Raw genomic sequence first — 56,093 nt, 5'->3', positions numbered from 1 at the left:
CCACGAAGTCCGCACCCGGGTCCGCCACGTCGTACCCGTCCGCGGGACCGGCGCCGGTGGGTATCGCGGACGAGGCGCGCTCCCGCCAGTGCCCGCGTATCTCGTTCATGGTGATGGCCACCAGCCAGCTGCGGAAGTTCTCAGGACCGCGCAGCCCGACCAGTCCGCCGAGGACGCGGAGCATGGTCTCCTGCACCACGTCGTCCACGTCCGCGTGGCCGCTCAGGGCCCGCCCGACGATGTTGTAGACCAGCGGCAGATACTCCGCCACCAGCGCGTCCTGCGCCTGCTGATCTCCGTCCTGTGCCGCTCTGATCATCGCGATCCGACGTTCGCTGCTCACGCTGTGACCACTCTCTGTGTGGGGGGCTGTCTCCTCCGACACAGAGGAGACGCCGTGCGCCCACCCCGATAACAGAAATCGTTCGGTCGCTGTCGGCGCCGGTCCACTATGCACGTGCAGGGCGGGGTCGGAGCGAACTCGGTACGACGAACGGGCGCGTGGATGGACGCGACCTGCATCGTCGTCGCCACGAGCGTCTCCTGCCGCCGGCAGATCTTCCACGGCATCGGACGCGACGCCTGGCACCCCGTCCAACTCCTGCGGGAGGTGGTGTCTAGCGACCTCCCGCAGGTCCGCGAACGGTCAGCGCCGTTGGAAGGTGACCTCCGGGTTGCCCGCCGTCGGCCCGTCGAGCAGTGGCTGCGGGATGCCGCGCAACTGCTGCTCGTAGAACGCCCCGACGTACGCCCGGGTGATCCGCTCGGAGCGCTCACCGGACAACGGCGCCGTAGGGTCGACGACCATCCCGGCCTGGTCCGCGAGCACGGGCATGTCGGTGAACGAGAAGTGACCGGAGCCCTTGACGGTGAGCCAGCGCTTCCAGCCGTCGAAACCCTGCCAGGTCTCGTCCCAGTTCTCGCCGTCCTCGATCCCCGGCGTGTGCTGTACCTCGGTGCCCAGCATCAGGAACGGCCGGCCGCCGATCCCGCGGGGCGTGACGTGGAAGTGGCCGTCCATGTTCATACCGGCCCGCACCCGGGGATCGTCCGCCATGGTGGCGAGCGCGGCGGCACCGCCTATGGAGTGCCCGCCCGCACCGATCCGCTCGGGATCGATCATGCCGGCGTGCCGCCAGGACGCCTTTCGGCCGGTCAGCCGGTCGATGACGTACGAGAGGTCCTTGGCCCGCCCCTCGGTGACGCGCTTGCCGCCGCCGTCCTCCTCGGAGGGGCCGCAAGCCTCACAGGTGAGGATCCGGCCACCGGGGAAGGCCGTGCCCACGGATTCGTAGGCGTGGTCGACGGTGGCGACGACGAAGCCGCGGCTCGCCAGGTCCTCGGCGAGGTGGGTCAACGTGGAGCGCGGAGCGGTGAACCCGGGGGAGAGCACGACCAGGGGGAAGCGTCCCGGCGCGGGCCGCACCCCGGCGCGCGCGAAGGTGCGGGTGGAGCTGTACGCGGTGGCGGGGAGCTGCTTGTCGACCTTCCACCACTCAAGGAGCAGCCGCGCCTCCTCCTCGGAGGTGTACGAGGTGGGGCGCCCGCCACTGTGCCACCCCGGGTAGTACAGGGACACCATCAACTCGCGTGCGCCCGCCGAGGGCACCCATGGGTCGCGGCGGCTCTTGTCGACAAGGTGCAGGGTGTCGCGCCCGACGCCGAACGCGCCGGTGGGCCGGGGCAGCTGGAGCGGCGCCGTGACCGCGTCTCCCGCCCGGTCGTCCGGGCCGACGCCGTGCACGGCGTCGGTGGCTCCCGGTCCGGCGGCGAAGGCCGCCGTGCCGCCCGCGACCGGCAGGGCGACGGCGAGCGCGAGGGCGGCGGCAAGGGTGCTGCCTCGCCGTGCGGTGCGGATTCTCGTCACGCCGAAGGTGGTTCTCGTCATGTCAAAAGACAGTAGGGACAACGGGGTTGGCGCCGCGTCGACCTGCGGTAGCACGCGCGATCAGACTTTGGGTGGACACGATCGATGCGGATCAGCGGCGTGTTGTCGCCCCGCGGTGTTGTCCGCGTGCGCGGCGATGGGCGAGTGTTCTGTGTCATGGACTGTGACCGGCACCATGCGATGCTGCCCCTGACCCGTCGCCAACTGTTCGTCGCCGCAGGCGTGTCCGGGGCGGTCGCCGCCCTCGGAACCGTCCCCGCTCCGGCCCGGCCGCGCACCACGGTTCCCCTCTCGTTCACCCGGGTCACCAACGGCTCGGCGACCCTCTCGCCCGCCGCGGACCGGCTGATCGTAGAAGCCCAGGCCACCCTCTGGTCACTGCCACGCGGCGGCGGCGAGGCGGTGCCGCTGACACCGGCGGGCCTGGAGCCCAACAGGCCGGTGTACGCCCCGGACGGCGCGTCGGTCGTGTTCTGCGCCTACCAGGACGGCGGCTTCCACCTCTGGACGATGCGCACCGACGGCACTCAGCTGCGCAGGCGCACCGAGGGCCCCTGGGACGACCGGGGCCCCGCCTGGTCGCCCGACGGCACCCGCGTCGCCTTCGCGTCCGAGCGCGGCGGCGACCCGGTCAAAGGCGGCTCGTACCGCATCCACGTCCTCCATCTCGCGAGCGGCGAGATCAGCCGGGTGACCGGGCTGCCCGGTCAGGACGGGCCGCTCCAGGACGGGCCGTGGGAGGACTTCGATCCCACCTGGTCACCGGACGGCGAGCGGATCCTCTTCGTCCGCGGCAAGCCCGTCACCACACCGCAAGGCACCTCGCTCGACGCCCGGACCATCGCCGCCGCCCCCGCGGACGGGAAGGGCCCCGTCACCGTCACCCAGACCGACACCACGGCCGCGCAGGTCATGACGCCCGCCCTGGCCCCGGACGGACACCGCGTCGCCTACCTGCGCACCACGGCCTCCCCGCACGCCTCCTGCACCCTCGTCGTCGACGGCCGCCCCGTCGAGCTGGCCGGCGACCTGGCTCCGGTGCCACCGCGCTGGACGGAGGAAGGGCAGCTCCTCCTCACCGTGGACGGCCGCTTCACGCTCGTACGTCCCGGCAGTCCGGGCGAGCGCGAGGTGATCCCCTTCGAGGGAACCCTGCCGGTGGACCGCCCGCACTACCGCGTCAAGGAGTACGACCTGGGCCTGGGGCGAGCGCGTCCGACCCGTGGCATTCACCTGCCCGCGCTGTCACCGGACGGGCGCCGGATCGCCTTCGCGGCCCTCAACTCGCTCTGGCTTGCGGGCACATCGGGCGGCCGTCCGCCCCGCAGGCTGCGCCGGGCGGCGGCCACCGGCTACCTCATCGGCCCGACCTGGGCACGGGACGGGAAGTCGCTCGTGTACGCCGACGACCGCGACGGACTCCTCGGCGTGTACCGCCACGACCTGGCCACCGGAAAGGAGACCGCGCTCGCGACCGGTGGCCGGGTCCATCCGGCGCTCTCGCCCGACGGCAAGCGGCTCGCCTGCCTGGACATGACCGGACGCCTCATGGTGCGCGACCTCGCCACGGGCGACGAACGCGCGCTCGCGGCTCCCCTCGGCGGCGGCGGACTGCCGGGCAGACCGAGCTGGTCGCCGGACGGCCGGTACCTCGCGCTGTGCGACCGCAACCGCCTCAACTACCGCTTCCGCGAGGGCTACAACCTCATCCGGATCGTCGACGCCACCACCGGAGCTGACCGCCTGCACGCCGTCGCCCCGCACACCTCGCTCTCCGACCGGTACGACTCCGGGCCCGTCTGGTCCCCCGACGGCCGCAGGATCGCGGTGATCGTCGAATCCGCGCTGCACCTCCTGCCCGTCACGCCCGACGGCACGCCGGACGGTGCGCCGCGCATGCTCTCCGCCGAACCGGCCGACCACCCGTCGTGGTCGGGCGACGGGAAGACACTCCTCTATCTGTCGAGCGGCCGACTGCGTCTGATCGGGGCCGACGGGGGCACTCCCCGTACGGTGCAGGTGCCACTGGACCGGCGCAGGCCCACGCCCGCCGACCTCGTCGTGCACGCGGGCCGGCTGTGGGACGGCACCGGGGACACGGTGCGCGAGGACGTCGACATCGTCGTGCGCGGCGGCCGGTTCACCGATGTGCGCCCGCACCGCCCCGCGGCCCGGACCCCCGCCGCACGACGCGTCGACGCCTCCCGGCAGACGGTCGTCCCCGGCCTGTGGGACACCCACACCCACCCGTGGCAGACGACGTACGGCGGACGCCAGACGGTGGGCCAGCTGACGTACGGCATCACGACGGCGGTGTCCCTGGGCGGCTTCGCGTACGAGCAGGCCCGGGTACGCGAAGCGGTGGCCGCGGGCGAACTGGCGGGCCCCCGTCTGCTGACCACGGGCGAACTCCTGGACGGCGCCCGTGTCGCGTACAGCATGGGCCGCGCCCACCGGAGCAGGGCGGCGCTGAGGCGCTCGCTCGACCGGGCGGCGGCACTGGACTGGGACTTCGTGAAGACCTACGTACGGGCGCCGGGCTGGGTGATGGCGGAGGCGGCACGCTTCGCCCACGAGAAGCTCGGCGTACGCGCGGGAAGCCATCTCCTCTCACCCGGAATCCAGCTGGGCCAGGACCTGACGTCCCATCTGCAGGCCACTCAGCGCATGGAGTTCGGGCACGCCGTCACGGCATCGGGCCGCGCCTGGGACGACGTCATCGAGATCTACAGCGCGCACGGCGCGGCCTTCTCCCTGATCGCCACGCCGTTCACCTCTGCGCCCCTGCTCGGCGCGGACCCGGCTCTCGCGGACGACCCGCGGGTCACCGCGGTGATGCCGCCCTGGGACGCCGCCGCGGTGAAGGCCGGGGCCGGCGTGCCACCGAGCGAGGCCCAATTGGCCACACTCCGCAGGGAGACCGACATCTACCGGCGCGTCCTGGCCGCCGGCGGCCAGGTGGCCCTCGGCACCGACCAGCCCCTCGTCCCGGTGGGACTCTCGCTCCACCTGGGGCTGCGCGCCCTGCACCGGGGAGGACTTTCCCCGGCGGCGGCGCTGCGCACCGCGACGGTGCTGCCGGCCCGGGTCTTCGGCCTCGACCGGCACCTGGGCACCGTCGAGGAGGGAAAGGTCGCCGACCTGACGATCGTCGACGGCGACCCGTTCAAGGACTTCGACACGATGGTGCGGACGGTGTCGGTACTTCGGGGAGGCACCCCGTACGCGACCGACGACCTGACGTCCGCGTTCGAGCGGCGGCCCGGGACCAGGGCGGGTACGGCCCGCCCGGCCCCGGCCGCGAAGAACGAGGCGTACCGGAAGAACGAGGCGTACGGGAAAGACGAGGCGTACTGGCTGGAGGCGGGACGCCTGATGCGCAGGGACGGCTGCTGCGCACCGCCGACCTGAGCGGCGGACCGCCCGTGTTCCTGGGGCGCTACTCGAAGCGCGAGGTGTCGCCCGCTCCCCGGCGGACGATCTCCGCCTCGCCGCCTGAGAAGTCGATGACCGTGGTGGGCTCGGTGCCGCAGTCGCCGGAGTCGATGACCGCGTCCACCAGGTGGTCGAGGCGCTCCTTGATGTCCCAGCCCTGGGTCAGCGGCTCCTCCTGATCGGGCAGAAGAAGCGTGCTGGAGAGGAGCGGCTCGCCGAGTTCGGCGAGCAGCGCCTGGGTGACGGTGTGATCGGGGATGCGTACACCGACGGTCCGCTTCTTCTGGTGCATCATCTGGCGCGGCACCTCTTTGGTGGCGGGCAGGATGAACGTGTAACTGCCCGGGGTGGCCGCCTTGATGGCGCGGAACACGTCATTGTCCAGATGCACGAACTGCCCCATCTGCGCGAAGCTCTCGCACATGAGGGTGAAGTGGTGGCGGTCGTCGAGCTGACGGATCGACCGGATGCGGTCCATGCCGTCGCGGCTGCCGAGCTGACAACCCAGCGCGTAGCAGGAGTCCGTCGGATAGGCGACGAGCGCGCCGGACCGGATCCCGTCGACCACGCTGCTGATGCTGCGCCGCTGGGGGTTGTCAGGATGCACGTCGAAGTACTTGGCCATTGTTCGAGTCTAGGTGACGGGTTGGGACGGCCGGGGCGCGGCGACACCTGTGTGGCGCGTGAGCCAGGGCCTCGACCCAGTCGGAGTCGGACAGGGCGGGCAAGAAAAGAGCCCCGGCTGGACGGGGGAGACCAGCCGGGGCCGTAAAGGTGGCAAGCGGAGGGCGGTCGCCTCTCGGCGAAAGGCTCCATGGGGCTTCAGCCGAACGATCGTCCCCATGGGCTATAGGTGAGGCCCGGGGACACTGTCCCCTCCGCAGCCACACTTGAATGAACGAGGAGCCTTCTCGGGTTGTTCCGGGCCCACCGCCATATATGGGGTGACGTGTGCCACACAGGACAGAAGCCAGGTTTCCGGCCCTCGACTCCTCGGCTCTTCGCCTGCGCAGCGGCAGAGCCCACCCCCCTCTGCCAGAATCGCCCCATGGCTGACCAGGGCGCGGACCACGGATACCTCTTGGACAACCGGCAGTCGGAGGCAGGGGTCCGTTTCGCGGCGCTGAGCGAGCTGTTCGATCCGGTGACGTTCCGGCACGTGGACCGGCTCGGGCTCGCCGCCGGCATGCGGTGCTGGGAGATCGGCGCCGGCGGCCCCTCCGTACCCCTCGGGCTGGCCGAGCGCGTCGGTCCCACGGGGACGGTGGTCGCCACCGACATCGACGTGTCCTGGACGCGGGGGATCGCCGGTGGCGTGATCGAGGTGCTTCGCCACGACGTGGCCGCGGACCCGCCGCCACCCGGCGGCTTCGACCTCGTCCACGCCCGGCTGGTCCTCGTCCACGTCGCCGACCGGGCGGAGGCGCTGCGCAGGATGGTCCAGGCGCTGCGGCCGGGCGGCCGACTCCTCCTGGAGGACGCCGACCCGGGGCTGCAGCCGCTGCTGTGCCCGGACGAGTCGGGCCCCGAGCAGCGGCTCGCCAACCGGCTGCGGTCCGGCTTCCGCACCCTGATGGCCGCGCGCGGCGCCGACCTCGCGTACGGACGCACCCTGCCGAGACTGCTGCGCGAGGCCGGTCTGGACGATGTGGGGGCCGACGCGTACTTCCCGATCACGTCGCCCGCCTGCGTCGCCCTGGAGGCCGCGACCGTGCGGCAGATCCGCCGGCTGCTGGTGACGGAAGGACTCGCCACGGACGAGGAGATCGACCGTCACCTGGCTCATGTCGCCGACGGCCGCCTCGACCTCGCCACCGCCCCGATGATCTCCGCTTGGGGCCACCGGCCGTAACCACCGTGACCACCGTGACCACGGGGACGTCCGCGCATCCGCAGTCCGGCGCGGTGGACGAAGATGGGGCCATGCCAGGGGAAGCGGACGAGATCGTCCTGAGCAAGCAGGACCTCTGTGAGGTCACCGCGTTCGCCGCGGCGTGCGCGGAGGCGGTGCTCGACGTGTTCGAGGCGGACCAGCCGGACGACCCGCGCCCGCGGGAGGCCGTCGACGCCGCATGGGAGTTCGCTCGCGGCGGTGAGCGGGGCAAGGCTCTGCGCGACACGGCGTGGGCGGCGCTCCGGGCGGCCAAGAGCGCGGACACCGAGGCCGCGCGCGAGTCCGCACGCGCGGCGATGTCCGCGGCGGGTGCGGCCTACTTGCATCCGCTGGCCAAGGCCACCCAGGTCAAACACATCCTCGGCGCGGGCGCCCACGCGGCCAGAGCGGCCGAACTAGCCGCAGGTGACGACCGGACCGTCGGCACCGAACACCTCGGACAAGCGGCACGGCGTGCGACACCGGCCGTGGTCGACGTGCTCACTCGCTTTCCGGCGGCGCCGGACGGCGGAGGACGGGTCGGCGAGCTGATCCGCATGCTGGACGAAGGCCTGCGCGGCCGATGACTTTCCGGCGCTTTCGGGGTCGTACAGGTAACGACGACGCGACCTGAAGGCGGACCGATGAACGCTCTGCGCGACACCCTGCACCGCTATGTCGACGACGGGAGGGTGCCGGGCGCCGTCGGCCTGTTGAGCGACGGCGGCGGCACCGAGGTGGTGGCCGTAGGCTCGGTGGACTCCGAGGGCATCACCCCGATGGCCAGGGACTCGATCTTCCGTATCGCGTCCATCACCAAGCCGGTCACCGCTGCGGCGGTCCTGATGCTGGTGGAGGAGGGGCGACTCGCACTGGACGCCCCGATCGACACCTGGCTCCCGGAGCTGGCGAAACCGAGCGTCGTGCGCACCCCGGACGCCCCGGCCGACGACGTCGTCCCGGCGACCCGGCCGATCACGGTCGAGGACCTGCTCACCTCCCGCACCGGCTGGGGCTTCCCCTCGAACTTCGCGCTCCCGGCCGTGCGGTCCCTGTTCACGGTGCAGAAGGACGGCCGCGCCCTGCGGGAGTGGCCCGACCAGGAAACCTGGCTCGGCCTGCTCGCGCAGGTGCCGATGCTCTGCCAGCCGGGGGAGGCCTGGCTGTACGGCACCTCGTCGGACCTCCAGGGCATCCTGATCGCCCGCGCCTCGGGCCGTACGCTCTCCGACTTCCTCACGGAACGGATCTTCCAGCCACTGGGCATGAAGGACACGGCTTTCGCGGTCCCCGCGGCGAAGCGCCACCGCTTCACCTCGTCCTACGCCCCGGCCCCCGGAGGCGGCCTGGAGCTGAGGGACTCCCCGGACGGCGAGTGGTGCGACGTTCCGCGCTTCCAGTCGGGTGGCGGGGGCCTCGTCTCCACGGCCGACGACTGGCTGGCCTTCGCCCGCATGCTCCTGAACGGCGGCGAGGGCAACGGCCACCGCCTCCTCACCCCGGCCTCGGTCAGCCGCATGACGACCGACCACCTCACGGCCGCACAACGCGAGAAGTCCACGCTCTTCCTCGACGGCCAGGGGTGGGGTTACGGGGGCCAGGTCGACGTCGCCCCGACCGATCCCTGGAACGTTCCGGGCCGCTACGGGTGGGTGGGCGGGACGGGGACGACCGCGCACCTCGTCCCGTCCACGGGAACCGTCGCGATCCTGCTGACGCAGGTGGCGATGGAGAGCCCGGCACCGACGCCGCTGATGCGGGACTTCTGGAGGTGCGCGGCGCGGTTGCAGGGGGCGTTGTAGGCGGATGACTCTCATCGCGGCTCGGCGGCTCGGCGGCTCGGCGGCTCGCCGATTCGGCAGCGCGGTAGTCCGCGGGCACAGGGGATCAAAATTTCCGGGACGTCCCGGGGGCGCGGGCCGGGAGGCGCAGATTCGCCCTCATGGCGGAGATGAGTGTGTTCCGGGACGCGGTCAGTGACTGGGCGAATTGTGGGCGAGGAAGAAGGCCTGCCGCCCCGACCGGGGCCGCTCGCTCTCGTCGGGTCCGCGGACCAATCGGGCGTCCACGACGAGGCCGGCCTGGCCCATCAGGTCCGCGACGCGATCAGGGGACATCCAGTAGACGTCGAGCGAGAGCTCGTGGCCGTACCCCTGCTTCAGATGACGACGCTCGTCCCCGACCTTGAACGCCAGGAGCATGTGACCGCCCGGGACCAGCACCCGGTGACACTCACCGAACACGGTTGGCAGGAGCTCCGGCGGGGTGTGGACGGTCGAGTACCAGGCGACGACGCCTCCGACCGCCTCATCCGCCAGGTCCAGAGCGGTCATCGACCCCTCTTCGAACCGAAGACCCGGATGGGTCCGGCGGGCGACCGCGATCATCTCGGGGGAGAGGTCGATGCCGAAGGTGTCCACCCCGAGAGAGTGGAGGTGGGCCGTGATGCGACCGGGACCGCAACCGAGGTCCGCGACGGGCCCGACGCCCGTTGCCCGCACGAGCTCCGAGAACGCGGCGAGCATGGCGCGGTCCAGCGGTTTGGCGTCCAGTTCGTCGCGCAAAAGCTTCTCGTAGTCGGCGGCAACGGTGTCGTAGGCGGTCCGAGTGGCCTGCAAGTAGGTGGCTTCAGTCATGGTCGACGACAGTAGCGCTGTGCTCTCTCCCGCAAGCAGTGATGCGGACCCGCTCTCCGCCCTCTCTCACTCCGTCCGCAGCCCCAGGACCAGATCGCTCGGCAGGCCGTGTGTGTCATGGAGGTAGTGCAAGTCGTCCTCGGTGAGCGGGCCTTGGAACCTCGGCCGGGACAGGATCCGGCGGCCGCGTTCCAGGAGCCGACGGAACCGCCGCTCCTCCTCCAGCAGGATCTCGCGTACGACAGCGGGGTCCACGTCCTGACGGAAGTGGTCCAGGGTGTGCCCTACCAGCTCGCCCGGCAGGTCACCGAGGCCGCGCGTGGAATCGTCACGCCACAACACGGTGAGCAGACGCCGTACCAGCCGGCGCAGCACGTACCCGCGACCGGTGTTGGCCGGACGCACCCCGTCGCCGATCACCACCACGGCCGACCGCAGGTGATCGCAGACCAGCCGCAGGGAGGGCTCGTCCAACGGCCACAGCCGCGGTACGAGCAGACGCCAGGGAGCGAAGACGTCGCACTCGAACACCGAGGACTTGCCCTGCAGCCGGGAGACCAGTCGTTCCAGGCCCATCCCGGTATCGACATTGCGTTGGGGCAGCGGCACGAGGGAACCGTCGTCGAGCCTGCGGTAGCGCATCGTGACGTGGTTCCAGATCTCCACCCAACGGTCGTCCTGTGTGGGCGTCGACCGCGGCGGGGTGTCGCCCGTCCACAGGAAGATCTCCGAATCGGGGCCGCACGGGCCGGTCGGGCCGTTGTCCCACCAGTTGTCCTCGACGGTCGGCTCCACCGGCACCCCGAGCTCGTCCCACACCTCGGGCGAGGCCGTGTCCGGACCGGCCTGGTCGCCGCCGCCGAACACCGTGGCGTGCAGCAGCCGCGGATCGACGCCGAAACCCTCCGTCAGCAGCTCATACCCCCAGCGCAGACTCTGCGGACCCTCGTAGTCGCCGAGCGACCAGGTGCCGAGCATCTCGAAGACGGTCAGATGCGTGGCGTCGCCCACCTCCTCCAGATCCGTGGTGCGCAGGCAGCGCTGCACATTGACCAGCCGCCTGCCGCCGGGGTGCGGGCGCCCCTCCAGGTAGGGCGTGAGGGGATGCATGCCCGAGGTGGTGAACAGCACGGAGTCGCCAGGTAGCGGCAACAGGGTGGAACCGGTGATCCGCTGGTGCCCGCGCTCCTCGAAGTACTCGACGAATGTGCGGATGACACGGTCCGTGTCGGTGTTCATGGGGTGCTCCTTCGCAACAACAAGCGGGGAGGCACCGGACAACGGGTCCGCACGAACAGTGAGGCGCGGAGTGAAACCGCGGAGCCATCGGCGGGCCGTTTCCGGTCGCCGATGGGAGGTGAAGACGTCAGGCGGCGGCAACCGGCGAGCTGGTCGCTCGCGCGGTCGCGGTGAGGTCGTGGCCATGGCCGGTGACGTTCATGCGACCGACGATAACGCGCTCGGTCCGGCTCGTCACACGATTTACCGCGCCCCGGCGCAGGCGCCGCATGCTCCTACGCGGGGATGCCTGAGCCAAGCCGGTCCCAACATCCCTTTACCGGCCCTCCCTCCCGCCCACCTCCACGTATCGTGCGAGCGAACACGCCATACGACCCTCCGGAGGAGCACCATGATCGGCGTCGAGCAGCTGGAGGCCACCGCGGCACACATCGCGGGCCACGTGGTGCGCACTCCCACAGTGCCCAGCCCGGGCCTGAGCGCACTGCTCGGCGTACCGGTGACGGTCAAACTCGAACTGCTCCAGCGCAGCGGCTCCTTCAAGGCGCGCGGTGCGGTCGCCAAGCTCCTCACCCTCACCGACGCACAACGCGAGGCCGGGGTCGTCGCCGTCTCCGGCGGCAACCACGGTGTCGCCGTGGCCGAGACCTCCGCCGCTCTGGGCATACGCGCCACCGTCGTCATGCCCCGCACCGCCCCGGCACGCTCCGTGGACATCGCCCGCAACGCAGGCGCCGACGTCCGGCTCACCCCCACCATGGCCGAAGCCTTCGCACTCATGGAACAGCTGGAAGCCGACGGACTCACCCTGCTGCACCCCTTCGCCGACCCGGTGGTCATCGCGGGACAGGGCACCGTAGGACTGGAACTGGCCGAAGACGCAGGAGAGTTGACCGACGTCCTCGTCTCCATCGGCGGCGGTGGCCTGATCGCGGGCGTGGCGGCAGCCCTCAAAGCGCGACGGCCCGGAGTACGGGTATGGGGAGTGGAGACCACCGGAGCCGACGCCATGACACAGGCCCTGGCCCACGGCGGACCGCTCCAGGTGAACGTGGACTCACGCATCAGCACACTCGGCGCGCCCACGGTCTCCCCGCTGACCTACACGATGGTGCGCGACATGGTCGACGAGGTCCTGGTCGTACCGGAGGCCGAGGCCTACGTCGGCGTACGCGAACTGGCCGAACACGCCAAGGTATGGGCCGAACCCGCAGCCGGCTGCCTCCTGCCCGCCGCCCGCCGAGTCCTGGCCAAGACCGGCAACGACACACACCTCGGCCTGGTGATCTGCGGCGGCAACACCACCCTCGACGACATCACCGCCTACCCCGCACAACCCCCGGCAGGGACCCGAGCCAGAACCTGACGAAGCACTACTGGGTCGTCCGGCCACTTCGCCTGCCGGCGGAGCACCCGCGTCGTGCGTGTTCCGAGCGGCCCTTGCCCGGGCCGCACGGAACACGCACTGCAACACACGCCCGCAGATCTACCTCGTGAGTTCGGCCGGCTCGTCCAGACGCGTCAGCTTCCTCGGGTTCGCCACCGCGTAGATGCGGGTGACCCGCCCGTTCTCCACCACGAGGCTCACCGCGGCCACCCGGCCGTCGATCTCGGTCCGGCCCGCGAGCGCGCCGTTGAGCGACAGGAGGGAGACCACCCGGCCCGGGCGGGCGAGGGCCTTCGCCACCACCTCGGCCCCATGGATCGGAACCAGGGCAGCGGTCGCGATGCCGCCACCGTCGGCGATCAGGACCACATCAGGGGCCATGACCTCCAGTAACTCCCGCACTTGGCCGGTGCGCAGCGCGGTCATGAACCGCTCCACCACCGCCTGCTGCTCCGACCGGCTCACCCGCACCCGCGGCTGCCGGGCCGCCACATGCTCGCGGGCCCGCCGCGCCGTCTGCCGGACCGCGGCCGCGGACTTCCCGACGGCCTCGGCGATCTCGCCGTACGGCATGTCGAAGACCTCGCGGAGCACGAACACCGCGCGCTCCGTCGGTCCGAGCGTTTCGAGGACGGTCAGCATCGCCATCGAAACGCTCTCCGCGAGCTCGACGTCCTCGGCGACGTCGGGGCTGGTCAACAGCGGTTCCGGCAGCCACTCGCCGACGTAGTCCTCACGACGGCGCGACAACGTCCGCATGCGGTTGAGCGCTTGTCGTGTGACGATCCGGACCAAGTACGCCCGCGGGTCGCTCACCTGTCTCTGGTCGACGTCGGCCCACCGCAGCCAGGAATCCTGCAGCACGTCCTCCGCGTCGGCCGCCGAGCCGAGCATCTCGTAGGCGACCGTGAACAACAGGCTGCGATGGGTGACGAACGGATCTTCGATCATGCGTGCGACGGTACGCCAGGCTGCTCGGACCGCTGGGCCAACGGGATCTCGCAGGCGTCCGAGAAGCCCTGCGAGGTGATGCCGTTGGCCACGTTGGCCCTGGTCGCCAGGTTGATGTAGGCGATGAACGTGGAGAGTTCGACCATCGCCTCCGCGCCGAGCCGTTCCAGCAGGCTCGCGTACATCTCGTCGGTGACGGTGAGCGGCGTGCTCGTCATGGCCTCGGCGAACTCCAGCACGTCCCGCTCCAGCGGTGTGAACACCGCCGAATCCCGCCAGAGCGGCACCTGGCTGGCCTTGGCCAGGTCCAGGTTCGTGTTCTGCGCGTGGAAGTAGCCGACGTCGAGGCACCAACTGCAGCCGACTTGTGCCGCGACGGCCATGTGCGCGAACGTCTTGAGGCTCGCGTCGACCGTGTCCCACCCGGCCACCGAGCCGCCGAACTCCTGGCTGGCCTGGGTGACCGTGGGATTGTGCCACGCCACCTCGACGTTCTCCGGCACGGCCCCGAACCGCTCGATCATGCTTTCCTTGAGATCGGCGGGGAGCTCGGTCTTGGGAAGACGCAGTGTCACGGTGTTCGCCTTGTATCTGTCTCTATGCCGTCTGCCTGACTGGCTCTCTGCCTGACTGGCTCTCTGCCTGTCCGGCTCTTTGCCTGTCTGGCTGTTCGGCATGAAGACACCGCCCGGTCGGCAGATGTGACACTCCCGCTTTCCCGCTACGCGGCCGGGGGCATGCGGCGTCTCCGGTTCACCACCAGTAGGCGGGGTAGCGCGGTGCGCCGGGACGGGCGCACGACGCCGCCCAGCCCGCCAGGACGAGCAGCGCGCTGGAGCCCACGAGCAGCGGGACGAAGGTCAGGGGCCGCGGGGTGTTGAGCACGATGACCACGGCCGTCGCGCACGCGGGCGAATGCGGGGTGCGGGCCACCGTCATCACGGCCAGGCTGATCCCCGCGGCCAGCGCCGCGGCCCACGGCGTGCTGCCCGAGACGGCGACGACCGCGTACCCGACGGCGGAACACAACAGGTGGCCCACGATCACGCTGCGCGGCTGGGCGAGCGGCAGGCGCGGAGCGCCGTGGATGATCGCGGCGGAGGCGGCCAGCGGAGGGATCAGTACGGGCTCGTGGATGAAGGAGCCGATGGCCACGAGGGCGAGCAGCACGGCCGTGGCCGCGCTGATGTTGTGCGCTGCGGCACCCGGTGGCGGCGGGGCGGGGGCGCGGCCCGCGAGACGGGTGCGGATGCGGGATCGCGGACGGGGGAGGGGCCCGGGGCGGGTGGGGAGGCGGGAGTCGGCGGGCGAGGGCGGCGCCTCGATGACTATGTCGTCGGTCTTCAAGACAGTGTTGTTCCGGGGCAGGGCCGACGGGAGACCCGGACGGCGAAGGCAGAAGGGCAGGAGTAGGCCCGGCTTCCCTCGCGGTCGGCAGGGAACGTGGGCACCGGCGGCGGTCCGGGGGTCGGGATATCCGCGTACTCTCTCCGGATTGTACGAGGCGCCGACTCGTAGCCGCAGGTCAGGGTCCTGTCGACCTCCGGAGGCGAGGCGGCGGGGGTCTGTCGACGCCCGGCCGGTGCCGCCGCGCCCGCGACCCGTCGCGCGTGATGCGGGCCCCGCGCCGCAACGAAATCAGCCCCCGGCCGCGAGGGCGATCGGCGGCCGTTCCCGCGCTGGACGGGCCGCGGCGACGAACACACGCGCCGGGGCCCGCCCGGGGCAGAGCGTGGCCACGAAGACGTGTGCGGCGGACCGCGTGGAGAATTATTCGGCGGCCCGTGCGCCGATGCCGATCAGCACGCCGCACGATGACCGGGCCGGACTGCCGGGCTGTCGGGCTTCCGGGCTGCGATGCGGACTGAGCGGCTGCGGCAGATGTGACAGTGGACACGGTGCAGCTCAGGGGCAGGGTGGTTCCGCCAATCGGGCCGGGCGTCCGGTCCGGTCCGGCATGGTCCGGTGGACGGCGGCGTACGCGCCTGGATGCTGGGGGGAGGTGGGGACCAGGGGGCCGGACCAGACAGGGAGAGACCGTGGACGATCCCACCCCGCACGGAAGCGGCGGTCCTCTGTCGACGAGGGCGAGCCGCGATGCCTCCGGCCAGGCGGGGGTCATCGGCATCGGTCTCGCCGCCGTCCTGACGGCCGCGTTCGCGCAGGGATCGTGGCAATGGTTCGCCACGTACATCGGGGTGACGCTTCTCGCGGTGATCTTCTCCTTCTACCGACTGCCCCCGTGGGCGCCCGGCCTGCGCTCTGCGTACCTGCGGAACCTGCTGGCGTTCTCGCTCGTCGTCGGCCTGTGCACAGCGATCGCCCTGGCCCCCATGCTGCAGCGCTGGGCCTGGCTGTTCCCGATGCCGGGCACCCGTGCGAGCTGCCCCGAGCTGGGCGCCTACGCGAGGCTCCACGCGGAGGCGGCGCTGGCGGACCTGGCGCATCGGGACGCTGCCGCCCTGGCCGTGGCGCAGGACGTACAGAGCCATGACGCCGTCGCCGACTGCCTGTCCGCGACAACGACCTTGTGGTTGCCGGTCTACGCGGGCCGGGGTGGCGGCGGAGTTGTCCACCCTGGACGTGGACCCGCGCTGGCTGACCAGGTCTGGTGACGGCCACGGAGTGGTTCAACGGCACGGCGCAGCCGGCCACGGAGAACTGCGGGATCTACGCGGCGGTGGCGCGCATCCCGTGATGAGAGCCTGTGTCATATCCCCGGCCGGGTGGTCGCCGCCTGGCACGCACGCTCGCCGCGTTGCCGAAAAGCCCTAGTAGCTCCTCCCCCAGGCTTGAACGGCCCGGGGGCCCCACCGAGGGCTTCCCGGCGCCTTGCGATCGCACGCACCAGGCGGCGACCACCCGGCCGGGGATATGACACAGGCTCTGAACCCGGCTCGCTGCTACAGGCTGAAGAAGTGGATGGGTGTGTTCGGCTCGAAGCCGATACGCGGGTACACGGGCGCCCCGGCAACGGTCGCGTGGAGAGTCGCGCGGGTCAGCCCGGTGGCCGCGGCGCCCTCATGGAGGGCCTTACGTGTGACCGCTTCGCCGTAGCCCTTGCGCTGCCACTGCGGGTCGGTGGCGACGAAGGCGACGAAGAGACGGCCGTCCGCTTCGACCGTCGCGGCGCACGCCACCGGTACATCGCCGCGCATGGCCAGGTACGCGTAGACCCCGCTCTTCCAGTGCGCGGATCCGACCAGGCCGTCGCGGCCCTCCTCCAAGGGAAAACCGTACGCGCATGACTGGAGGTCCGCGTAGGCCCGCAAGTGGTCGTCCGTACGCACACGCACGAACGTCAGGTCGGGGTGGACCGGGTCCGGGATGGGCAGGAGGTCTCCGGCCATGCCCGTGCCGGGGAAGGCGTACCGCAGGCCGGCCTGTTCGGCCACCGCGCTCAGCGTGGTGCGGGCCTCGTCTTCGAGGAGGTCCTCGAAGAGCCACAGGAAGCCGAAGTGCTTCTTCGCCCGCATGATGTCCGCCGCCTGGGCCAGACGCTGCGTCAGGAGGTCGGCTCCCGCTCCTGGTTCGGTCAGGGTGACGCAGTTGTAGAACGAGAATCGGCAGTCGGCCCAGCGGACGGCGATGCCGGGGAGGTCGCGCGTATCCGCGTCCGCATCGCGGTCGAGCACCAGGGCGCGCCAGGCCACGGTGAGCTGCTGTACTGATTCGATGGACGCCGTGAGGCCAGTCACCGTACTCCCATGCGTAGTTGAGGTGGTTGAAGTGGTCGAGGTGGTTGAGGTCGCCGGGAAATGGGACGGGGAGGGCGCTGTCATCGTCGTCAGATGATGCTCTCGAATTGCTTCTCCTCTGTGGGGGAGTTGGAGCGCGGAACATGGTAGGAGTCGCGGCCGAAGCGGCGCCACAAGGCGGCTATGAGGAAGGCCACCGCTACGGCGACAGGGGTGTAGTTGAACGTGGTGGCGGTGACCGGGCTGCTCTGCGGCAGCAGGAACAGCATCGTGACCGCAGCCGCCCACACCACCGCGATCCAGCCGATCGGCCGGCTCCAGCGGCCCAGGTTCCAGGGCCCCGGGGAGAATCGGTCGGGATGGATCAGCCGTAGCAGTACCGGGATGGCGTAGGCCGAGGTGAATCCCACGACCGAGATGGCGGTCACCGCGGAGAACGCCGTGCTGGAGTACAGGGAAGGCAGTGCCAGTACGAAGGCCACGACGACCGCGAGCCAGACCGCGTTGGCGGGGATGGCGGTGCGGCGGCTGACCTTCTTCCATAGGGCCGATCCGGGCAGGGCACCGTCACGGGCGAAGGCGTAGATCATCCGGCTGGCGCTGGCGGTCACGGTGTAGCCGCACAGGAACTGCGCCACGATGATCACAAGCAACAGCGCCTTGGCCGTCGCCATGCCCAGCGCGTCCAGCAGGATCTGTGCCACGGGTACGCCGGTCCGGCTGCCCAGGGTCGCGGTGTAGTCCTGGACGGCGAACAGCAGCGTGGTCAGCAGGATGCCCCCGGCGATCCAGGACACCGCCACCGAGCGGAAGACCCCGCGGGCCGCGGCGACGGAGGCATGGGTGGTCTCCTCGCTCAGATGGGCCGAGGTGTCGTAGCCGGCCAGCGCGAAGACGGGCAGCAGCATGCCGAGCAGAATCACGTACGCCGGGGCGCCCCACCCGGTGTTGTTGGTGAACTCGGAGAAGACGAAGCCGGCCGACTGGTGGTGGGAGGGTACGAATGCCAGGGAGCCGATGATGACGACGGCCCCTGCCAGGTGCCACCACGCGCTCAACGACGTCAGGATGTTCATCAGGCGGGTGCCGAAGAGGTTCATGACCGCATGCAGGGCAAGGATGACCGCGTACAGCGCCAGCAGGGAGCCCGGGGTCGGCGTGTAGTCGAATTGCAGGTTCATCCACGCGGCGGTGAATGTCGCGATGCCGTAGTCCTGGGCGGCGATTCCGCCGAGCAGGCCCAGGAGGTTGAGCCAGCCGGTGTACCAGCTCCACCGCTCACCTCCGAGCTGGCGGGCCATGTAGTACAGGCCGCCACTGGTGGGGTAGCGGGAGGTGATCTCGGCCAGGGCCGCGGCCAGACACAGCACCAGCGGTCCGACGGCGAGCCAGCCCCATGTGATCACCGCGGGGCCGCCCGAGTTCAGGCCGTAGCCGAACAGCAGCAAGGTGCCCGACATGATCGAGATGACCGAGAGGGAGGCCGAGAAATTGCCGAAAGCCCCCATGCGGCGGTGCAGTTGCTGGGTGTAGCCCAGCGACTGGAGGATGCGCGCGTCCTCTCCGTCGCGGTCGACGTTCTGGTCGACGCCGTGGTCGACAGGGTTCCGCTGCTGGCGCGGTGTTCTCATCGCAGTCATTGGTTCTCCGCACAGGAAAGCTGAAATTCGGCAGTCATGGATGCCCTCCCGTATGCCGCGGGCGGGATCTCAGGCAGGCGACGCGGTCCTCCTCGAATGCCTTTCGCCACTGGCGCTCCGGGTACCGGGCGTCGTAGTGCCACGGGGCGGGAGTGGCGAAGTCGCCGATGGCGGCGAACACTTCGGCGGCCCACGGAGCGAAGCCGCCCCTCGCCAGGGCGTAGGCGAGGTGGTTCAGGTCCAGCTGGGAACTGGTGGCCGGCTCACTCTTGCGGAACCAGCCCTCGAATGCCCGCGTGATGGCCCGGGTGCTGTCCTCCCTGGTCCACAGGAGGTTCAGCATGACCGCGGCGCCGTCGTCCCGTCGCTCCCGGTGCTCCTGCACGCGGGCGTAGAGGGGCAGCAGAAGCAGTGGTGAGTCGAGCGGCGCGAAGGAGACCGTCCAGCGGGCGAAATCCGTCGCGACCGCCTGGCGGCCCGCAGGACCCGGACGGGCCTGGAGCGCCTGGGACATACGGTGCCATGCCTCGCGGTTGAACGGATCCCGTCGGTGCACTTCCGCTAGCAGGCCCCACGGCCCGCCAGGCAGCAGGTACTCGTGGGGCGGCGGAGCAACGTGGTGTTCAGGATGGCGCCCCGCGCTGTCCGCCTCGGCCAGGGCCAGGCGGCAGATCCAGGGCACCGCGTCGTCGGGATTCCCCTCGCTCGCCCGGTGGCACGCATCCCGGGCCCGGGCCACCAGCGTGTCCAGGTCCTGCGCCTTCCGGTGGTCACGCGCCCAGCCCCGCCGGTGGGCCTGCAGTACTCGTTCGGTGGCGACTCGGGCGTACATCACGCGGGCGGCGAGGCTCTCGGGTTCTTCCTCCAGCCACAACTCCACGACATTGGCCTGCGCCGCGAGGACGCCGAGCACCTGCGTGCGGGAGGTCCACTGGGGCCAGTTGTCCGTGCGGGCCAGCACCTGTCGCATCTGCATCCAGTAGCCGGCCTGGATGTCCTGCACGGCCGCGTAGAGGTCGGTGTCGCGGCCGGCCGGGTTGACGCCACCCGCGGGGTTCGAGCTCTCCATCAGCAACCCTCGGGCCCGAATGGAGGCCTCGCGGCGGCTGCTGTCGGGACCGTCGGGGGAGCCTGCCGACCCCTGCCCGGCCCGCCATGAGCGCTGGGGCCCGCCGCGCGACGTGAGCACGACACCGAACGGTGTGCACGGGCGGCCATAGGCAGAACGATCCTCGGGACGGTAAGGGTGGGTGGCGGCACGGTCGTACCCAGGGCAGCGGTGGTACGGGCCGACGAGCAGAGCAGAGACGGCCGCTTGCGCAGGACCGGGTCGGTGGCTTACGCCCGTTGCCGGTAACGAGTGCCCGGCAGCTACTTAAGTGCCTGGAGACGCGCATGACCAGGGATTCCAAGATTGTTTGACTGCTCAGGCGAGGGTTTCGGCCACGCGGCAACCGGGCGTCACATGCCGTAATCAACAAGCCACGCGCGGCACTCGGGCGGTGAAGGGAGTGGTCGCTGTGACTCCCCACCGGACCGTGAAGCAGCATCGACGCGCTTGCCCGGCACGTGAACTGCCAAAGGTGCACGCTTGCTGAAGGTGCCCACCCGCCGTGAGGAGCACCGCGTTGAGGCTGTGTGAATGTCCCAATGGCCGTCTTGCGAACGCGCGATCATTCGGCCCGTTCAGTACGTTGATCACTGGCCGTGATCAGGAGGCGACACGCGTGTGAATGCGGTGGGATCGGAGATGGGACTCGCTCACCGGTCTCGCCATCGATGAGCTCGCGCGCGACATCGAGGTGACCGACGTGCCGGGCGTACTCCTGGAGCAGGTGGAAGAGGATTCGACAGGAGTGCGGAGCTGGTAGGGCCGCCCCCCGCTAGTCGGAGAGGGGACGGCCCCCGGATTGGCGGACGGGTCAGGCGCGGACGAGTGGGGTGTCGACCAAGTGCTCGGCCAGGAACCACGTCTGCAGCTCGCCGGTCCTGATCACCTGGGAGACCAGCACGTCGTTCGTGCCGTCGTCGCCCAGTTCCGCGGTCCTGGCCGCCGCGTCGTGCGCCTCGACGAGAATCGTCTCGTGGGCCTCCAGGAGCCGCGACAGCATCGCCGGGACCTCCTCGACACCGTCCGGCGGGCGCGGGATCGACGTGAGTTCCGCGATGTGCCGGGGGTCGCTCACCGCGACGCCGCCCAGGGTCTGGACGCGCTCGGCGAGGGTGTCGACGAGGTCGAGCTGTTCACCGGCGTGCTTGTCGAGGACCAGGTGGAGCTGGTAGAAGGTCGCGCCGCGCATCAGCCAGTGGTGCTTCTTGTAGAGGCCGTACAGGATCTGGGTGTCCGCGAGGACCCGGTTCAGGCGCTGGCAGGCGTACATCCTCGCCTCGTACGAGAGGCCGATCGGCAGCTGCTTCACCGTGCCGTACTCCTGGATCACCTCGCCCTTCTGGTGCAGCCGCGGCTGACTGCCGTTCACGGAACGGGACTTGCTGGTCATCGTTGCCTCCTGAGGCGCCGAACTGTGCTTACCGCAGGACGCTAAGCGGCATCGCCGCATCCTTCTTGTCCCACAGCGCACGCGGTCCTGCCGGTCCGCGCACGGCGCTCACCTCCCGCTTCCGTCCCGTTCGCTCTCGTGCCAGCACCCGTGCACTGACCGGCGGGACGGCGCGGCGGACCGGCCTAGCCTCGGCCGGGCCGCCCCGACGGCGGGGCGCAGGTGGACGACCGAGAAGGAGTGGAACGGGATGAGTGCGGACGGGATGAGTGTGGACGAGATGCGTGTGGGCGCGATGCCTGGGGGCGGACACGCGGATGTCGTGGTCGTCGGGCTCGGGCCCGGTGGCGAATACGCCGCGGGTGCCCTCGCCGAAGCAGGGCTGGACGTCGTCGGGGTCGAGGCGGAGCTCGTCGGTGGCGAGTGCCCGTACTGGGGCTGCGTGCCCAGCAAGATGATGACCAGGGCCGGGGACCTGCTCGCCGAGGCGGGGCGCGTGCCCGCCCTGGCCGGTACGGCGGTCGTGACCCCGGACTGGGGGAGAGTCGCCGGGCGCATCCGCGACGAGGCCACCGACGGCTGGGACGACCGGGTGGCCGCCGACCGGCTCACGTCGAAGGGCGCCCGCCTCGTACGGGGCAGGGGCCGGCTCGCCGGACCGCGTCGCGTCACGGTCGGCGACCGCACGATCGAGGCCCGGCGCGGAGTGGTCCTCGCCACCGGCACCCGCCCCAGGATCCCGGCGGTCCCCGGGCTGCGGGAGACCCCCTACTGGACGAACCGCGACGCGATGGCGGCCAAGGAACTGCCCACGTCGATGATCGTGCTCGGCGGCGGTGCCGTCGGCGTCGAACTCGCCCAGGTCTTCGCCCGTTTCGGCTGCGCGGTCACCGTGATCGAAGGGCGGGACCGGCTCCTTTCGCAGGAGGAACCGGAGGCGGGCGAGCTCGCGGCCGCGACGCTGGAGGCCGACGGCGTCACCGTGCTCACCGGTGCCCGCGCGCTCGATGTCGGCCACGACGGCACCCGGTTCCGTGTGCGGACGACGGTCGACGACCGCACGCCGCTGCGTGCCGAGCGGCTTCTCGTGGCCGCGGGCCGCCGGGCCGACCTGGGCGCACTCGCCGTCGAGACGGCCGGACTCGACCCGGCCGCGCGAGCCGTGGCCACGGACGGGCAGATGCGGGCGGCGGAGGGCCTGTGGGCGGTCGGCGATATCACCGGTCGCGGCGCCTTCACCCATGTATCCATGTACCAGGCGCAGATAGCAGTGCGCGACATCCTGGGCGAGCCGGGACCCGACGCCGACTACCGGGCCCTGCCCCGGGTCACCTTCACCGATCCGGAGATCGGCGCCGTCGGCCTTACGGAGCGACAGGCGCGGGAGCGGGGACTGCGGGTGCGCACCGGCGTGCTCCCCCTCGACTCCTCCACACGGGGCTGGATCCACGGGCCGGGCAACGCGGGCTTCGTGAAGCTCGTCGAGGACGCCGACCGGGGCGTGCTCGTCGGTGCCACCTCCGCGGGTCCTGCCGGGGGAGAGGTGCTCTACGGACTGAACGTGGCCGTCCACGCCGAAGTGCCCGTGCACCGGCTCCGGCACATGATCTACACGTACCCCACGTTCCACCGCACGGTCGAAGCCGCACTCGGAGCGCTCCGCTGAGCCCCCGGAACGCCACCACCGGGTCCCCGGCGGCCCGGTGGCGGCACACCATCCACAGGCGTGACCCCGGGAAGCGGCACGCCATGCCGGGGCGCGACCCCGACGAGCGGCACCGGACCGCCACCTCGTTGGAACTCCTCTTCGACCTCTGCTTCGTGATCGCCGTGGCGCAGGCCTCGGCGAGCCTGCACGAGGCACTGGCCGACGGCGCGACGGCCACCGGGGTCCTGCGCTTCGCCCTGGTCTTCTTCACCGTGTGGTGGGCGTGGATGAACTTCACCTGGTTCGCGTCCGCCTACGACCCGGACGACATCCCGTACCGGCTCACCGTGCTTGTCCAGATCACCGGGTCGCTCATCCTCGCCGCCGGGGTACCGCACGCGTTCGCGGAGGGAGACCTGCGGACCATCACCATCGGCTACGTCGTACTGCGCACCGCGCTGGCAGCCCTGTGGCTGCGGGCGGCCCGCAGCGACCCCGCACGCCGGACCACCGCGCTGCGCTTCGCCACCGGAGTGACGCTGTGTCAGGCCGGCTGGGTGGGCCTGCTCGCCCTGCCGGAAGCGGCGCGCCTGCCGGGTGTCGCCGCGCTGATCCTCGCCGAGGTCGCCGTGCCGGTATGGGCCCAGTCCGCCGGGATGACCCCGTGGCACCCGCGTCACATCGCCGAGCGTTACGAACTCTTCACCCTCATCGTCCTCGGCGAGTCCGTGGCGGCCGCCACCGTCGCGGTGCGCGGCGCCTTCGACCGGCACCAGAGCACCGGCTCGCTCTGCGCGACAGCGGCGGGTGGCCTCCTGACCGCCTTCGCGCTGTGGTGGCTGTACTTCTCCAGGCCCGCGCACACCCTGCTCGCCACCACGCACCGGGCGCACCGCCACCGCTTCGTCTGGGCCTACGGCCACTACCTGATCTTCGCCTCGGCGGCGGCCGAGGGCGCGGGCCTCGCCGCGTACGCCGATCACCTCACCGGACACGCGCACACCTCGCCACTCGCCGCGGCGGCAGCGGTCACCGTCCCGGCGGCCGTCTTCCTGAGCACTGTCTGGGCCGTGCATCTGCGACCGCACCTCGGCACTGTGGCCAAACAAGTACCGTATCCGGTCGCGGTGTTCGGCCTCCTCGCGGCGACCTTCACCCCCTGGCCCGCGCTCGCCGCGGGTGCGGCCCTGGTGGTGCTCGTCGTAGTGGTCACGGCGCCGCGAGGGTGACGAGGTCACGGCCGCACGTATGCGAGAACTCCCCGGCGGTGTCCGCGAAGGCACCGCCGGGGAGTTCTCGTGTTCTCGTTGGGGAGAGCTGACCGTCAGACGGCGGTGCCGCGCACCGCGTCACGGATCAGGTCGGCGACCTCCTTGGGGCGCGACACGGCGACGGCGTGCGAGGCGCCCTCGACCTCGACCGTCGTCGCACCGGCCCGCCGCGCACCGAACCGCTGCACATCGGGGTTGATCGCCCGGTCCGCGTCGGCGACGAGCATCCACGACGGCTTGGTCCGCCACGCGGCGGCCGTCGCCTGCTCCGTGAACGCGGCGGCGGCCAGCGGGCGTTGTGCCACGGCGAGCACCTTGGTGACGTCGGCCGGAAGGTCGGCGGCGAAGATCCCCGGGAACGCCTGCGCCTCTATGGTGAACTCGACGGCGGGCTCGGCGCCTTCGACGGGGTACGTCGACTGCGCCAGGTGGTCGCCGAGCGGCGAGAGCGGGTAGCGGCCCTGCAACTCACCGAGGCTCTCGCCCTCTTCGGTGACGTAGGCCGCGATGTAGACCAGGCCGGTCACGTTCTCGGTGGTCCCGGCCACGGAGATGACCGCGCCGCCGTAGGAGTGGCCGACCAGGACGACCGGGCCGTCGATCTGGGCGGCCACCGACGCGACGTACGCGGCGTCGGACGCCAGACCGCGCAGCGGGTTGGGCGGGGCGATCACAGCAATGCCGTCGTTCTGGAGTTCCGTGATGACACCGGTCCAGCTGGCGGCGTCGGCGAAGGCGCCGTGCACGAGCAGGACGGTGGGGGTGGTGGAGGTGCTCATGATGGGGTGGGTCTCCTCGTGGAAGGGCAGGTGTCCAGTGCCGGGGTGCGGGTGTGCGTGGTGGGGCGTCGTCGTACGAAAGCCGCCGGTCAGTCGCGGTGGAGCGCGGCGTGCAGGGTGCCGGTGGCGAGGGTGATGGCGGCCTCGGCGGCGTGCGTCTCGCGCAGGGCCTCGAGCATGACGAAGTCGTGGATGATGCCCTGGAAGCGGACGGCGGTCACCGGGACGCCCGCCTCACGCAGCTTGTTGGCGTAAGCCTCGCCCTCGTCGCGCAGCACGTCGGCCTCACCGGTGATGACCAGGGCCGGCGGCAGCCCGGCGAGCTGCTCGGTGGAGGCCCGCAGCGGGGACGCGGTGATCTGCGCGCGCTCCGCCTCGTCCGTCGTGTACTGGTCCCAGAACCACTGCATGCCGTCGCGGCGCAGGAAGTAGCCCGTGGCGAACTGACGGTACGAGCCGGTGTCGAAGCGCGCGTCGGTGACCGGGTAGAACAGCACCTGCTGGACCAGCGGCACGTCGCCGCGCTGCTTCGCCATCAGCGTCAGCGCGGCCGTCATGTTGCCGCCGACGGAGTCGCCTGCCACGGCGAGACGGGTTCCGTCCAGGTCCATGGACGCGCCCTCCTGGACGATCCACCGGGCGACCGTGTAGTTCTGCTCGATGGCCACCGGGTAGCGGGCCTCGGGGGAGAGGTCGTAGTCGGGGAAGACCACCGCGGCCCCGGCGCCCACGGCGAGTTCACGGACCAGCCGGTCGTGCGTGTGGGCGTTGCCGAAGACCCAGCCCGCACCGTGGATGTACAGGATCACCGGCAGTTTCCCCCGGACGCCGGCCGGCCGGACGACACGGGTATGGACACCGCCGGTCGGGCCACCGGGAACAGTGATCCACTCCTCGTCGATCTCCGGCTTCGCGATGTCACCGGACTGCACCTCGTCGACCGCCTTGCGGCCTTCGGCAGGGGGGAGTTCGAAGAGGAAGGGCGACCGGCCGGTCGCTTCGGCGAACGCGGCGGCCGCCGGTTCCAGGACCGGCTGGACGGGTTCGATCGGCCGGGCGGACGCGATCGGCTCGACGGCGTCGGACATGTGGTTCTCCTGGGTGTCACGTAAGGGTGTGGGTCAGCAGCCGGTTCTTCCGGCGACCTCAACCTAAGAGCCGCCCGGCCGCCCCGATTGACCGTCAGCGCACCGGCATTGAACCCACAGCGCACGGCCGGAATCGCAGTGCACTGTCGGACCGCGGACAGTGCACTGAGGGAAAACCCGGCTGAATTCACCCGGCTTAGCGTGGCGGCGAAGCGATCGAGCGGTGCCGACATATCAGGAGGTTGTCGAAAGGTGTCCACGATGCCGGCCGGTGGGCTGATTCCCAGCGCCACGGGAAACGCCGCGGACCTCGTCGTCCGCAACGCGAACATCCACACCGGAGACCGGGGGCGCCCCCGGGCCGGGGCGCTGGCCGTCCGGGGCGGCGTGCTCACGGCCGTCGGGGACGACAAGGACGTGGCCGCCCTGATCGGGCCGCGGACGAAGGTGGTCGATGCGCTCGGCCGCCGTATCGTCCCCGGGCTCAACGACTCCCACCTGCACGTGATCAGGGGCGGCCTGAACTACGTCCTGGAGCTGCGCTGGGACGGTGTTCCCACCCTGCGACAGGGCCTGGCGATGCTGCGCGAGCAGGCGGCGCGCACCCCGAAGGGCCAGTGGGTGCGGGTGGTCGGCGGCTGGTCGGCCGAGCAGTTCGCGGAGCGGCGCCTGCCGACGGTCGCCGAGCTCAACGCGGCGGCGCCGGACACTCCCGTGTTCGTCCTGCACCTGTACCAGTCGGCGGTGCTGAACCGCGCCGCGCTCAAGGCCGTCGGCTACACCCGTGACACCCCCGAGCCCCGGGGCGGTCAGATCGTCCGGGGCCGGGACGGGACGCCCACGGGCATGCTGCTCGCCGCCCCCAGCGCACTGATCCTCTACTCGACGCTGGCCAAGGCGCCGGTCCTGGAAGGGGCGGACAGGACGACATCCACGCGTCATTTCCTGCGGGAACTGAACCGGTTCGGGCTCACCTCCGCGATCGACGCGGCCGGGGGATTCCAGAACTTCCCCGAGAACTACAGCACCGTCGTCGAACTCGCCGCGGCGGGCCAGTTGTCGCTGCGCATCGCCTATCACCTCTTCCCGCAGACCGCCGGACAGGAAATAGCCGACCTCAAACGCTGGATCGAAATGGCCGGCCCCGAGGACGGGGACGAATGGCTGCGTCTCAACGGCGCCGGTGAGAACCTCACCTGGGCGGCGGCGGATTTCGAGAACTTCGCTCAGCCGCGCCCGGAACTCTCCTCCGGCTACGAGGGGGATTTCGAGGCCGCGGTGCGTCTCCTCATGGAGAACGGCTGGGGGTTCAGGCTCCACGCCACCTACGACGAGACCATCCGGCGTGACCTCGCGGTGTTCGAGAAGCTCGCCGCGGACGGCCTGTTCCCAGCCGGGAACCGCTGGCTGTTCGACCACGCGGAGACCGTCTCCGCCGAAAGTCTCGACCGTATCGCCGCCCTCGGCGGAGCCATGTCCGTACAGAACAGGCTGTCCTTCCAGGGGGAGGCGTTCGTACGCCGGTACGGTCCCGGAGCCGCCGCGGACGCCCCGCCGGTCCGGGCCATGCTGGAGCGCGGCCTGACGGTCGGCGCCGGCACCGACGCCACCCGCGTCTCCACCTACAACCCATGGATCGCCCTGCACTGGCTGATCACCGGACGCACCGTCGGCGACCTGGTGGTCCGGCCGCCGCACAACCGGGTCGACCGGCACACGGCGCTTGCCATGTTCACCGAGGCGGGCGCCGCGCTCACCGGTGAGGAGGGCGTCAAGGGCGTCCTGCGACCGGGCTTCCTCGGAGACTTCGCCGTGCTGTCCGAGGACTACTTCACCGTGCCCGAACCGGACATCGCCCGCATCGAGTCCCTGCTCACGGTGGTCGGAGGGCGGATCGTCTACGCCGCCGCCGAGTACGAGGGCCTCGACGAGGAGCTGCCGCCGGTCAGTCCGGAGTGGAGCCCGGTCGCGCACTTCGGCGGCTATCAGGCCGCGCCCGGCGGCGTATCGGGCGCCCGGCAGGCCGAGTTGCTGGGCCAGGCCGTCGCCGAGTCCGAGCTGCACCGGCAGTGGCGGACGCGGCGGGACCCGGCTCCGGAGCCCGGGGAGCCGTTCCTGGACCCCTGTTTCGGCCTCTGACTACACCTCTCTTCCTCCACCTCTCTTCCTCCACTCTCACCCGTGACGCGGACGAAGACCGTCCGCGATCCCGACACACACCCGAAAGGCACACTCATGACCGACATCTCGCAGGTCACCCCCGCCCCTGGCCCCGACCTGCTCACCCCCGACAACTGCGCCGTCCTCTTCGTCGACCACCAGCCGCAGATGTTCTTCGCCACCGGCAGCGGCGACCGCACCGCGATCATCAACTCGACCGTGGGCCTCGCGAAGGCCGCCAAGGTCTTCGACGTCCCGGTCGTGCTGAGCACCGTGGCCGCCGAGTCGTTCTCGGGCCCGATCCTGCCGCAGCTCGCGGCGGTCTTCCCGGACCAGGAGGCCATCGACCGCACCTCGATGAACGCCTGGGAGGACGCGGCCTTCGTCGAGGCCGTCAAGGCCACCGGCCGCCCGAAGCTCGTCGTAGCCGGCCTGTGGACCGAGGTCTGCGTCGTCCTGCCCACGCTCTCCGCCCTCTCCCAGGGCTACGAGGTGTACGTGGTCACGGACGCCTCCGGCGGCGTCAGCCCGCAGGCCCACGAGCACGCCGTCCAGCGCATGGTCCAGGCCGGGGCGGTGCCCGTGACCTGGGTGCAGGTCCTGCTGGAGCTCCAGCGCGACTGGGCGCGGACGGAGACGTACGTCCCGGTCACCGAGGTGGTGAAGGAGCACGCCGGCGCCTACGGCCTCGGCGTGGTCTACGCCCAGGCGGTCATCGGCGACCACGCGGCGGGCTAGGAACACACATGGACACCGGATTGTTGGTCCTCCGCTGGGTGGTGGGTCTGCTCATCGCCGGACACGGAGTGCAGAAGGTGAGTTTCCGGCTGGGCGGCAACGGCCTTGCGGGCGGGACGGAGGAGTTCCGCCGCGACGGCTTCCGCGGCGGCCGGCTGACCGCGCTCGCCGCGGGCGGCAGCCAGATGGGGGCGGGCCTGTTCCTGGCGGCCGGGTTGCTCACCCCTCTGGCGGCGATGGCCGCCATGGGAGTCATGACGGTCGCGGGCACCGTGAAGCGGCACAACGGGCTCTGGGTGCAGAACGACGGATACGAGTACCCTCTGGTCCTCGTCGGGGCCGCCGCGGTGCTGGTGCTTACCGGGCCGGGCCGCTGGTCGGCCGACCACGCCCTGGGACTGACCCCGTGGCCCGCCTGGGTACAGGCCGCGGCCCTCGTGGCAGGACCGGCGAGCGGACTGCTCACTCGCGCGGTGCTGCACCGCCCGTACACCGCAGGGAGGAGCGACCATGCGCGCGCTGCTGGCTGACGCGGCCCGCACGCTGGTGCCGCCGAAGGACGACCGGCACGGTCCGCTGCCGCCGCTCCTGCTGGTACTGACCGTGGTGACCGGCCTGGTGGACGCCGTGAGCTACCTGGCCCTCGGGCACGTCTTCGTGGCCAACATGACCGGCAACGTCGTCTTCCTGGGGTTCGCCCTGGCGGGCGCCGAGGGACTGTCCGCGACGGCCTCCGTCGTCTCGATGGCAGCGTTCCTCGCGGGCGCGCTGGCTGGCGGGCGGTTCGGCACCCGCTTCGCGGCGCACCGTGGGCGGCTGCTGGCCCTGGGCACGGCGGTGCAGGCGGTCCTGGTCGCCGCGGCCCTCGGCACGGCGCTCGTCGCACACGGCCGGGTGACGACACCCGTCCAGTACGCCCTGATCGTCCTGCTCGGCCTCGCCATGGGGCTGCAGAACGCGGTCGCCAGGCGGCTCGGCGTCCCGGACCTGACCACGACCGTGCTGACCCTGACCCTCACGGGGCTGGCCGCCGACTCCGCCCCCGCCGGAGGTGCGGCGCCCCGGCCGGGACGGCGGATCCTGTCCGTCCTGGCCATCTTCCTGGGGGCGCTCGTCGGAGCGTGGCTCCTGTCGAAGGGCCAACTCGCCCTGACCCTGGGGCTGGTGCTGGCGGCGCTGACGGTGGTGACGGCGCTGGCCGCCCGGCGCCTGGCATCCTCCGCGGCCGCCTGGACGAGGCCGCCGGGGTGACCGGGACCGCGAAGCCCCCGTGTCACCGCGCGGGGGCCTCGCGGACGACGCCCTCGTGAACCTCGGACTCGCGCACGGTGGGTTCGCGTACCGCGGATTCGCGCACGGGGTGCTTGCTCAGGATCGAGACGCGGTTGAACGCGTTGATGGTGATCGCCACCCAGATCACCGCCGAGATCTCGTCGTCGGTGAGCTGTCGACGGGCGGCGTCGTAGGCGCTCTCCTGCGCGGAGGCGTCGGCGGGGTGGGTGGTCGCCTCCGCCAGGGCAAGTGCCGCGCGCTCGCGCTCCGTGAACAACTCGGTGTCGCGCCAGGCGGCCAGGGTGCCGAGGCGCCGCGTGGTCTCGCCTGCGCGCAGGGCGGCCCTGGTGTGTACGTCGAGGCAGTAGGCGCATCCGTTGAGTTGGGAGACGCGCAGGTTGACCAGTTCGACGAGGACGCGGTCGAGGCCCGCTTCGGCCGCGGTCCCGCGGACCGCCTCGGATGTCTCGACCAGCGCGCGGTACGCCTTGGGGCTCTGCTTGTCGACGTAAACGCGATGCCCCGTGCCCGTGTGGACGCGATGCCCCGTGCCCGTGCGGACGCGACTGCCCGTGCCCGCTGTCGTGTCGCTCACCCTGGACTCCCTCGCGGGCCGCTCGGGGCCCTGGCTCGTGCCGGCGCACCCGGCCGGGCGCAGGGCCTATCATCGAACACAATTGTTGAAAGGCAAAATATCTTGGTGGAAGGAGCCCGCGATGAGCGAGGCCGACATCCTGCCCGCGCGTGATGTCCCGCTCGGCGGCCCGCGGTCGATGACGGTGCGCCGCACCCTGCCGCAGCGGACCCGGACCCTGATCGGCGCCTGGTGCTTCGTCGACCACTACGGCCCCGACGACGTCGCCGAGACCGGCGGCATGGATGTGGCACCGCATCCGCACACCGGACTTCAGACGGTGAGCTGGCTGTTCAGCGGGGAAATCGAGCACCGGGACAGTCTCGGCAGCCACGCCTTCGTCCGGCCCGGTGGGCTGAACCTCATGACGGGCGGGCACGGCATCAGCCACACGGAGGTGTCCACCGCGCGCACCACCGTGCTCCACGGCGTACAACTGTGGGTGGCGCTCCCCGACGAACACCGGCACGCCGCCCGCGACTTCCAGCACCACGTCCCCGCCCCGGTCCAATTGGACGGCGCCCGCGTGCGGGTCTTCCTCGGCACTCTGGCGGGCGAGACCTCACCGGTGCGAACCTTCACACCACTGCTCGGCGCCGAACTCGTCCTCGACCCGCACGCGACGGTCACGCTCGCCGTGGACGCCACGTTCGAGCACGGGCTGCTCGTCGACCAGGGGCAGGTCAGCCTGGCCGGCACCCTCCTCGACCAGGCGGAGCTGGGCTACCTCGACACCGGTCGCACCACCCTGACGCTCACGAACGAGACGGACACCGCGGCACGCGTGATCCTGCTGGGCGGCACGCCGTTCGAGGAGGAGATCGTCATGTGGTGGAACTTCATCGGACGGTCGCACGAGGACATCGCGCAGGCGCGTGCGGACTGGATGACCGGGACTCGGTTCGGTGAGGTGCGGGGGTACGACGGGGATCCACTGCCCGCTCCAGAACTCCCGTCCGTGCCCTTGAAGCCCCGGGGTCGGGTGCGCTGATCTGCGTGCATGTGTGTTGAAGAGAGCGCGTGGGTGGCGCAGAACCCGATGCCGGGGCCGGTCGATCGCCGCTGCGCCGAAAACCCTGAACGAGGCCGAGTAGGGTGGCTCTGGAGTCCAGGGTGTGATCTTGTGCGGCAGGATCTGGCAAAGCAATGCTGACCCAATGCCGACTCACCTGATGAGGCGTCAGGTCGCCCAGAAGCTCGACGGGCGCCGCTCTCTCCCCCCAGCCTTCCTTTGGTATCCCGCGTCGAGAAGTCGAGGCTGCCCCCGTTGGTTCTACTGACCACATCCGTTCGAGCTCGTGCCGTCGCAGTGCGGTGGCAGTGATCGACGCGTTCTGACCGCTGGGAGAAAGCACGTCTGCTGGTGGTACAGCAGCTGCACCCTGGCTGACCTCGGAAAACGGTGCTTTGTAAGCCTTTCGCGCGGGGGCTGGTCCGGAATTGGTCCGGATCTTGGTAGCCACGGCATCGGCGATAGGGGCCGGTGAATAGTGGGAAGTCGTGGGAGCGATCGGGAGCAGGTGGGGCACGCACTCCCGCGGGTAGCCCGTGCTATCGACTACGGCCGTCGGTCGTCGCAGAGCCATCCGGCAGATAGAAGCGAGCGGGTGCCGCGCATGGTCGTACCCCAGCCTCACACTTGCCCCGGTAAGCGATCGGCGGCGCCCCCAGCACCGCAGGCCTTGTGCTCGGGGCGGACGCTGGTGGGTGGAATCAGGCATCATGCGCTGCCTCAGTAGCTCTCGGTACTTGCGTGGACGAGCACTGGAGCGGCAGTCGGGGGGTGGACGTCTTCGATGGTTACGCCCGGCGCCGTCTCTACCAGGGCTATACCGTCCTGGTCACGGTAGGAACGCCGAGGTTCGTGATCACGCGTCCGACGCACCACTCGCCGGTCAGCGGCAACGTGCAGTCGGCGAGGATTTTCGAGCTGCCGTCCTTGGCCGTGTGCTCCATCAGAGCGATCCCCGCCGACGGCCGCCAGCTGCGCCGTCGAGCACTTGCGCACCGGGCTGGCAAGCCAGTTGAACAGCGGAGTGGCTAGGTGAGGAGATCTTCTTGAAGTTGTCTACCTAGTGGCGCTGACCTGCGTCGATGAGGGTGCACGCCTCCCTGACCTGCATGGATGAGCCTTTCAGCGCCTTTCAGGGTTGTGCCGCGTTACGCGGTCGGTTCTCCCCACGCGCTCCCCAGCGCCGTCGATACTCCCCAGATTCTCCCCAGGAAGGGCCGCCGCGGCGGGCTGTGGTGGCGCGGGACGTCGTCCCATCTGAGGCGCCGCCAAGGGCACGCTGAGTGACTGCCAGCGAGGGCAGCGCAGAAGCGTAGTGCCGAGCGGATGAGCGCAAGGCGTGAGTTGGACGCTACCTGAATAGGGCCCACCTTCGAAGCTCGCTGTTGGAAGTCGACGTCTTTCCGATGACCCATCATGTGGAGTGTGTCGCGATCCTTGAACCTGCCGAAAAGGGCCGCTGACCTGCCATTTTGGCGAGTGTGCATTATGTGCGCTGTGTGCGTTACGGGCGATATCATGACGCATGAGTGACGCACGCGGAGCCCTCGTGACGCACGTTTGACGCACGTTCTGATGGGGCGTCAGGCGTGCGTCCTCGCAGATGGCAGGTGTCGGGCGTGAAGTCCTGCGGCCCCGTCTTTGCCGTTTCTTGGTGCGCCCCTGTCGGTTATGGCCTCATTTGCGAATGGGGGAAGTGCGGTTTGCAAACGCCTTCTGGGCGAGGAGCGGTGCGAGATCGGCGCTGCTGGGTGTTGGCGGCGTGGGCAGTGTCGGCGTCGTGGCGGTGTCGATGAGCTCTTGAAGGTGGGCTTCGGCGAACGTGAGCCACTCCTTGATCTCAGTCCGTTCGTGTCCGGGCGTTAGGGGTGTGGCGCGTTCGCGTACCGCTGTGACTTACTCGGTCAGACGCTTGACTTCGTGCCAGGTTGCTGTCTGTTCTTCGAGGCGCTTGACGCGGTAGGCGTGGGTGTACGCGGCGTGGGCGTTGCGCCGGGCGTTTTCCTGGTGCTGCAGTGCCGCTTCCTCGGCCTGCGCCTCTGCTCGGCGGTTGCGTTCGGCGGCTTCGCCGCGGAGGTCGACTTCTTGGATGATTTCGGGGAGTTGGTCTTCCAGCGGTCGGCTGTCGAGGTCGGCCCATTCGGTTCCGCGGTGTGGGGTGCCGCCTCGGAGGATGAATCGCAGTCTGTTGGCGGGGGTGTAGTCGAAGCGGGGGATGCGCATCCATGTGTGCTTTGCGGCGTCGGCGCGTTCTTTGTCGGTGGGGATGTGTTTGTGGTGGTCGAGTTCCTGGAGCATGCGGACGTCGAGGCGTTCACCCTGGGTGGTGATGGTGAAGTGCGGTGCTGCGTGTCGGCGGTGACGGGACGGGGGAGTGCTCGGTGCAGGGCTTGGTGCTGTTGTGTGGCCGTGTGATTCGGTGGCTGTAACGAGCGCTTGGGTGATGCGCAGGGCTCGGTTGAATACGGCTTTGGTCAGTCCCATGTGGCGTGGGTGCTGTTGGAGTGCGGCGACCACGCGGTGGGGTCGGATGAGTTTGGCCGGGACGGTGATGGGGGTGAGATCGATGAGCTGCCAGGCTCGGATGTCGGTCAGCCTGATTTCGTAGCCGTAGTCACGGACGAGCAGTGGGCGGTGCTGGAGCCGTTGTTGCCGAAGGGGGCCAGGGCGGGGCGGCCACCCGTCTGGCCTCGGCGGCGGTTGATCGACGGCATACGGTTCCGGGTTCGGACCGGTGTTCCGTGGCGGGACGTGCCTGCCGAGTATGGACCGTGGAGCCGGGTCTACGACTTGTTCCGCCGGTGGCAGCGGAACGGCACCTGGCAGCGGATCCTCACCCGGCTCCAGTCCCTGGCCGACGCGAAGGGCTCGATCGTGTGGGACCTGAGTGTCGACTCCACGGTGTGCCGCGCCCATCAGCATGCAGCCGGGGCCTGCAAGCGGGGCGACCTGCAGAAGGAACCACCAGGTGGCGTCTTCACCGAACCCCGTGATCACGGGTTGGGACGCTCGCGCGGCGGGTTTGCCACCAAGCTGCACCTGGCCATCGAACAGGGGCAGAAGCCCATGTCACTCGTGGTCACGGCCGGGCAGGGCGGGGACTCACCGCAGTTCGAACCGGTGCTGGAGAAGGTCTGCGTCCCGCGCATTGGGCCCGGCCGGCCACGCATCCGTCCCAATCGGGTGCGTGCTGACAAGGCGTACGCCTCCCGCAGGAACCGTGCCTACCTGCGTCGGCGAGGGATCCGATGCACCATTCCCGAGAAGGCCGACCAGGCACGCAACCGCCGAAAACTCGGCTCCCGCGGTGGTCGGCCGCCTCATTTCGACCCGGTCGACTACCGCGAGCGCCATGCGGTCGAGTGTGGGATCAACCGCCTCAAGAGACATCGCGCGGTCGCCACGAGATACGACAAGCTTGCCGTTCGCTACGAGGCCGTGGTGCTGGTCGCAGCCATCGGAGAGTGGCTGTGACCAGCACCTTCGCGACACTCGGGCGCCTGACTCTCGCCGGGGACGTTCCACCCTGACCGAGGGGATCTACCCGCAGCGCGGACGAGGCGTCCGCTGGATGACCGCTCACGCTTGCCGGCTCAGCCGAGGTGCTTGCTGAAGAACTCGGCCAGCTTGGCGACGGCGGGAGTCACGTACTGGTCGCGGTCGTACAGGTCGACGTGGGTGGCGCCCTCGACGAGGAACAGCTCGGCGTTGCCGGGGCTGTCGGCGACGGCCTTCTCGGAGAACCCGCGAGTCACAGCCTCGGTGCCGACGATCATGAGCAGCGGGCGAGGCGCGATCTTGGCGACGTCGGCGAAGGAGTCGAACTGGTCGAGGAGGTCCGCGCTACGCACGGCCACGTCTCCCGTGGAGCGCGGGTGCCTGCCGCGGGGCGTCTTGTAGTAGTCGATGAACTCGGCGACCGGGGCGGGGGTGTCGGCATCGGCCGTCTCGGGCAGCGCGGGGAACGTTGCCGCGGGCTCGCCGGCGGCTTCGGCGCTGCGGAGGTTTCCGGAGTTCGCCACCATCTGCTGCCAGCCCTCGGGGTCGGCACCGCGGAAGAAGCTGGGAACGTCGGTCCCGGAGACGCCGGCCACGGCCTTCATCCGGTGGTCGGTCTGGGCGGCGTAGGGCGCGTAGGCGCCGGAGCCGCACACGCCCATCACGCCGATGCGGTCGGAGTCGATCTCGGGGCGGGTGGTGAGGTAGGAGACCGCTGCGCGGAAGTCCTCGGCGCGCTGGAAGGGGTCCTCCAGGCCGCGGGGCATGCCCTCCGATTCGCCCTGGAATGCGGCGTCGAAGGTCAGGACGGCGAAGCCTTCCTTGACCAGGCGTGTGGCGTACACCGCCGGGGACTGTTCCTTGACCCCGGTCGTCTGGTGGCCGATGACGATGGCGGCGAGCGGGCCGTCGCTGTCCTCGGGAAGGTAGAGGTGGCCGGCGAGCTGCAGGCCGTTGGTGGGGAATCGGACGTCGGTCCTCATGTTCTGCTCCTGGGGGAATCAGTGTCGGCCGGCGATCTGCGGGCCTGTGTCCACTGTCCGGCCGACGGCCGGGGCCCGGGAAGGTCGGGCTGCTTCCTAGGAAGGATCTCTCCCAGGCAGAGCTTTTCCCTCGGTGCCATGCTGGAGGAATGGCTGATTCCGCGCATCTTCGTGAGCTCGGTGAGTTCCTTAAGCATCGCCGTGGTGAACTCACACCGGCGCAGGTCGGGCTTCCCGAGCGCACCCACACCCAGCGCCGCGTGCGGGGACTGCGCCGCGAGGAAGTGGCTGAGCTCGCCACCATCAGCACCGACTACTACGTACGCATCGAGCAGGGCCGACTGGCACCGTCGCCGCCGGTACTCGAGTCCCTCGCGCGGGAACTACGGCTGGACGCCGACCAGAGGACGTACGTGGAAGGACTGGTCGACCAGGCCGCGCGCGCCGGACACCGCAAGACGCCGCGCCGGTCCCCGCGCCCCAAAGTGCACCCGCACCTGACCCGGCTGCTCGGCCAGCTCACCGGTACCCCCGCCATCGTCTTCGGCCCACGCCTCGACATCCTCGCCTGGAACCCACTGGCAGCACAGCTGCTATGCGACTTCTCGGCCGTGCCCGAGCCCGAGCGCAACTACGTCCGCATGGTCTTCACCGACCCGGTGATGCGCGACATCTACCCGGGCTGGGAGGACGTGGCCCGCACCTGCGTCGAAGTCCTGCGGATGGAAGCCGGAACGAATCCGACGGACCCAGCCCTCACAGCCCTGGTGGGCGAGCTGGCCGTTGCCGATCAGCAATTCCGGGTCTGGTGGGCCGAGCACCGCGTCGCGCACCAGGACTTCGGCAGCAAACGCATCACCCACTCCCGCGTCGGCGAACTCACCCTCGACTGGGACACCTTCCGCTACGCCGGCGCACCAGAACAGCAACTCGTGCTCTGGTCGGCCGAACCCGGCACCCCCGACGCGGAACGACTGGCCGACCTGGCCCACGGCACGGCCCAGAGTCCGCAACCTTCGTGAGCATCACTGCGACTGATCTTTTCGAGGAGCAGCGAACCGTCGCCACTTTCGGTACACCCCATCGAGCAGGGCATCGGCGTCGAGAAGCGCCCGGTGTACGTGCACGTGGGCGACTGCGGCATGGATCCGGCCCCGCCGAGGAGTCGCAGCGCCACGCATGAGCAGGCGGAAGCCACGGTGGATAACAACCGGCCTGCACTGCTGTTCACGGATGACGCCGGGGTCCGCTGGCGATGGGACTCCTATATGAAGCTCGACGAAGTCCTCGAGGGCGGAACATCCTGATCACGGAGGCGCCGTCCGGAGCTATCGCGCGCAGCGCGGTGTGAGCGTCCCGGCTCCACTCCCGCCCGGCGGCGACCGCGGCCTCCATATCGTCGTGGAACCGTCCGCCGATGACCGCGTCGAGTTCGATGGCCGACCATGAGGCTTCGACCGCAGTGTCGGTCAGCTCGGAGTCGGTCGTCACGGCCAGGCCGTTGATCGTCTTGGCTGTGAGCAGCGCGACGTAACCGCTCCGATAGTGGCTCGCATGGCTCCGGCCGGCTCTTCGAAGGGGTCTCATCGGACCTGGTCTAGAGTGTGCCTTTCTCTGCGCCCAGCAGGCTGCCCCAGGACTCGTGGCAGGCCGGTCAGTTGAACGGCACCGGAAGGCGTGAAAAGGAATCCCTATCGCTATACGGGAATTTCCTAATCGACTGGAGCTGAAGATGTAAGTAATGTCTGATCGCGGTAGAGGCGTCCTGTGGCGATTGCGGACTGTACTGACGCGTTGCCAAGTCGCGCCTGAACTCAGACTAAAAGGAGTGTCGTTCCGGAGAATATGCCTTACCGTCGCCGCTTTGCTGCAGGAGTTGCCACTCTTGTCGCCGCAGCCATGATTGACGCCGCTGCCTCCGGGGCGGCCGCTGCCGCCGATCGAACGCGAGAGAATACGCCGCAGGCGGCAGCAACTGTTGATGCGCTGCAGAGTCTGCAGGATGCCGTAATCCGTATCGAGGCGCGGAAGTCAACCGGAGATGCTCCCTCTGCCCTCATTCGCTCCGGTCGCCTTGATGGCGTCAGCGACGAGGAGGGAATGGCTGCACTCCAGCAAGCGTTCGACATTATTGCTTCAATTCCTGAGTCGCTCATTCAGCGCGTCGAGGCCGGTGACCATGGGGCGCAGCAGGAGTTGGCGGATTTTCTTAACCAGGCCGCTAGTGCAGAACCCGCAGCGCGGGGATGGTTTCAGTGCACGGCTGGGGTGGCAAAGTTTGCTGCTGAGAACGCGATCGGAGTCGCCAAAGTCTACAAGATCGTCAAGGGGGGTAAGAAGGTACTCAAAGCTGTTTGGGCTTGGATAAAGCCCAAGAAGCGCCCCACTGGTATCGACGAGGACATTGTTAACCTCATAGTCAACTCCACGGGACTACCCGCACTGGCAGAGGCGTGCCTGTAGGTAACGAAGGGAAGTGGGCGCCGTGAAAAGCGATGAAGAACGTCGCGTTGCTGACTCAGATGATGAGCTCGGGGCCATAGGGGGAGGCGCTCTTTATACGGCCATGTTCCTTCTGGTGGCCTATATACCCGGCACCCTTATTGGCGAATGCGTCGGCAATCGCGGTTTGCCCGCCTCCCCTTGGATAGTCGCGCCGGCCGTGGCGTTGATTATCAGCGTCATGCTTCGGTTCGAGACGTACCTTGAAGGGCTATCTTGGTGGTCTCGAGTGGAGTATGTGTGGGGAGGTCTCCTGCTCGGCCAAAGCTTCGTACTCCCCATCGTCCTCGCCGTGGTGTGGCCCAACTCCGTCTGGCCGTGGCTGCCGCCAGCGGTCCCAACATTCTTGTCCCTCGTGCCGATCTCATTCACTATCTGGTGTATCAAGCGGTGGCACCGGCATCTCTGGAAAACCCAGCGGCCACAGTTGGGGCCGTATCGGCCTGTTCCGCGGATCAGTGATCCAAATTCCAAGGATATTTAGAAGCCGTTATCGGAACCGCTATTCCGGCTCGCCTGGTGAACAGCGGCCCCGCCGCGACAGGGGTGCGGCGGGGCCAGCTAGCGTTCAGCCCTCCCAGGACATTTCGGAGGCCGCTGCCAGTCCGGCGAGAACTCTGTCTCACTCATGATGTCCATCCTGCTCTCTCGGACTGGTCGTACGCAGGGGGTGTTCGGCGACTACGCAGCCTGGCGTGCCTGCCGGGTGACTTGCGAGCGCGCCGAGGCCTCCCTCGCCTACTGGCGCGACCTGCTCGCCGACACCCCCGACCCTGGTTTGCCGTGGGGACGTCCCGAGCCCAGCCAACGGCCCCACCGGGCAAGGGTGCTACGTGATCGTCGACGCCAATGACGGTTTCAGCGCCGCGCCAAACGCTAAGTATGACGTGGTGGTAACGGGCCAGGCTCTAACGAGCTCGTGCATGGTTGGCGGACGGGCTGCGTGGCGGCATGGTTGATTCATGGAGAGCGTTGCTCGTGCGGTGATCGTCGACGGTCCGCGGATCACCGGTTTGAGCAGGGATATGATCGCTGAACTCGTCGCCGAGGCCGGTCCGTTGTGGGCTGCTCAGCGATGCCGACGCCTTTCGGAACGTCCGAGGCGACGAGCGATAGGGGCCGGAGCCCGCTACAAGCTCGTGTTCGTCGACCGGCTGCTCGCCACGCTCGTCCATCTCCGCCACGGAGTCACACACGACGTGCTGGCGTGCTGGTTCAGAGTGGACCGTTCCACCATCACTCGGGCCATCGGTGAGATCCGGCCCCTGCTGGCCCAGCGCGGCTGCGCGGTGAGGCCCGGCATCCGGCTGCGCACGCTCTCAGACGTCGTCGACTACCTAGGGACCAGCGGGCAGAGCGCCATCATCGATGCCACCGAGATCCGTGTCCGCCGCCCGCCCGCAGGCACCGACCGTCGCGACCGCTACATCTCCGGCAAGAGCAAGCAAAACGCGGTGAAAGTCCTGGTGGTCACCGATGCCCAGGGTCGGCTGCTCTTTGGCGGCGCACTCAAGCCGGGTAGCTGCCCCGACATCACCCAAGCCCGCGATGCAGGACTCGTGGAACTGCTCGGCAGACACCGTGACCTGCGCATCCTCGCCGATGCCGGCTATCAGGGGCTGGGTGCTCAAACCGGCGGACAAGTGATCACGCCACCGCACCGTAAGTTCAAGAAGAACGCGCCTCCTTGGTGGGAGGAACGGTTCACGCAACAGCGCAGGGCTCATGCATCCCGACGTATTCGCGTCGAGCACGGCATCGCCCACTTGAAGAACTGGCGGGCTCTGGCTCGCCACCTTGGTCGGCGCGACCTCTTGGACGAACTCGTCCCGGCTATCGCCGGACTGGCAGCCATCCATCGGGCCCCAGCGCAGGCTGCCGCGGCAGGGTGAGATCTGCCAGAGCACCACTTGACCATGCCCGTCCGCCAACCATGCACGAGCTCGTAAAGCGTGTTGAACAAGGCCGTGACCTGGGCGTCTCCGTTGTATGGCTGGTGTGTTGAGGGCCGAGCGCGTGTGGGTGGAAACGTTCACGGGGCTGCGGGTGGATCAGTTCAGGCGGCTGCTTAAGGTGGTGCGGGAGCGGGGCGGTGACGGCACTCTGCAGGGTCGGCCGTGGAGTCTGCCGCTGGCTGAGCGGGTGCTGGTCGTTGCGGTGTACTACCGCACGAACCTGACCATGCGGCAGCTGGGACCGCTGTTCGGGGTCTCGTCGTCGACGGTGTGCCGGGTGATCCAGCGGCTGGGCCCTCTGCTCGCACTCGAGCCCGTCTCCCGCCCGGCCGATGCCGTGGACCGGTTGTGGATCGTGGACAGCACCCTGATCCCGGTCCGTGACAGGCAGGTTGGCGCGTCCAGCCGCAACTACCGGTTCTCGGCGAACGTGCAGGTCATCGTGGACGCTGACAGCCGTCTCGTGATCGCGACCGCCCGGCCTGTGCCGGGCACCACGGCGGACACTCACGCGTGGCGGGCCTCCGGGCTGGCCGAACAGTGCGAGGGTGTCACCCTGCTCGGTGACGGGGCCTACCTCAACTGCGGGATGGCGGTCCGCACCGCAAACACCCCCGCCGGACACTGTTGGCGGGCGAGGAAGACGGCAATGCCGCCCACCGCAAGGTCCGCGCGCGGGCGGAGCATGTGATCGGACGCATGAAGAACTACAAGATCCTCCGAGACTGCCGGCAACACAGCGACGGCCTCCACCACGCCATCCAGGCCGTCGCCCACATGCACAACCTCGCCCTCGCATCATGACCAGAGAACTGCCCTCATTGGCTCTGACCTGCCCGAACGCAGCCTTGTGCAACACGCTTTACTGACCTCTGCGCTTCAGGGTGACGCTTATTGTGTCCTTCGGCGCACTGTCGCCTGTATGGGTGAGGTGCGAGCGTATGAGCTTGATCCCTTTTCGTTCTGGCCACTGGATACCGATCCAGCGGCAGGTCAGGGTAGGTGGAATGAAGTCACGCACCACATCCGGCAGGGGACAGTTGGACCCAGTAGCTGAATCAGTCGCCGTCTACAGCGGCCATGCCGACGACTACGCGGCGGTGCACGCTCCGAAGATGGCGGATCGTGTCGAGCGGTTCGCGGTGTCCTTGCCTGCGCCTTCGCTGATCCTCGACGCCGGGTGCGGTCCGGGCCGCGACCTTGCGCGATTCCAGAAGTATGGGCATGTGGTGCGTGGTGTCGATCTCAACCCGGTGTTCGTGGCGATGGCCAACGCCCACGCGCCCACCTCACAGTGCGACCTGCGCGAGGTCGCGACGCGGTTCCCGACCGGAACGTTCGATGGGATCTGGGCCTCCGCCTCGCTTGTCCACTTCGACAGGGCGGACGCGACGGACGTGCTGGGGCAGTTCGCCGGGCTACTGCGGCCTGGGGGCAGGATGTATGTGTGTCTCAAGGCCACAGGCCGCACGGGATGGCTTGACGAACCTGACGGCCGACGGTGGTACACGGTCTGGGACCCCGACGAGTTCGCCTCCGCTGTGGCCGGTGCGGGATTCGCGGTCGACTCTGTGGACCGGGGCCCGTACGTCGAGGTCTGGGCCGCCCGCAGCCGCTGACCTCCAGGATCGGGCGGTGCCGGGAGGACGGGCAGCATATCCAGGAGATGCGCTGTCCGGATGGGCGGCCTGAGCGCCCGACAGCGGTGCTAGCGTGAGCAAGCACGCTTCGAGATCGCCGAGTTACTGTCCTGGTCCCAGGGGCGAAGGTCCGGTGTCTGGGGTGAGGCCGGTTCCGGCGATGAAGCCGTCGAGGGTGCCAGGCCGGTACTGGAGGCGTTTGAGCCGGTTGCGGACGAGTGTCTCCAGGCGGTCGAGGGCGACGACAGCGAGGTTGGCCAGACTGCGTTTGACGTGCGCCCATACCCACTCGACCGGATTCAGGTCGGGCGAGTAAGCAGGCAGCAGGAACACCGTCAGCCACTCGCACTCGTCGATCAACTTCCGCATTGCACGGGAGACATGGGTGTTGAGCCGGTCCCAGACCAGCACGATCGGCGCCTTGAGGAGCTGGTGGGCGCCGTCGATCAGCGCGATGAAGTCGCGTTGGCCCATGCTGCGGCGCTTGCCCTTGCCCGACGGGTGACAGATCAGCCGGTGGCACAGTCGGGTACGCGAGCCCGGCCGCATCGCGATCAGCCCGGCCACCGACAACCGCGCCGAGCGGCGTCCGCTGACCGTGGTGACCGGCGTCACGCCGCTCCGGCCCCAGGTGCGTCCTTTGGGCGGCTTGCGGGTGAAGCCTGCCTCGTCCTCGAAGCAGAGGTAGCCCCCGCAGGCCGCCCGGGCCCTTTTACCTCGGCCCAGGTCGCCTCCTTCCACACGGTGACGGCCTGCTCGTCGCGCTCGACCACCTTCCGGGCGGGCACCTGCGGGGAGAAGCCGAGCCGGTGCATCAGCCGAGTCGCGCCGGAGACGCTGTAGGAGACGTGGAACTTCCTGCCGATCAGCGTGGCCACCCGGGCGGCGGTCCACACCTGGTCCTCCACCCGGCCGTGGGCGGCCGGCCCCTCCTCGAAATACATGGCCAGCTTCTCCAGGCAGCGCGGGGACAGACGGCACCGCGACCCGCTCGCTCCACGCGAGGCCAGGCCTTGCACGCCGCCCTCCCGCCACAGCTGTTGCCACCGGTAGGCCGATTTTCGGCTCACCCGCAGCCGCCGTGCGACCTCCGGCGGTTTGACCTTCTGCTCGAACATCTCAGCCGCCTGCATCCGAAGCGACTCCCGGCGCTGACGCCCCATGACAGTCAACCCACCCCCATCCGCGTATCTCACACACCCCGGAATACAGCCAACACCCCAGCCCCATCAGTAACTTCGGCGAAGATCACCCTGACGAGCCGAAGTCAGTAAGGGCGCAGGCTGGCCGCTGCCGCATGGTTGCGGGGCTTCAGCGACCCGCTTCGTTTCCGTCGGCTGGGTCCGGCTCGCGGAGGTAGGCGAGGTCGAGGATGTAGTGCTCGCCCGCGAGGCACTGGGCGAAGTAGTCACGGGTCTGTTCGAGGGTCCAGTCCTCGGTCTCCTGGTCGAGATAGCTGTCGTAGTAGTCGCCTGCGGCTTGTCGGCCGCGCCACCAGGCGTGGCCCTCATACACGCCGGGGCCGGGCAGGTTGGTCTCGCCGGCGGGGCCGAACTCGAGCTCGTTGACGACGAGGGTGCCGGTGTGTGACTCGATGGTGATCGGTACGTGGCCTTCGGCGTCGGCGGGCGCTTGGGGGACGGTGTCCCAGATGCGGATGCTTACCTGGGCTTTGATGGCGGGCTGGAGGCTGAGCAGGTGGAGGTGGTGGCGCTCTCCGGCTACTACCTGTTCTTCGGCGGTGTGCAGGGTTGCTGTGTCGTCGAGGTAGGTGTCGGCGTCGTACACCTCCAGGACGCGGCGGCCTGGTGTGGCCGTGCAGGTGTACTCGTGAAGGAGCGGCATGGCATTTCCCGGCTAGAGATCTTTAATGGCTGGGGTTACGGCGGTTGGAGGTCGAGTCCGGTCTTGGCGATGAGCCCCTCGATGAGGTGGGGTCGATACTGCATCCGTTTCAGCCGCGTCTTCACCAATGCGGTGAGCTGGTCAAGGCTGTGTTTGGTGAGGTTGGCCAGGGACCTCTTCAGGTGCGACCACACGCCCTCGACCGGGTTGAACTCCGGAGCGTATGGCGGCAGGTGGTAAACGGTCAGCCATAGTCGCGCCGCGATCAGCCGTCGCATTGTGTGGCTGACGTGCGTGTTCAGATTGTCCCAGACCAGGACGATGGGGCCGCCGAGCTGCTGGTGGGCGGCATCGAGCAGGCGGGCGTAGTCGGTCTCGGTGAAGCCCTTGCGTCGGCCTTTGGCGGGGCCGCGGTCCAGGTGGATGCGGTAGATCAGCCGTGGGCTGCGGCCGCCCTTCGTACAGATCAGCGCCGCCATCGAGACCCGCTTGGTGCCCGCGGCGGTGACCTTCACGACCGGGGTGCGGCCCCGGCGGCCCCAGGTGCGGCCCTTGGGCGGCCTCAGTCCCTGACCTGCCTCGTCCTCGAAGCAGAGCCAGGCGCCCAAGTCCGCCGCCCTCTTTTTATGACAGGCCACTGCTCGTCCTTCCAGGCAGCGATCTTCGACTCATCCCGCTCGGTGGCCTTCCGGGCCGGGACCTGCACGCTCCAGCCGATGCGGTGCAGCAACAGGTCGAGCCCGGCCAGGGTGTACTCGACGCCGAACCGACGGCGCACGATCTCGGCGATCCGGGCCAGCGTCCAGCACTGGTCATTCCAGCCGCACGCGACCGGACCGGCCTCCAGTACCGCCTCCAGGGACCGTAGTTGGCCGGCATCGAGCTTGCAGCGGGCGCCGCCGGGACCCTTGGAGACCAGCGCCTGGCGGCCGCCCGAGGCCAGAGTCCGCCGCCAGCGGTTCGCCGACATCCGGGTCACCCGGAACCGCCGGGCCGCCTCCCGGTCACTGGCTCCCGCCTCGATCAAGTCGGCCGCCGCGAACCGGACTTGCTCGCGTCGATCCCGCTCCTCGGCTGTCAGTCCACCGCCATCGGGATACCTCATTCCTCCGGCATGGCGCGGCCCACGATAACCGTCACGACCCCACGTAACCCGCACCGTTAAAGATCTCTAGTCGGTGATCTTCACGTAGAAGGGGTCGCCGTCAAGGACGCGGTTTTGTGTGTACGTCTTGTTTATCCGTTTCCCGCCTGCACCGTTGTCCTTGCCGTCGATGAGGCGGACGGAGAAGCGGTTGTCGCCCTTGGTGGACCCTTCCCGGGTGGAGGCGAAGGGGTACTCGTCGCACTCCAGGCCGCTACCGGTGTAGTTGCCCCAGACCTTCTTGCACTCGCTGATGGACTTGGTCCGGTTCTTGTCCTGCTTGTCTTTGTCGACGAGCCGGTGCAGGGGCTCCTTCTCGCCTGGCACGCTCTTGCCGACGAAGGAGGGGAAGGTCCGGTCGGGGCGCTATTGCGCGTCGTAGCGGATCACGGTGTGTGCGGGATTGAGTCACGGGGGGCCTTCTGCGTAGTGCCCCAGCCGTCGAGCTTCGCGTCATATTCGTTTCAGTTCGGGACGGTGAGGGCCTGGGGGGTGGGGGGGACTCTGCCTCAAATGCGACGCAGACCCGGGCTTTGAAGACGGTTCGGAAGGCACCCAGGAGGAGATGGTGGGGCTTTCCGACTCCTACCTGTTCTTCGGCGGTGTGTCGGGTTTGAGAAACGGCATCCGTTCGTACCTCTACGCGGCGGGGGAGCGAATCCACGACGGTGTCGATTGGGGCGTGGTGGGTCAGGGCGGCTATGCGTGTCCTGACAAGGGTGGCGCCATAGCTCGAGACCCGACCACAGCAGGTAGCGGGGGCCAGGCTCTGTCTCATAGTCGTTTTTCCCTTCGTCCAGGCTGGTTCGCGCGTCGCTTTTCGGCCTGGCATACAAGGATGCCGTGCAGGGCGCGTGCCGCTGTGCGTCCCGTGTGTCCGTTGCGTCGTTGGAGCATGACGCGGAATTCGGTGTTGTCATCGGCGAGAGGGCGGTAGGTGATGGCGCCGCTTCGTTCTAGTGGGTCGCCGTGCACGCTGTAGTCAGGTAGAACGGCAGCGCCGAGCCCTTCCGCGACCATGAGTTTCCCCATTTCGGCGCCGTCGGCCGAGTAGGAGAAGAGCGGTGTGCTGCCGCTGAGAAGGCGGTGGATGTAGCGGTGCATGACGTAGCCGGCCCGCATCGTAATCAGCGGGTGGGCCAGCAGCTCGGCGACGGTGATCGCTGAGCGTGCGGCTAGGGGACTGTCCTGGCGGATGCATACAACGGGTCGTCCGCGGAGTAGTTCCGTAGTATGCAGGCCGGGCGGGAGGTCGTCGTCGCGTAGGTAGCTGACGATCCCCAGATCGAATCCGCCCTCGGTGAGGTGTTGTTGGATGCCGTCATGCCGGTCCGCGATAACTTCCACCTGGGTCGATGGGTGGGTGGTGCGGAACTCACGGATGGCTGGTGTCAGGAGGGTGACGGTGGCGGCATTGACCGTGCCCAGTCGTAGCGCGCGGTTGGTGTGGTGCTGTTCGTCGGCTGCTTGGCGCAGACGATCAACTGCGTCCAGCACTGCGGCGATGTGCGGCAGCAGTTCTCGTCCCTCGTGACTGATCTTGGCTCCGGAGTGCTTGCGCTCCAGGAGCTCTACTCCCAGTTCGCGCTCCAGTTTGCGCAGTGTCTCGCCCAACGCTGGCTGAGACAGATGCAGTGCCTCTGCAGCGCGGCGCAGTGACCCGAGCCGTGTGACTGCCGCCAGATATTCCAACTGTTCTACACGCATGGCGAGATACCTCCGACCCGCATAGTAAGCCGTCCGCACGGAGGGCGAGGTAAGAGGTCTTCCCTATCGCCATATCTGAAATTCGCGCTGGACCCGCGGTCTGAACGCTGTTTAGGCTCGGGTTCAGAAGGTCTGGCTGGCCTCTCTGAATCCCCTCACCGGCGGCGAGCCAGGCCTTCTGGGGCATGCCGCTAATTGCTGGCATGATGCCCGACCTGTAGGGGTGGGCGGTAGTGGCAGGTATGGTGCATCTTTTTGCACTTCCGGCATGGCTTCCCGTTTAGTGATGAGGTTCATCCGTAACCGTTGGGGGGCTTGGTTCCTCTCTCTTCCTTAATGTTGTAAGAACTTGCTCTCAACGCAGAGATCACCCAGAAACGAGATATAAATGTTCTGGCAGCACACACCCCACGTGGCTCTAGCAGCTGTGAGCAACACGGAGCACGGCATCGCCTCCGCCGGCGTCATAGGCGCTCTCGCAGGATGAAGCTCGTCTGGCTTGTACTTACTTTTGCGCTCCCCTTCCTGGGGAGCCTGCTCTGGTTCGCTGTGGGTCGCCGTGGTTCTCTTTACCGAGACCGTGCCGTGTAAGGCAACTTACCCGGATCTGGTCCTGCCTGCGCTGCAAAACGGAAACACTTTCTGCTGGACTGGCGCATCCTTCGGGCCGCGCCCTGTGAGTTCATCCCTCGCCTTTCATCTAAGTCGCGAAATGCGGTCTTAGCACAGTCTCGCGGTTGTCAAATGCGAGACTTTCTTGAACTGGCGTCATGCCAGATGGCCGCACAGAGGGGACGAAAGCCCCTAAGTGCCTGTCCGGAAGTCCCGTAAGGTGCAAGGCCTTGGACCCTACCGTTGAAACATCAAGCTTTGTGAGGTTGGGGTGAGGTAGACGAGTTTTCTGCGAAATGGAAAAGGGAAATGCCTAACACGGCACAGGCGCCGATTTCATGGCGTGTACCTCTGCCTCCTGTACCTGTCGCCGCCTCGATAGCTCGAACCCTTGTTCGTGCGGCTCTGATGCGCCCTGCTGGGCATTCGACACAGACCCGTCAAGCTCCGGCATGTGCACCAGCTGCCGTGGACCATGACGTGGCTGAATTGCTCACTTCGGAATTGGTGACGAATGCAGTTGAGCACACCACGGCACGAGCCCCCCTTGAACTACTTCTGGAAGTTCAGAATTCGGGATTCCGTGTCGAAGTTCGGGACCATGATGCAGGCCCTGTGGAAGAGCTGATGACTGATGGGATACCTCACCACGGGCCCGACCTGCGGAGCGAGGGCGGACGCGGCCTCCTTCTTGTTCGAGAGCTCAGCTCATCAGCCGGGTGCAGCCTCAGCGAAGGGGGCAAAGGCGTCTGGTTCACCCTTTCCTCCGGACAGGCTCAGTACTGAGGACACGTGGCTGGTCCGACTCGCCTCCTGGACACGGATATCGGTCTTGCCGAGGGTTCTCTGTTGCGGATGGCCGTATTCAGGATCATCACATTGGCGGCGTTGCTTTGCCGGGTCTCAGCGTGCAGCCGATGTGTCGCTCGCTCGTACGCCGCCTGACGCAGCAGCTCGACGGGTCCAGCGCCACGGCGGTATGCGGCAGTAGCTCGTGTCTTTCGTGACTGATCATCCGATCCGGACCACTCGCGTTCCAGGAGCTCCACACGCCCAGCTCCGCTCCAGTTTGCGCAGCGTCTCACTCAACCGGCTGGGACCGTGCAGTTCTTGCGCAACACGACGTAGGTGACCCCAAGGGGGATGGCCGCCTCCAGGTGGTCAACTGTTCTACGCGCATGGCCGGCTATCTTCGGCACGCACTGCGGCCGGCGGCGGCTCGCGGCCTGCTCAACATGCGCCCTTCCACGTTCGCGAGCCGCCTGGCCCTCGCCTGCGACGAGCACTGCCACGTAGTCGATCTGCAACTCGCCGGAGCCGAAACGCCGTTGGTGCTGTTCGACGAGGGGGGGGGCGGCCGTGCTGCACGACCCGGTCGGCGGCAGGTAGTTCCGGTCGGCCCGGCGGGCGGGCACAGCTGGTCGAGCTGCTCCCTGGCCCATGCGGACCAGGGAGCAGCGTCCGACACGGCTGCTGCAGTCTCGGGCTCGACCGGTCGCAAGCACTGGTCGCGTCGGGGGAGCGGCGGCTCACTGGCACCGAAGTGGCGTTGCCGGCCGTGTCCGACCGGACCGCCCTGGCCACTGCCTGAGCCGGAGGCCGTCGAGGGCACACAGACTGCGTGCTCATCTCGGCACGCTGGCCTCGCCCGACAGCGGTGCTCTCAGGGCGTCACAGCCACGTCGGTGAGCGCGTAGCTGCCGTAGGGGGTGGTGCTGGCTGATACGACGCCGACGGAGAGGCCGACCGCCGTCCACCAGCATGGGTCCTCTAGGGCTCGAGATCTTGGAGACCGAGTTCCAGATGCAAGTCCCGCGCCGATCAGCAACCGCCGAGCGGCAGCCCGAGTATGTTGTCGGCCGGCCCACTCTCTAGCGGCGCGACGATCCCCGCCGGAGGCCGCAGCGAGGCGCGGCACTCCCACGGCATCGGGGCCGGTCGGCCAGGTTTCGCGGAGCCGCTCAGCCGCGTCCCGCGAACGGGATTTGCACCTCAGATTCCATCACCGGCTCCGTCACCCCCGGCCGCCGCCACAACTTCGCCTCCGCCAGGCGAGGTAGCACTCCCTCTCCGAACCAGTATGCCTCCTCGATGTGCGGGTGGCCGGACAAGACGAACTCTTCGATGCCGAGCCGCCGGTATTCGACGATCCGTTCGGCCACCTCGGCGTGGCTGCCCACCAAGGCGGTGCCCGCGCCGCCGCGGACCAGGCCGATGCCGGCCCAGAGGTTGGGAGCGACCTCCAACTCGTTCATGCTGCCGCCGTGCAGCGCCAGCATGCGCCGCTGGCCCTCGGACTCACTGCGGGCCAGCCCTTCCTGTACGGTGCGGATCGCCTCTGGCGAGAAGCCGTCCAGGAGGCGTCGGGCCTCGGCCCACGCCTGGTCGGCGGTGTCCCGTGTGATCACGTGCAGCCGGATACCGAAGCGAACCGTGCGCCCCGCGCCGGCGGCCAGGTTCCGGATCCAGGCGATCTTTTCGGCCACCTGCGCGGGCGGTTCGCCCCAGGTCAGGTACACGTCGCTGAAGCGGGCGGCGACCTCCCCCGCCGCTGCCGAGGATCCGCCGAAGTAGACGGGCGGTACCGGGTCGGGCACGCGGGCCAGCCGCGCCTGCTCGACACGCAAGTGCTCCCCGTCGAAGTCGACGGACCGCCCCCGCCACAGATCCCGCACGACGCTCAGGAACTCGCCGGTACGGGCGTAACGCGCCTCCTTGTCCAGGAAGTCGCCGTACCCGCGCTGCTCGTGGCTCTCGCCCCCGGTGACGATGTTGAGGAGCAGCCGACCGGGTGCGTGCCGCTGAAAGGTGGCCGCCATCTGGGCGGCGAGGGTGGGCGCGATGATGCCGGGCCGGAGAGCGATGAGGAATTTCAGGCGCTCGGTCTCCCGGGCGAGCATCGCCGTGGTGAGCCAGGCGTCCTCGCACCAGGCCCCGGTAGGGGTCAGGGCGCCTTCGAAGCCGAGTTGTTCGGCGGCACGGGCGATTTGGGTGAGATAGCCGAGGGTGGCGGGGCGCTGCCCGCCCGCAGCGCCGGCGGGCAGGCCGTGGCCGCCGCCGACGATGTGCCGACTGTCGCCGTAGGTCGGCAGGAACCAGTGGAAGGTAAGACTCACGGAATCTCCGGAAACAGGGAAGTAGCAGGGGAGGGAGGAGAAGCTGGGGTCACAGGAGGCCGTGCCGGGGCGGCCTGGTGCCGTTGAGGACGTACCGGCCGAGATGCTGCACCTTCCAGCGCACCGGGTCGTGCAGCGTGTGGGTGCGCGCGTCGCGCCAATGCCGGTGCAGGTTGAGGCCGTCCAGAGCGGCCCGGGTGCCGGCCACTTCGAAGAGCGCACTCCCCACATCCACGGCCGTCTCCGCCGCGTACGCCTTCGCCGCGGCGACCGCGATCGACGCTTCGGCAGCCGTGTCGTCAGTGAGGTGGGCGGTGGCGGTGTCCACGGCCCGGGCAGCGGCTTCCAGGAGGGCCTGCGCCGCCCGGACCCGCAGTTCGAGCGCGCCGAACCGCTGGACGAGCAGCGGGTCCTCGGAGGCCGTCGCGGAGCCGCTCTCGAACCAGGGGCGGCTCTTCGTCCGGACGAACTCGGCCGCTTCGGCCAGCGCAGCCCGAGCCACACCGCTGTCGATGGCCCCGTGCAACAACTGGGCAAATGCACCGTGCAGTTGCGGGCCCTCGAAGGTGCGGTGGTGCGGCACGACGAGGTCGGCCGGTACGGCGACTCCCTGCAGGCGCACCGTGCCGCTGGCGGTGGTGCGCTGCCCCATACCGTCCCAGTCGTCGACGACCGCCACGCCGGGCGCACCACGGGGTACGTACGCGACGTACAGCTTGTCCTCGGCGCCGCGGGCCAGCACCGGGATCCAGTGGGCGAACAGAGCACCGGTGCAGTAGTGCTTGGTTCCGGTCAGCGTGTAGCCGCCGTTGCCGTCCGGCTCCAGGCGGGTGCGGATGTCCTGGGCATGCCGGGTGCCCGCCTCCGCCTGCGCGTTGCCGAGGCGGCGCCCGGCCAGCACCTCGCGGAACAAGAACTCCTGCTGGCCGGAGCTCCCTTGGGCGCGCAAGACGTTGACATACACGAAGTGGCTCTGCGGAATTTGGGCGATGCTGGGGTCGGCGGTGGCCAGCAGTCGGAAGACTTCGGCCAGCGTTCCGGCGGTGACGTCGGCGCCACCGTGTGCGCGAGGCACGGTGATGCCGAGGAGGCCGCTTGACGAGAGCTGGTCGATTTCGGCGTGTGGCAGCTGGCGCCGGGCGTCCCGTTCCGCCGCACCAGGGCGGAAGGCATCCGCCAGTGCGGCCGCCACTGCGAGTGCTTCGGCGTCGTCGGCGATGACGTGGACGTGGTCGGGTGTGGGGTGGTCCGGTTGCGCTGCTGTAGTGGGGGAGGAGGTGGTCATGGAGGTTCCTTACGGTGGTGGCCTCAGCTCGCCGCAGCGAGTAGCGGGGCCCGGTCGAGGGCGCCGGAGAACTGGTCGAGGACCCGGTGGAGGGCTTCGTCGGTACCCGAGTCGATGACGAGCGAGCCGTCCTCGCGCAGGCCTAGGTGTCGGTCCAGGACGAACCAGCCCTGGACGATGTGCGCGGCGCCCATGGAGGAGAGCACCGGTCGCAGCGCGTAGTCGATGGCCAGCACGTGGGCTGTGCTGCCGCCGGTGGCCAGTGGCAGCACTGTCTTGCCCGCCAGCGCGTGCTGGGGCAGCAGGTCGAGCAATGACTTCAGGAGTCCGGAGTAGGCGGCCTTGTAGACGGGCGTGCCGATGATCACGCCGTCGGCCTGCGCGAACAGTTCGGTGACGGTGACGATGTCGGGGTGCTGGAAGTCGGCGCCGAGCAGCGCCTGGGCGGACAGCGTGCGGACGTCGAGTTCCACGACTCGGTGGCCCTCAGCAGTGAGCCTGGTGTCCAGGTGTCGCAGCAAGCGGGCGGTACGGGAGGTGGCGGACGGGCTTCCGGAGACGGACAGAATGGTGGGCATGGCGGTGACCTTGGTTCGAAGGGGCGGCGGTGCAAGGCGGATTGGTCAGCGGGCCAGGCCGCTCGGTTCAGACCACAGCCGGGGCTGAGGGCCGCGTCTGTTCGTTGGGCAATTGGGCCTCCAGCTCGCGTACGAGCGGCAGCACGCGCTTGCCGAAATACTCGACCTCTTCCAGGTAGTGCAGGAACCCAAGGAGGAAGAGGTCCACGCCGAGACGTTTATAGGCGACGATGCGTTCGGCGATCTGCTCCGGAGTGCCGATCAACCCCGTACGGAATCCGTCGTTGTACTGGATGAGGTCCTCGAACGAGGAGTCCTGCCACATTCCCTTGCCGTCGGCGGTGGACTGGCCCGCCTGCTTCACGGCTGCCCCGAAGCCGCTTACGGCCTCGGTATCCGCCTTGGCGACGATCTCCCGCAGCACCTCCCGTGCTTCTGCCTCGGTGTCCCGTGCGATCAGGAAGCCGTTCAGTCCGAAGCGGGGCGCGGGCCGCCCGGCCGACTCGGCCGAGGCCCTCACGTCAGTGAGCTGTTCGGTGACCCCGTCGAAGTCTTTGCCGTTGCTGAAGTACCAATCGGAGACCCGTCCGGCCATGGCGCGGGCGGCGGTGGAGTTGCCGCCTTGGAAGATTTCCGGGTGCAGGCGCAGTGGAGAGGTGACCGGCTTTGGCTTGAGCGAGAAGTCGCGGATCCGGTAGAAGTCGCCGGCCAACCGCGCATGGTCCTCAGTCCAGATGCTGCGCAGTGCGGTGATGAATTCCTCGGCCCGCCGGTAGCGTTCGTCGTGCTCCAGCCAGGGCTCACCGAGCGCGGTGAACTCACCCTTGAACCAGCCGCTGACGACGTTGACCGCGAACCGGCCGCCGGACAGCTGGTCCGCAGTGGCTCCGAATTTGGCCAGCACGCCGGGGTTCCAGAGGCCGGGGAGGACGGCGGCGATGACCTTCAGCCGCTCGGTGGCAAGCAGCAGCGCCAGACTGAAGGAGGTGGATTCGTGCTGGTACTCGGCGCCGTAACTGGCCATGTAACGGACCTGGGTGAGCGCGTAGTCGAAACCGTTGTTCTCGGCCATGACAGCGAGTTCGCGGTTGTAGTCGTAGCCCCAGTCGGTGCGCTGCTCGACGGCGCTGGTGACCAGGCCGCCACTGACGTTGGGCACCCAGTAGGCGAAGCGCAGCGGATCAGAGGGGGAGGAGACGGGCATGAGGTGCTCCCAGTGGGTCTGTGAGAACGGGGCCGACGCCCGTAGGGGCACACGGCCGCTTCCGCGGAAAGAACAAGCGAATACGGCACCTGTCCACGCATGTTCGGCACACCTCCGGGATCGGAGAAACCAGCACACGAAAGCAGCGGACGGGCCAAGCCTTGAGACAACCCTTCCGAAGCTGAGGCAGCGGGATTGCGTCAGGCAATGGGCGAGCCAGAAAAGGAGAAACCAGGTTTCTCGGGAAAAGCGGGGTCGGTGACGTAGCTACCGGCCGGCGCGCCGACACAGGGCGCTGGAGACACGTACGAGGTCCACATGACGCCGTTGCGTAAGCCGTTCGGGCTTCTTCATCAACACGTCACCTCCTCGCAACAATTGGGCACTGCGGGCACTTCTGGTCAGCTGTTACCCGCCACGAAGGAGGAGCTTACCCAGAATGCCTCCCAGGTGGGCAACTCGTTCACGATACGGCGATAGGGTTCCCCTTCCACCGTGCGTGAGCGGGGAATGCACCGGACCCCGCCCGAAATATCTGTGATCTTGGTTGGATGGATGCCGGGCGAGGAAAGCGATATGATGAACTCGTTGGCGGGAATGGGCCTCCCCTGTGGGTGGTGGACACGCTGATGCTGGATCTGATTGATCCGGAGGAAGCGAGAAGACCGCCGATGGCGATGAAGGACTACTCGGACGGGTTCAGGGCCGATGCCGTGGCCCTGTACGAGTCCACACGAGAAACGCGTCGCCCGCGTTATGCGGGCGTTCTCCATCACCGGAATCCGCCTGCGCAGACGCGTGCGTACCACCCTCCCGGACCCGGCCACCTCACCGGTTGCGGACCTGTTCCAGCGGGACTTCACCGCCACCTAACCCGGCCTGAAATACATGGGCGACATCACCTATCTCCCCCTGGAAAACGGGGAGTTCCTCTATCTCGCGACCGTGCTGGACTGCTTCAGCCGCAAGGCCGTCGGCTGGTCCATCGCCGACCACATGCGCACCGGACTGGTCGCCGACGCCCTGCAGATGGCAGCCGCAACCCGCGGCGGCCTGGACGGCGCTGTGTTCCACTCCGACCACGGGGCCCAGTACGGATCCCGGCCCTTCGCCGATCTCTGCGACCAGTTCGGGGTCACCCGGTCGATGGGCGCGGTCGGCACCAGCGCCGACAACGCGGCCTGCGAGAGCTTCCACGCGTCCCTGAAACGCGAGACTCTCCAGGGCGCCCGCGACTACGGTGACGCCGCCACCTGCCGCAGGACCGTCTTCGCCTGGCTGACCCGCTACAACACCCGTCGCCGGCATTCCGCCAACAGCCACCTCAGCCCCAACGAATACGAACACCGACACCACACCGCTGAACTCACGCTCGCCGCGTGATCAATAACCGCGTGCCCACCTTCACGGGGGAAGGCCCGATCTCCCATCCCAGTTCGGTCTCGTCGACCATGACAGGCAGTTACCGGTAGTTCGTTAAATCCGGCGGTCGTGTGGGTTGACGGTGGTGCGGGTTGGCCGTAGGCCGGTAGTAGGAGTCAACTGCTTGCTGGGAGCCGAAGATGTCAGCTCGCCGCCCGTGTCCGCCTGCACCGGGACCGTTGGAGGAGTACGCGGCCCGGTTCGACGACCTCTTCTTCCATCTGGCTCAGCGGCGGGGTTTTCGCGAGTACCTGACCGGGCTGCTGGCGCCGCGGGAGCGGAACAAGACGATCACCTGCCTGGCAGGGGCGGAGCCGGTGGCCGGCGCGAGGATGCCGGGAGTGCAGCGGCTGCAGTTCTTCCTGTCCGAGTCTCCCTGGGAGGCCGAGCAGATCAACGACCGGCGGCTCGAGTTGCTGCGTGAGCAGCCGGCGACGGCTCCGCACGAGGGCGGGGTCATCGTGATCGACGACTCCGGGGACCGCAAGGACGGCACGGCCACCGCCCACGTGGGCCGGCAGTGGCTGGGACGGCTGGGCAAGACCGACAACGGCATCGTCACGGTGACCACCGTGTGGACTGACGGCCGGGTGTACTACCCGCTGCACGCCACTCCCTACACCCCCGCCCACCACTTGTCCCCGTACTCGTCTGAGTGGCCCTGGCAAGATTTTCGTGAAGCGGGGGTGTGCTCCCGTGCGCCGGTGACGCTCCGTCACCGATAGCGGCGTCGGAGATGGGCTATGAGGATC

52 protein-coding genes and 3 pseudogenes (1 of these 55 running past the window's edge) are annotated in these 56,093 nt (G+C 69.0%); 24 read left to right on the top strand and 31 right to left on the bottom strand.

The features are described from left to right. Positions 1-343 carry the 5' portion of a sigma-70 family RNA polymerase sigma factor gene (locus ACFVYR_RS32445; RefSeq protein WP_384258836.1) on the bottom strand. Its footprint begins 1,268 nt before the window's first position, so only the first 343 of its 1,611 coding nucleotides appear in the window; it begins with the start codon at positions 341-343; its stop codon lies beyond the left edge, outside the window. Between the two features lie 303 nt (positions 344-646). Beyond that, positions 647-1,888, bottom strand: coding sequence for an alpha/beta hydrolase family protein (locus ACFVYR_RS32440; RefSeq protein ID WP_384258833.1), 1,242 nt, complete (start codon positions 1,886-1,888; stop codon positions 647-649). A gap of 156 nt (positions 1,889-2,044) precedes the next feature. Between ACFVYR_RS32440 and ACFVYR_RS32435 the strand changes: the two genes are divergently transcribed. Beyond that, positions 2,045-5,299, top strand: a complete 3,255-nt coding sequence (locus ACFVYR_RS32435; protein ID WP_384258831.1) for an amidohydrolase family protein — start codon at positions 2,045-2,047, stop codon at positions 5,297-5,299. 28 nt (positions 5,300-5,327) lie between these two features. Here ACFVYR_RS32435 and ACFVYR_RS32430 read toward each other — a convergent pair whose 3' ends face one another. After that, positions 5,328-5,948, bottom strand: coding sequence for an L-threonylcarbamoyladenylate synthase (locus tag ACFVYR_RS32430; protein ID WP_384258829.1), 621 nt, complete (start codon positions 5,946-5,948; stop codon positions 5,328-5,330). A 423-nt stretch (positions 5,949-6,371) separates the two neighbouring features. Between ACFVYR_RS32430 and ACFVYR_RS32425 the strand changes: the two genes are divergently transcribed. The 3 genes from ACFVYR_RS32425 to ACFVYR_RS32415 all read left to right on the top strand — a co-directional run bounded on the left by ACFVYR_RS32425 (position 6,372) and on the right by ACFVYR_RS32415 (position 8,998). Then, the gene (locus tag ACFVYR_RS32425) at positions 6,372-7,175 is read left to right on the top strand and encodes a methyltransferase domain-containing protein (RefSeq protein WP_384258827.1); all 804 of its coding nucleotides are present in this window, start codon (positions 6,372-6,374) and stop codon (positions 7,173-7,175) included. A gap of 71 nt (positions 7,176-7,246) precedes the next feature. Next, entirely contained in the window at positions 7,247-7,783 is a 537-nt protein-coding gene (locus ACFVYR_RS32420) for a putative immunity protein (RefSeq protein ID WP_384258825.1), read from the top strand. Between the two features lie 57 nt (positions 7,784-7,840). Then, positions 7,841-8,998, top strand: coding sequence for a serine hydrolase domain-containing protein (locus ACFVYR_RS32415; protein WP_384258823.1), 1,158 nt, complete (start codon positions 7,841-7,843; stop codon positions 8,996-8,998). A 171-nt stretch (positions 8,999-9,169) separates the two neighbouring features. Here ACFVYR_RS32415 and ACFVYR_RS32410 read toward each other — a convergent pair whose 3' ends face one another. Both ACFVYR_RS32410 and ACFVYR_RS32405 read right to left on the bottom strand, forming a co-directional pair. Continuing rightward, positions 9,170-9,832 (bottom strand): class I SAM-dependent DNA methyltransferase, encoded by a 663-nt coding sequence (locus tag ACFVYR_RS32410; protein WP_384258821.1) that lies wholly within the window; start codon positions 9,830-9,832, stop codon positions 9,170-9,172. Positions 9,833-9,898: 66 nt separating this feature from the next. Beyond that, on the bottom strand, positions 9,899-11,071 hold the full coding sequence (locus tag ACFVYR_RS32405) for an alanine--tRNA ligase-related protein (protein ID WP_384258819.1): 1,173 nt from the start codon (positions 11,069-11,071) through the stop codon (positions 9,899-9,901). A gap of 391 nt (positions 11,072-11,462) precedes the next feature. Here ACFVYR_RS32405 and ACFVYR_RS32400 point away from each other — a divergent pair, with 391 nt between their 5' ends. Continuing rightward, positions 11,463-12,437, top strand: coding sequence for a threonine/serine dehydratase (locus tag ACFVYR_RS32400; RefSeq protein WP_384258817.1), 975 nt, complete (start codon positions 11,463-11,465; stop codon positions 12,435-12,437). A 120-nt stretch (positions 12,438-12,557) separates the two neighbouring features. Here the strand turns inward: ACFVYR_RS32400 and ACFVYR_RS32395 are convergent, their stop codons facing one another. From ACFVYR_RS32395 to ACFVYR_RS32385, 3 genes are all read right to left on the bottom strand, one after another. Next, positions 12,558-13,409 (bottom strand): RNA polymerase sigma-70 factor, encoded by an 852-nt coding sequence (locus tag ACFVYR_RS32395; protein WP_384258815.1) that lies wholly within the window; start codon positions 13,407-13,409, stop codon positions 12,558-12,560. Beyond that, positions 13,406-13,984, bottom strand: coding sequence for a carboxymuconolactone decarboxylase family protein (locus ACFVYR_RS32390; RefSeq protein ID WP_384258812.1), 579 nt, complete (start codon positions 13,982-13,984; stop codon positions 13,406-13,408). The genes ACFVYR_RS32395 and ACFVYR_RS32390 overlap by 4 nt, the downstream gene beginning before the upstream one ends. 178 nt (positions 13,985-14,162) lie before the next feature. Continuing rightward, entirely contained in the window at positions 14,163-14,756 is a 594-nt protein-coding gene (locus tag ACFVYR_RS32385; RefSeq protein ID WP_384258810.1) for an HPP family protein, read from the bottom strand. 692 nt (positions 14,757-15,448) lie between these two features. Between ACFVYR_RS32385 and ACFVYR_RS32380 the strand changes: the two genes are divergently transcribed. Continuing rightward, a complete protein-coding gene (locus ACFVYR_RS32380; RefSeq protein ID WP_384258808.1) occupies positions 15,449-16,024 on the top strand; it encodes a hypothetical protein in 576 nt (191 codons plus the stop codon). Between the two features lie 288 nt (positions 16,025-16,312). On the opposite strand, the gene ACFVYR_RS32375 is transcribed toward ACFVYR_RS32380, so the two are convergent. The 5 genes and pseudogenes from ACFVYR_RS32375 to ACFVYR_RS32355 form a co-directional block, all read right to left on the bottom strand. Beyond that, positions 16,313-17,107 carry a GNAT family N-acetyltransferase gene (locus ACFVYR_RS32375; RefSeq protein WP_384258805.1) on the bottom strand — a complete coding sequence of 265 codons (795 nt, stop codon included), beginning with the start codon at positions 17,105-17,107 and terminating at the stop codon, positions 16,313-16,315. 89 nt (positions 17,108-17,196) lie between these two features. Next, positions 17,197-18,747 (bottom strand): amino acid permease, encoded by a 1,551-nt coding sequence (locus tag ACFVYR_RS32370; protein WP_384258803.1) that lies wholly within the window; start codon positions 18,745-18,747, stop codon positions 17,197-17,199. A 34-nt stretch (positions 18,748-18,781) separates the two neighbouring features. Further along, a complete protein-coding gene (locus ACFVYR_RS32365; protein WP_384258800.1) occupies positions 18,782-19,816 on the bottom strand; it encodes a hypothetical protein in 1,035 nt (344 codons plus the stop codon). Between the two features lie 691 nt (positions 19,817-20,507). Continuing rightward, a pseudogene (locus tag ACFVYR_RS32360) lies at positions 20,508-20,603 on the bottom strand (DUF664 domain-containing protein); the annotation flags it as partial. Positions 20,604-20,669: 66 nt separating this feature from the next. After that, entirely contained in the window at positions 20,670-21,248 is a 579-nt protein-coding gene (locus ACFVYR_RS32355; RefSeq protein WP_384258798.1) for a Dps family protein, read from the bottom strand. Positions 21,249-21,498: 250 nt separating this feature from the next. Between ACFVYR_RS32355 and ACFVYR_RS32350 the strand changes: the two genes are divergently transcribed. Further along, positions 21,499-22,914 (top strand): dihydrolipoyl dehydrogenase family protein, encoded by a 1,416-nt coding sequence (locus ACFVYR_RS32350; protein ID WP_384258796.1) that lies wholly within the window; start codon positions 21,499-21,501, stop codon positions 22,912-22,914. 83 nt (positions 22,915-22,997) lie between these two features. Next, positions 22,998-24,125 carry a low temperature requirement protein A gene (locus ACFVYR_RS32345; protein WP_384258794.1) on the top strand — a complete coding sequence of 376 codons (1,128 nt, stop codon included), beginning with the start codon at positions 22,998-23,000 and terminating at the stop codon, positions 24,123-24,125. 95 nt (positions 24,126-24,220) lie between these two features. Here the strand turns inward: ACFVYR_RS32345 and ACFVYR_RS32340 are convergent, their stop codons facing one another. Continuing rightward, positions 24,221-24,946, bottom strand: a complete 726-nt coding sequence (locus ACFVYR_RS32340; protein WP_384258792.1) for an alpha/beta fold hydrolase — start codon at positions 24,944-24,946, stop codon at positions 24,221-24,223. Between the two features lie 89 nt (positions 24,947-25,035). After that, positions 25,036-26,034, bottom strand: a complete 999-nt coding sequence (locus ACFVYR_RS32335) for an alpha/beta hydrolase (protein ID WP_384258790.1) — start codon at positions 26,032-26,034, stop codon at positions 25,036-25,038. A 261-nt stretch (positions 26,035-26,295) separates the two neighbouring features. On the opposite strand from ACFVYR_RS32335, the gene ACFVYR_RS32330 reads away from it, so the two are divergent. From ACFVYR_RS32330 to ACFVYR_RS32315, 4 genes are all read left to right on the top strand, one after another. After that, positions 26,296-28,173, top strand: a complete 1,878-nt coding sequence (locus ACFVYR_RS32330; protein WP_384258897.1) for an amidohydrolase — start codon at positions 26,296-26,298, stop codon at positions 28,171-28,173. Positions 28,174-28,269: 96 nt separating this feature from the next. Beyond that, on the top strand, positions 28,270-28,932 hold the full coding sequence (locus tag ACFVYR_RS32325; RefSeq protein ID WP_384258788.1) for a hydrolase: 663 nt from the start codon (positions 28,270-28,272) through the stop codon (positions 28,930-28,932). A gap of 8 nt (positions 28,933-28,940) precedes the next feature. Beyond that, positions 28,941-29,462, top strand: a complete 522-nt coding sequence (locus tag ACFVYR_RS32320; RefSeq protein ID WP_384258786.1) for a DoxX family protein — start codon at positions 28,941-28,943, stop codon at positions 29,460-29,462. Continuing rightward, positions 29,443-30,183 (top strand): YoaK family protein, encoded by a 741-nt coding sequence (locus tag ACFVYR_RS32315; protein WP_384258784.1) that lies wholly within the window; start codon positions 29,443-29,445, stop codon positions 30,181-30,183. Before ACFVYR_RS32320 ends, ACFVYR_RS32315 begins: the two co-directional genes overlap by 20 nt. A 22-nt stretch (positions 30,184-30,205) precedes the next feature. On the opposite strand, the gene ACFVYR_RS32310 is transcribed toward ACFVYR_RS32315, so the two are convergent. Next, positions 30,206-30,799: a carboxymuconolactone decarboxylase family protein gene (locus ACFVYR_RS32310; protein WP_384258782.1), complete on the bottom strand. Its 594-nt coding sequence runs from the start codon at positions 30,797-30,799 to the stop codon at positions 30,206-30,208. A 121-nt stretch (positions 30,800-30,920) separates the two neighbouring features. Here ACFVYR_RS32310 and ACFVYR_RS32305 point away from each other — a divergent pair, with 121 nt between their 5' ends. Continuing rightward, positions 30,921-31,829, top strand: a complete 909-nt coding sequence (locus ACFVYR_RS32305) for a pirin family protein (RefSeq protein WP_384258780.1) — start codon at positions 30,921-30,923, stop codon at positions 31,827-31,829. A gap of 836 nt (positions 31,830-32,665) precedes the next feature. Here the strand turns inward: ACFVYR_RS32305 and ACFVYR_RS32300 are convergent. Both ACFVYR_RS32300 and ACFVYR_RS32295 read right to left on the bottom strand, forming a co-directional pair. Next, positions 32,666-32,794, bottom strand: coding sequence for a hypothetical protein (locus ACFVYR_RS32300; RefSeq protein WP_384258778.1), 129 nt, complete (start codon positions 32,792-32,794; stop codon positions 32,666-32,668). A 952-nt stretch (positions 32,795-33,746) separates the two neighbouring features. Further along, entirely contained in the window at positions 33,747-34,334 is a 588-nt protein-coding gene (locus tag ACFVYR_RS32295) for a hypothetical protein (RefSeq protein ID WP_384258904.1), read from the bottom strand. Between the two features lie 87 nt (positions 34,335-34,421). On the opposite strand from ACFVYR_RS32295, the gene ACFVYR_RS32290 reads away from it, so the two are divergent. Beyond that, a complete protein-coding gene (locus ACFVYR_RS32290) occupies positions 34,422-35,324 on the top strand; it encodes an IS5 family transposase (protein WP_384258895.1) in 903 nt (300 codons plus the stop codon). A gap of 119 nt (positions 35,325-35,443) precedes the next feature. Here ACFVYR_RS32290 and ACFVYR_RS32285 read toward each other — a convergent pair whose 3' ends face one another. Next, positions 35,444-36,331, bottom strand: coding sequence for an alpha/beta hydrolase (locus ACFVYR_RS32285; RefSeq protein WP_384258776.1), 888 nt, complete (start codon positions 36,329-36,331; stop codon positions 35,444-35,446). Positions 36,332-36,480: 149 nt separating this feature from the next. On the opposite strand from ACFVYR_RS32285, the gene ACFVYR_RS32280 reads away from it, so the two are divergent. The 6 genes and pseudogenes from ACFVYR_RS32280 to ACFVYR_RS32255 all read left to right on the top strand — a co-directional run bounded on the left by ACFVYR_RS32280 (position 36,481) and on the right by ACFVYR_RS32255 (position 42,407). After that, on the top strand, positions 36,481-37,353 hold the full coding sequence (locus ACFVYR_RS32280) for a helix-turn-helix domain-containing protein (protein WP_384258773.1): 873 nt from the start codon (positions 36,481-36,483) through the stop codon (positions 37,351-37,353). Positions 37,354-37,446: 93 nt separating this feature from the next. Then, entirely contained in the window at positions 37,447-37,638 is a 192-nt protein-coding gene (locus tag ACFVYR_RS32275; protein WP_384258771.1) for a hypothetical protein, read from the top strand. A gap of 592 nt (positions 37,639-38,230) precedes the next feature. Next, on the top strand, positions 38,231-38,794 hold the full coding sequence (locus ACFVYR_RS32270) for a hypothetical protein (RefSeq protein WP_384258769.1): 564 nt from the start codon (positions 38,231-38,233) through the stop codon (positions 38,792-38,794). Positions 38,795-39,795: 1,001 nt separating this feature from the next. Continuing rightward, on the top strand, positions 39,796-40,725 hold the full coding sequence (locus ACFVYR_RS32265) for a transposase family protein (RefSeq protein ID WP_384258766.1): 930 nt from the start codon (positions 39,796-39,798) through the stop codon (positions 40,723-40,725). 97 nt (positions 40,726-40,822) lie between these two features. Continuing rightward, positions 40,823-41,592, top strand: a pseudogene (locus ACFVYR_RS32260) (transposase family protein). Positions 41,593-41,795: 203 nt separating this feature from the next. Further along, positions 41,796-42,407, top strand: coding sequence for a class I SAM-dependent methyltransferase (locus tag ACFVYR_RS32255; protein ID WP_384258764.1), 612 nt, complete (start codon positions 41,796-41,798; stop codon positions 42,405-42,407). A 123-nt stretch (positions 42,408-42,530) separates the two neighbouring features. Here ACFVYR_RS32255 and ACFVYR_RS32250 read toward each other — a convergent pair whose 3' ends face one another. The 7 genes from ACFVYR_RS32250 to ACFVYR_RS32220 form a co-directional block, all read right to left on the bottom strand. Continuing rightward, the gene (locus ACFVYR_RS32250; RefSeq protein WP_384258892.1) at positions 42,531-43,154 is read right to left on the bottom strand and encodes a transposase; all 624 of its coding nucleotides are present in this window, start codon (positions 43,152-43,154) and stop codon (positions 42,531-42,533) included. Further along, positions 43,040-43,600 (bottom strand): winged helix-turn-helix domain-containing protein, encoded by a 561-nt coding sequence (locus ACFVYR_RS32245; RefSeq protein ID WP_384258761.1) that lies wholly within the window; start codon positions 43,598-43,600, stop codon positions 43,040-43,042. The genes ACFVYR_RS32250 and ACFVYR_RS32245 overlap by 115 nt, the downstream gene beginning before the upstream one ends. A 139-nt stretch (positions 43,601-43,739) precedes the next feature. Beyond that, positions 43,740-44,273, bottom strand: coding sequence for a hypothetical protein (locus tag ACFVYR_RS32240; protein WP_384258758.1), 534 nt, complete (start codon positions 44,271-44,273; stop codon positions 43,740-43,742). A 35-nt stretch (positions 44,274-44,308) separates the two neighbouring features. Further along, the gene (locus ACFVYR_RS32235; protein ID WP_384258890.1) at positions 44,309-44,839 is read right to left on the bottom strand and encodes a transposase; all 531 of its coding nucleotides are present in this window, start codon (positions 44,837-44,839) and stop codon (positions 44,309-44,311) included. Then, a complete protein-coding gene (locus ACFVYR_RS32230) occupies positions 44,836-45,378 on the bottom strand; it encodes a winged helix-turn-helix domain-containing protein (protein ID WP_384258756.1) in 543 nt (180 codons plus the stop codon). The genes ACFVYR_RS32235 and ACFVYR_RS32230 overlap by 4 nt, the downstream gene beginning before the upstream one ends. A 66-nt stretch (positions 45,379-45,444) precedes the next feature. Beyond that, complete coding sequence (locus ACFVYR_RS32225; RefSeq protein WP_384258754.1) at positions 45,445-45,744, bottom strand: NucA/NucB deoxyribonuclease domain-containing protein; 300 nt, start codon at positions 45,742-45,744, stop codon at positions 45,445-45,447. Between the two features lie 447 nt (positions 45,745-46,191). Further along, the gene (locus tag ACFVYR_RS32220) at positions 46,192-47,124 is read right to left on the bottom strand and encodes a LysR family transcriptional regulator (RefSeq protein ID WP_384258751.1); all 933 of its coding nucleotides are present in this window, start codon (positions 47,122-47,124) and stop codon (positions 46,192-46,194) included. Positions 47,125-47,490: 366 nt separating this feature from the next. Here ACFVYR_RS32220 and ACFVYR_RS32215 point away from each other — a divergent pair, with 366 nt between their 5' ends. Next, entirely contained in the window at positions 47,491-47,715 is a 225-nt protein-coding gene (locus ACFVYR_RS32215; protein ID WP_384258888.1) for a PLD nuclease N-terminal domain-containing protein, read from the top strand. Between the two features lie 330 nt (positions 47,716-48,045). Next, positions 48,046-48,522: an ATP-binding protein gene (locus ACFVYR_RS32210; RefSeq protein ID WP_384258749.1), complete on the top strand. Its 477-nt coding sequence runs from the start codon at positions 48,046-48,048 to the stop codon at positions 48,520-48,522. A 1,175-nt stretch (positions 48,523-49,697) separates the two neighbouring features. Here the strand turns inward: ACFVYR_RS32210 and ACFVYR_RS32205 are convergent. The 5 genes from ACFVYR_RS32205 to ACFVYR_RS32185 all read right to left on the bottom strand — a co-directional run bounded on the left by ACFVYR_RS32205 (position 49,698) and on the right by ACFVYR_RS32185 (position 54,273). Beyond that, positions 49,698-50,852 carry an LLM class flavin-dependent oxidoreductase gene (locus ACFVYR_RS32205; protein WP_384258747.1) on the bottom strand — a complete coding sequence of 385 codons (1,155 nt, stop codon included), beginning with the start codon at positions 50,850-50,852 and terminating at the stop codon, positions 49,698-49,700. A gap of 49 nt (positions 50,853-50,901) precedes the next feature. Continuing rightward, on the bottom strand, positions 50,902-52,137 hold the full coding sequence (locus ACFVYR_RS32200) for an SfnB family sulfur acquisition oxidoreductase (RefSeq protein WP_384258745.1): 1,236 nt from the start codon (positions 52,135-52,137) through the stop codon (positions 50,902-50,904). A gap of 23 nt (positions 52,138-52,160) precedes the next feature. Beyond that, the gene (gene ssuE, locus ACFVYR_RS32195) at positions 52,161-52,715 is read right to left on the bottom strand and encodes an NADPH-dependent FMN reductase (RefSeq protein WP_384258743.1); all 555 of its coding nucleotides are present in this window, start codon (positions 52,713-52,715) and stop codon (positions 52,161-52,163) included. Between the two features lie 67 nt (positions 52,716-52,782). After that, the gene (gene sfnG, locus ACFVYR_RS32190; protein WP_384258741.1) at positions 52,783-53,919 is read right to left on the bottom strand and encodes a dimethylsulfone monooxygenase SfnG; all 1,137 of its coding nucleotides are present in this window, start codon (positions 53,917-53,919) and stop codon (positions 52,783-52,785) included. Between the two features lie 267 nt (positions 53,920-54,186). Beyond that, complete coding sequence (locus tag ACFVYR_RS32185) at positions 54,187-54,273, bottom strand: putative leader peptide (RefSeq protein WP_361161080.1); 87 nt, start codon at positions 54,271-54,273, stop codon at positions 54,187-54,189. A 378-nt stretch (positions 54,274-54,651) separates the two neighbouring features. On the opposite strand from ACFVYR_RS32185, the pseudogene ACFVYR_RS32180 reads away from it, so the two are divergent. Continuing rightward, positions 54,652-55,302, top strand: a pseudogene (locus ACFVYR_RS32180) (IS3 family transposase); the annotation flags it as partial. 179 nt (positions 55,303-55,481) lie between these two features. After that, entirely contained in the window at positions 55,482-56,066 is a 585-nt protein-coding gene (locus ACFVYR_RS32175; protein WP_384258739.1) for a transposase, read from the top strand. The last annotated feature ends 27 nt before the right edge of the window (positions 56,067-56,093 follow it).

The organism is Streptomyces sp. NPDC058284 (genome assembly GCF_042881135.1).
Lineage (GTDB): Bacteria > Actinomycetota > Actinomycetes > Streptomycetales > Streptomycetaceae > Streptomyces.
The sequence above is the reverse complement of the archived record's forward strand: the minus strand, read 5'-3'. Positions and strand labels throughout refer to the sequence as shown.

Bases quoted from the DNA above. Each gene is read 5' to 3' on its own strand.
- ACFVYR_RS32440 (WP_384258833.1), bottom strand. From the start codon at position 1,888: ATGACGAGAACCACCTTCGGCGTGACGAGAATCCGCACCGCACGGCGA.
- ACFVYR_RS32435 (WP_384258831.1), top strand. From the start codon at position 2,045: ATGGACTGTGACCGGCACCATGCGATGCTGCCCCTGACCCGTCGCCAA.
- ACFVYR_RS32430 (WP_384258829.1), bottom strand. From the start codon at position 5,948: ATGGCCAAGTACTTCGACGTGCATCCTGACAACCCCCAGCGGCGCAGC.
- ACFVYR_RS32425 (WP_384258827.1), top strand. From the start codon at position 6,372: ATGGCTGACCAGGGCGCGGACCACGGATACCTCTTGGACAACCGGCAG.
- ACFVYR_RS32420 (WP_384258825.1), top strand. From the start codon at position 7,247: ATGCCAGGGGAAGCGGACGAGATCGTCCTGAGCAAGCAGGACCTCTGT.
- ACFVYR_RS32415 (WP_384258823.1), top strand. From the start codon at position 7,841: ATGAACGCTCTGCGCGACACCCTGCACCGCTATGTCGACGACGGGAGG.
- ACFVYR_RS32410 (WP_384258821.1), bottom strand. From the start codon at position 9,832: ATGACTGAAGCCACCTACTTGCAGGCCACTCGGACCGCCTACGACACC.
- ACFVYR_RS32405 (WP_384258819.1), bottom strand. From the start codon at position 11,071: ATGAACACCGACACGGACCGTGTCATCCGCACATTCGTCGAGTACTTC.
- ACFVYR_RS32400 (WP_384258817.1), top strand. From the start codon at position 11,463: ATGATCGGCGTCGAGCAGCTGGAGGCCACCGCGGCACACATCGCGGGC.
- ACFVYR_RS32395 (WP_384258815.1), bottom strand. From the start codon at position 13,409: ATGATCGAAGATCCGTTCGTCACCCATCGCAGCCTGTTGTTCACGGTC.
- ACFVYR_RS32370 (WP_384258803.1), bottom strand. From the start codon at position 18,747: ATGACTGCGATGAGAACACCGCGCCAGCAGCGGAACCCTGTCGACCAC.
- ACFVYR_RS32365 (WP_384258800.1), bottom strand. From the start codon at position 19,816: ATGGAGAGCTCGAACCCCGCGGGTGGCGTCAACCCGGCCGGCCGCGAC.
- ACFVYR_RS32355 (WP_384258798.1), bottom strand. From the start codon at position 21,248: ATGACCAGCAAGTCCCGTTCCGTGAACGGCAGTCAGCCGCGGCTGCAC.
- ACFVYR_RS32350 (WP_384258796.1), top strand. From the start codon at position 21,499: ATGAGTGCGGACGGGATGAGTGTGGACGAGATGCGTGTGGGCGCGATG.
- ACFVYR_RS32345 (WP_384258794.1), top strand. From the start codon at position 22,998: ATGCCGGGGCGCGACCCCGACGAGCGGCACCGGACCGCCACCTCGTTG.
- ACFVYR_RS32340 (WP_384258792.1), bottom strand. From the start codon at position 24,946: ATGAGCACCTCCACCACCCCCACCGTCCTGCTCGTGCACGGCGCCTTC.
- ACFVYR_RS32335 (WP_384258790.1), bottom strand. From the start codon at position 26,034: ATGTCCGACGCCGTCGAGCCGATCGCGTCCGCCCGGCCGATCGAACCC.
- ACFVYR_RS32330 (WP_384258897.1), top strand. From the start codon at position 26,296: ATGCCGGCCGGTGGGCTGATTCCCAGCGCCACGGGAAACGCCGCGGAC.
- ACFVYR_RS32325 (WP_384258788.1), top strand. From the start codon at position 28,270: ATGACCGACATCTCGCAGGTCACCCCCGCCCCTGGCCCCGACCTGCTC.
- ACFVYR_RS32320 (WP_384258786.1), top strand. From the start codon at position 28,941: ATGGACACCGGATTGTTGGTCCTCCGCTGGGTGGTGGGTCTGCTCATC.
- ACFVYR_RS32315 (WP_384258784.1), top strand. From the start codon at position 29,443: ATGCGCGCGCTGCTGGCTGACGCGGCCCGCACGCTGGTGCCGCCGAAG.
- ACFVYR_RS32305 (WP_384258780.1), top strand. From the start codon at position 30,921: ATGAGCGAGGCCGACATCCTGCCCGCGCGTGATGTCCCGCTCGGCGGC.
- ACFVYR_RS32300 (WP_384258778.1), bottom strand. From the start codon at position 32,794: ATGGAGCACACGGCCAAGGACGGCAGCTCGAAAATCCTCGCCGACTGC.
- ACFVYR_RS32295 (WP_384258904.1), bottom strand. From the start codon at position 34,334: ATGGGACTGACCAAAGCCGTATTCAACCGAGCCCTGCGCATCACCCAA.
- ACFVYR_RS32285 (WP_384258776.1), bottom strand. From the start codon at position 36,331: ATGAGGACCGACGTCCGATTCCCCACCAACGGCCTGCAGCTCGCCGGC.
- ACFVYR_RS32280 (WP_384258773.1), top strand. From the start codon at position 36,481: ATGGCTGATTCCGCGCATCTTCGTGAGCTCGGTGAGTTCCTTAAGCAT.
- ACFVYR_RS32270 (WP_384258769.1), top strand. From the start codon at position 38,231: ATGATTGACGCCGCTGCCTCCGGGGCGGCCGCTGCCGCCGATCGAACG.
- ACFVYR_RS32265 (WP_384258766.1), top strand. From the start codon at position 39,796: ATGGAGAGCGTTGCTCGTGCGGTGATCGTCGACGGTCCGCGGATCACC.
- ACFVYR_RS32255 (WP_384258764.1), top strand. From the start codon at position 41,796: ATGAAGTCACGCACCACATCCGGCAGGGGACAGTTGGACCCAGTAGCT.
- ACFVYR_RS32240 (WP_384258758.1), bottom strand. From the start codon at position 44,273: ATGCCGCTCCTTCACGAGTACACCTGCACGGCCACACCAGGCCGCCGC.
- ACFVYR_RS32230 (WP_384258756.1), bottom strand. From the start codon at position 45,378: ATGAGGTATCCCGATGGCGGTGGACTGACAGCCGAGGAGCGGGATCGA.
- ACFVYR_RS32220 (WP_384258751.1), bottom strand. From the start codon at position 47,124: ATGCGTGTAGAACAGTTGGAATATCTGGCGGCAGTCACACGGCTCGGG.
- ACFVYR_RS32210 (WP_384258749.1), top strand. From the start codon at position 48,046: ATGCCTAACACGGCACAGGCGCCGATTTCATGGCGTGTACCTCTGCCT.
- ACFVYR_RS32200 (WP_384258745.1), bottom strand. From the start codon at position 52,137: ATGACCACCTCCTCCCCCACTACAGCAGCGCAACCGGACCACCCCACA.
- ssuE (WP_384258743.1), bottom strand. From the start codon at position 52,715: ATGCCCACCATTCTGTCCGTCTCCGGAAGCCCGTCCGCCACCTCCCGT.
- sfnG (WP_384258741.1), bottom strand. From the start codon at position 53,919: ATGCCCGTCTCCTCCCCCTCTGATCCGCTGCGCTTCGCCTACTGGGTG.
- ACFVYR_RS32185 (WP_361161080.1), bottom strand. From the start codon at position 54,273: ATGAAGAAGCCCGAACGGCTTACGCAACGGCGTCATGTGGACCTCGTA.
- ACFVYR_RS32175 (WP_384258739.1), top strand. From the start codon at position 55,482: ATGTCAGCTCGCCGCCCGTGTCCGCCTGCACCGGGACCGTTGGAGGAG.